This window comes from Brevibacterium sanguinis (genome assembly GCF_003315415.1).
Lineage (GTDB): Bacteria > Actinomycetota > Actinomycetes > Actinomycetales > Brevibacteriaceae > Brevibacterium > Brevibacterium celere_A.
The window spans coordinates 1-56,125 of the sequence record NZ_QNSB01000011.1 but is presented as its reverse complement, the minus strand read 5'-3'; the positions used below and the strand labels follow the sequence as shown (position 1 = coordinate 56,125).

Annotated in this window: 52 protein-coding genes and 1 riboswitch (1 of these 53 cut by a window edge); of the genes, 35 read left to right on the top strand and 17 right to left on the bottom strand. The window is 69.9% G+C overall.

The window, feature by feature from the left end; all coding sequences use genetic code 11:
* A protein-coding gene (locus DFO65_RS14175; protein ID WP_113905092.1) for a hypothetical protein crosses the window boundary here: on the top strand, window positions 1-188 show its 3' end. It extends 358 nt beyond the left edge of the window; 188 of the gene's 546 nt are visible here — the last part of the coding sequence; its start codon lies beyond the left edge, outside the window; its stop codon occupies window positions 186-188.
* An 11-nt stretch (window positions 189-199) separates the two neighbouring features.
* Here the strand turns inward: DFO65_RS14175 and DFO65_RS14170 are convergent, their stop codons facing one another.
* The 4 genes from DFO65_RS14170 to DFO65_RS14155 form a co-directional block, all read right to left on the bottom strand.
* Window positions 200-1,027, bottom strand: coding sequence for an energy-coupling factor transporter transmembrane component T family protein (locus DFO65_RS14170; RefSeq protein WP_428844229.1), 828 nt, complete (start codon window positions 1,025-1,027; stop codon window positions 200-202).
* Window positions 1,011-2,513, bottom strand: coding sequence for an ABC transporter ATP-binding protein (locus DFO65_RS14165; RefSeq protein WP_113905090.1), 1,503 nt, complete (start codon window positions 2,511-2,513; stop codon window positions 1,011-1,013). The genes DFO65_RS14170 and DFO65_RS14165 overlap by 17 nt, the downstream gene beginning before the upstream one ends.
* Window positions 2,513-3,175 (bottom strand): ECF transporter S component, encoded by a 663-nt coding sequence (locus DFO65_RS14160; protein WP_113905089.1) that lies wholly within the window; start codon window positions 3,173-3,175, stop codon window positions 2,513-2,515. Before DFO65_RS14160 ends, DFO65_RS14165 begins: the two co-directional genes overlap by 1 nt.
* Before the next feature lie 24 nt (window positions 3,176-3,199).
* A riboswitch (TPP riboswitch) is annotated at window positions 3,200-3,308 on the bottom strand.
* 35 nt (window positions 3,309-3,343) lie between these two features.
* The gene (locus DFO65_RS14155) at window positions 3,344-3,883 is read right to left on the bottom strand and encodes a DUF4916 domain-containing protein (protein WP_113905088.1); all 540 of its coding nucleotides are present in this window, start codon (window positions 3,881-3,883) and stop codon (window positions 3,344-3,346) included.
* 246 nt (window positions 3,884-4,129) lie between these two features.
* On the opposite strand from DFO65_RS14155, the gene DFO65_RS14150 reads away from it, so the two are divergent.
* Genes DFO65_RS14150 through DFO65_RS14135 form a run of 4 tightly spaced genes read left to right on the top strand, consistent with a single transcriptional unit; the run spans window position 4,130 to window position 8,503 of the window.
* Window positions 4,130-5,626, top strand: a complete 1,497-nt coding sequence (locus DFO65_RS14150; RefSeq protein WP_113905087.1) for an MmgE/PrpD family protein — start codon at window positions 4,130-4,132, stop codon at window positions 5,624-5,626.
* A complete protein-coding gene (gene prpB, locus DFO65_RS14145; protein ID WP_113905086.1) occupies window positions 5,626-6,531 on the top strand; it encodes a methylisocitrate lyase in 906 nt (301 codons plus the stop codon). Before DFO65_RS14150 ends, prpB begins: the two co-directional genes overlap by 1 nt.
* Window positions 6,528-7,649 (top strand): bifunctional 2-methylcitrate synthase/citrate synthase, encoded by a 1,122-nt coding sequence (locus tag DFO65_RS14140; protein WP_113905085.1) that lies wholly within the window; start codon window positions 6,528-6,530, stop codon window positions 7,647-7,649. Before prpB ends, DFO65_RS14140 begins: the two co-directional genes overlap by 4 nt.
* A gap of 14 nt (window positions 7,650-7,663) precedes the next feature.
* On the top strand, window positions 7,664-8,503 hold the full coding sequence (locus DFO65_RS14135) for an enoyl-CoA hydratase/isomerase family protein (protein ID WP_113905084.1): 840 nt from the start codon (window positions 7,664-7,666) through the stop codon (window positions 8,501-8,503).
* A 58-nt stretch (window positions 8,504-8,561) separates the two neighbouring features.
* On the opposite strand, the gene DFO65_RS14130 is transcribed toward DFO65_RS14135, so the two are convergent.
* Entirely contained in the window at window positions 8,562-9,995 is a 1,434-nt protein-coding gene (locus DFO65_RS14130) for a purine-cytosine permease family protein (RefSeq protein WP_113905083.1), read from the bottom strand.
* A 108-nt stretch (window positions 9,996-10,103) separates the two neighbouring features.
* Between DFO65_RS14130 and DFO65_RS14125 the strand changes: the two genes are divergently transcribed.
* The 7 genes from DFO65_RS14125 to proC all read left to right on the top strand — a co-directional run bounded on the left by DFO65_RS14125 (window position 10,104) and on the right by proC (window position 18,232).
* Window positions 10,104-10,772, top strand: coding sequence for a TetR family transcriptional regulator (locus tag DFO65_RS14125; protein WP_113905147.1), 669 nt, complete (start codon window positions 10,104-10,106; stop codon window positions 10,770-10,772).
* Window positions 10,773-10,835: 63 nt separating this feature from the next.
* Window positions 10,836-12,023, top strand: a complete 1,188-nt coding sequence (locus DFO65_RS14120; protein WP_113905082.1) for a serine hydrolase domain-containing protein — start codon at window positions 10,836-10,838, stop codon at window positions 12,021-12,023.
* A gap of 19 nt (window positions 12,024-12,042) precedes the next feature.
* The gene (locus tag DFO65_RS14115; protein ID WP_113905081.1) at window positions 12,043-13,017 is read left to right on the top strand and encodes a Ppx/GppA phosphatase family protein; all 975 of its coding nucleotides are present in this window, start codon (window positions 12,043-12,045) and stop codon (window positions 13,015-13,017) included.
* On the top strand, window positions 13,014-14,756 hold the full coding sequence (locus DFO65_RS14110; RefSeq protein ID WP_245940795.1) for a glycerol-3-phosphate dehydrogenase/oxidase: 1,743 nt from the start codon (window positions 13,014-13,016) through the stop codon (window positions 14,754-14,756). Before DFO65_RS14115 ends, DFO65_RS14110 begins: the two co-directional genes overlap by 4 nt.
* Window positions 14,747-16,285, top strand: coding sequence for a glycerol kinase GlpK (glpK, locus tag DFO65_RS14105; RefSeq protein WP_113905080.1), 1,539 nt, complete (start codon window positions 14,747-14,749; stop codon window positions 16,283-16,285). Before DFO65_RS14110 ends, glpK begins: the two co-directional genes overlap by 10 nt.
* A gap of 113 nt (window positions 16,286-16,398) precedes the next feature.
* On the top strand, window positions 16,399-17,394 hold the full coding sequence (locus DFO65_RS14100) for a sugar phosphate isomerase/epimerase family protein (protein WP_245940794.1): 996 nt from the start codon (window positions 16,399-16,401) through the stop codon (window positions 17,392-17,394).
* A gap of 1 nt (window position 17,395) precedes the next feature.
* Entirely contained in the window at window positions 17,396-18,232 is an 837-nt protein-coding gene (gene proC, locus DFO65_RS14095) for a pyrroline-5-carboxylate reductase (RefSeq protein WP_113905078.1), read from the top strand.
* Window positions 18,233-18,273: 41 nt separating this feature from the next.
* Here the strand turns inward: proC and DFO65_RS14090 are convergent, their stop codons facing one another.
* Window positions 18,274-19,143, bottom strand: a complete 870-nt coding sequence (locus DFO65_RS14090; protein ID WP_245940793.1) for a LuxR C-terminal-related transcriptional regulator — start codon at window positions 19,141-19,143, stop codon at window positions 18,274-18,276.
* A gap of 123 nt (window positions 19,144-19,266) precedes the next feature.
* Here DFO65_RS14090 and DFO65_RS14085 point away from each other — a divergent pair, with 123 nt between their 5' ends.
* From DFO65_RS14085 to DFO65_RS14075, 3 genes are all read left to right on the top strand, one after another.
* A complete protein-coding gene (locus DFO65_RS14085) occupies window positions 19,267-19,608 on the top strand; it encodes a DUF485 domain-containing protein (RefSeq protein WP_113905145.1) in 342 nt (113 codons plus the stop codon).
* Window positions 19,605-21,233 (top strand): solute symporter family protein, encoded by a 1,629-nt coding sequence (locus DFO65_RS14080; RefSeq protein ID WP_113905076.1) that lies wholly within the window; start codon window positions 19,605-19,607, stop codon window positions 21,231-21,233. The genes DFO65_RS14085 and DFO65_RS14080 overlap by 4 nt, the downstream gene beginning before the upstream one ends.
* Before the next feature lie 353 nt (window positions 21,234-21,586).
* Window positions 21,587-22,636 (top strand): hypothetical protein, encoded by a 1,050-nt coding sequence (locus DFO65_RS14075; protein ID WP_113905075.1) that lies wholly within the window; start codon window positions 21,587-21,589, stop codon window positions 22,634-22,636.
* Between the two features lie 257 nt (window positions 22,637-22,893).
* Here DFO65_RS14075 and DFO65_RS14070 read toward each other — a convergent pair whose 3' ends face one another.
* Together DFO65_RS14070 and DFO65_RS14065 are read right to left on the bottom strand one after the other, a co-directional pair.
* Window positions 22,894-23,556: a potassium channel family protein gene (locus DFO65_RS14070; RefSeq protein ID WP_113905074.1), complete on the bottom strand. Its 663-nt coding sequence runs from the start codon at window positions 23,554-23,556 to the stop codon at window positions 22,894-22,896.
* On the bottom strand, window positions 23,549-24,967 hold the full coding sequence (locus tag DFO65_RS14065; RefSeq protein WP_113905073.1) for a TrkH family potassium uptake protein: 1,419 nt from the start codon (window positions 24,965-24,967) through the stop codon (window positions 23,549-23,551). Before DFO65_RS14065 ends, DFO65_RS14070 begins: the two co-directional genes overlap by 8 nt.
* 131 nt (window positions 24,968-25,098) lie before the next feature.
* On the opposite strand from DFO65_RS14065, the gene DFO65_RS14060 reads away from it, so the two are divergent.
* The 14 genes from DFO65_RS14060 (at window position 25,099) to ccsB (ending at window position 39,227) form a co-directional block, all read left to right on the top strand.
* On the top strand, window positions 25,099-26,295 hold the full coding sequence (locus DFO65_RS14060; protein ID WP_245940792.1) for an acetoin utilization protein AcuC: 1,197 nt from the start codon (window positions 25,099-25,101) through the stop codon (window positions 26,293-26,295).
* 260 nt (window positions 26,296-26,555) lie between these two features.
* Window positions 26,556-26,654, top strand: a complete 99-nt coding sequence (locus tag DFO65_RS14055; RefSeq protein WP_005504750.1) for a 30S ribosomal protein bS22 — start codon at window positions 26,556-26,558, stop codon at window positions 26,652-26,654.
* 75 nt (window positions 26,655-26,729) lie between these two features.
* Window positions 26,730-26,975, top strand: a complete 246-nt coding sequence (locus DFO65_RS14050; RefSeq protein WP_113905072.1) for a glutaredoxin family protein — start codon at window positions 26,730-26,732, stop codon at window positions 26,973-26,975.
* Window positions 26,976-27,018: 43 nt separating this feature from the next.
* On the top strand, window positions 27,019-27,711 hold the full coding sequence (locus tag DFO65_RS14045) for a redox-sensing transcriptional repressor Rex (RefSeq protein WP_113905071.1): 693 nt from the start codon (window positions 27,019-27,021) through the stop codon (window positions 27,709-27,711).
* The gene (hemA, locus tag DFO65_RS14040) at window positions 27,708-30,182 is read left to right on the top strand and encodes a glutamyl-tRNA reductase (RefSeq protein WP_113905070.1); all 2,475 of its coding nucleotides are present in this window, start codon (window positions 27,708-27,710) and stop codon (window positions 30,180-30,182) included. Before DFO65_RS14045 ends, hemA begins: the two co-directional genes overlap by 4 nt.
* The gene (locus DFO65_RS14035) at window positions 30,182-31,786 is read left to right on the top strand and encodes a bifunctional uroporphyrinogen-III C-methyltransferase/uroporphyrinogen-III synthase (protein WP_113905143.1); all 1,605 of its coding nucleotides are present in this window, start codon (window positions 30,182-30,184) and stop codon (window positions 31,784-31,786) included. The genes hemA and DFO65_RS14035 overlap by 1 nt, the downstream gene beginning before the upstream one ends.
* A 1-nt stretch (window position 31,787) precedes the next feature.
* The gene (gene hemB / locus DFO65_RS14030) at window positions 31,788-32,780 is read left to right on the top strand and encodes a porphobilinogen synthase (RefSeq protein WP_113905069.1); all 993 of its coding nucleotides are present in this window, start codon (window positions 31,788-31,790) and stop codon (window positions 32,778-32,780) included.
* On the top strand, window positions 32,777-33,256 hold the full coding sequence (locus DFO65_RS14025; RefSeq protein ID WP_113905068.1) for a MarR family winged helix-turn-helix transcriptional regulator: 480 nt from the start codon (window positions 32,777-32,779) through the stop codon (window positions 33,254-33,256). Before hemB ends, DFO65_RS14025 begins: the two co-directional genes overlap by 4 nt.
* Complete coding sequence (gene hemL, locus DFO65_RS14020) at window positions 33,253-34,581, top strand: glutamate-1-semialdehyde 2,1-aminomutase (RefSeq protein WP_113905067.1); 1,329 nt, start codon at window positions 33,253-33,255, stop codon at window positions 34,579-34,581. Before DFO65_RS14025 ends, hemL begins: the two co-directional genes overlap by 4 nt.
* The gene (locus DFO65_RS14015; RefSeq protein ID WP_113905066.1) at window positions 34,578-35,219 is read left to right on the top strand and encodes a histidine phosphatase family protein; all 642 of its coding nucleotides are present in this window, start codon (window positions 34,578-34,580) and stop codon (window positions 35,217-35,219) included. Before hemL ends, DFO65_RS14015 begins: the two co-directional genes overlap by 4 nt.
* Entirely contained in the window at window positions 35,216-35,788 is a 573-nt protein-coding gene (locus DFO65_RS14010; RefSeq protein WP_113905065.1) for a TlpA family protein disulfide reductase, read from the top strand. Before DFO65_RS14015 ends, DFO65_RS14010 begins: the two co-directional genes overlap by 4 nt.
* Before the next feature lie 9 nt (window positions 35,789-35,797).
* On the top strand, window positions 35,798-36,553 hold the full coding sequence (locus DFO65_RS14005; RefSeq protein WP_113905142.1) for a cytochrome c biogenesis CcdA family protein: 756 nt from the start codon (window positions 35,798-35,800) through the stop codon (window positions 36,551-36,553).
* A complete protein-coding gene (gene resB / locus DFO65_RS14000) occupies window positions 36,553-38,163 on the top strand; it encodes a cytochrome c biogenesis protein ResB (protein ID WP_245940790.1) in 1,611 nt (536 codons plus the stop codon). Before DFO65_RS14005 ends, resB begins: the two co-directional genes overlap by 1 nt.
* Window positions 38,164-38,204: 41 nt before the next feature.
* On the top strand, window positions 38,205-39,227 hold the full coding sequence (gene ccsB, locus DFO65_RS13995; protein ID WP_113905064.1) for a c-type cytochrome biogenesis protein CcsB: 1,023 nt from the start codon (window positions 38,205-38,207) through the stop codon (window positions 39,225-39,227).
* Window positions 39,228-39,258: 31 nt separating this feature from the next.
* Here the strand turns inward: ccsB and DFO65_RS13990 are convergent, their stop codons facing one another.
* On the bottom strand, window positions 39,259-39,693 hold the full coding sequence (locus tag DFO65_RS13990) for a PLDc N-terminal domain-containing protein (protein WP_113905063.1): 435 nt from the start codon (window positions 39,691-39,693) through the stop codon (window positions 39,259-39,261).
* Window positions 39,694-39,778: 85 nt separating this feature from the next.
* Between DFO65_RS13990 and DFO65_RS13985 the strand changes: the two genes are divergently transcribed.
* Window positions 39,779-40,045: a DUF4229 domain-containing protein gene (locus tag DFO65_RS13985; protein ID WP_113905062.1), complete on the top strand. Its 267-nt coding sequence runs from the start codon at window positions 39,779-39,781 to the stop codon at window positions 40,043-40,045.
* 53 nt (window positions 40,046-40,098) lie between these two features.
* Here DFO65_RS13985 and DFO65_RS13980 read toward each other — a convergent pair whose 3' ends face one another.
* The 3 genes from DFO65_RS13980 to DFO65_RS13970 are packed head-to-tail and all read right to left on the bottom strand — an operon-like array spanning window position 40,099 to window position 43,232.
* The gene (locus tag DFO65_RS13980; RefSeq protein ID WP_113905061.1) at window positions 40,099-41,031 is read right to left on the bottom strand and encodes a 1,4-dihydroxy-2-naphthoate polyprenyltransferase; all 933 of its coding nucleotides are present in this window, start codon (window positions 41,029-41,031) and stop codon (window positions 40,099-40,101) included.
* A 51-nt stretch (window positions 41,032-41,082) separates the two neighbouring features.
* Window positions 41,083-42,279 (bottom strand): AMP-binding protein, encoded by a 1,197-nt coding sequence (locus DFO65_RS13975; protein WP_245940789.1) that lies wholly within the window; start codon window positions 42,277-42,279, stop codon window positions 41,083-41,085.
* 35 nt (window positions 42,280-42,314) lie between these two features.
* A complete protein-coding gene (locus DFO65_RS13970) occupies window positions 42,315-43,232 on the bottom strand; it encodes a 1,4-dihydroxy-2-naphthoyl-CoA synthase (protein ID WP_113905059.1) in 918 nt (305 codons plus the stop codon).
* 44 nt (window positions 43,233-43,276) lie between these two features.
* Here DFO65_RS13970 and DFO65_RS13965 point away from each other — a divergent pair, with 44 nt between their 5' ends.
* Window positions 43,277-44,419: an o-succinylbenzoate synthase gene (locus DFO65_RS13965; protein ID WP_113905058.1), complete on the top strand. Its 1,143-nt coding sequence runs from the start codon at window positions 43,277-43,279 to the stop codon at window positions 44,417-44,419.
* On the opposite strand, the gene DFO65_RS13960 is transcribed toward DFO65_RS13965, so the two are convergent.
* Entirely contained in the window at window positions 44,403-45,137 is a 735-nt protein-coding gene (locus tag DFO65_RS13960; protein ID WP_113905057.1) for a hypothetical protein, read from the bottom strand. The two genes, DFO65_RS13965 and DFO65_RS13960, sit on opposite strands and share 17 nt — an antisense overlap.
* Before the next feature lie 21 nt (window positions 45,138-45,158).
* Complete coding sequence (locus tag DFO65_RS13955; protein WP_113905056.1) at window positions 45,159-46,697, bottom strand: alpha/beta hydrolase; 1,539 nt, start codon at window positions 46,695-46,697, stop codon at window positions 45,159-45,161.
* Window positions 46,698-46,774: 77 nt separating this feature from the next.
* Here DFO65_RS13955 and DFO65_RS13950 point away from each other — a divergent pair, with 77 nt between their 5' ends.
* Window positions 46,775-48,565 carry a thiamine pyrophosphate-binding protein gene (locus DFO65_RS13950; protein ID WP_113905140.1) on the top strand — a complete coding sequence of 597 codons (1,791 nt, stop codon included), beginning with the start codon at window positions 46,775-46,777 and terminating at the stop codon, window positions 48,563-48,565.
* A gap of 68 nt (window positions 48,566-48,633) precedes the next feature.
* Here DFO65_RS13950 and DFO65_RS13945 read toward each other — a convergent pair whose 3' ends face one another.
* On the bottom strand, window positions 48,634-50,325 hold the full coding sequence (locus tag DFO65_RS13945) for an HNH endonuclease (protein ID WP_113905055.1): 1,692 nt from the start codon (window positions 50,323-50,325) through the stop codon (window positions 48,634-48,636).
* Window positions 50,326-50,428: 103 nt separating this feature from the next.
* A complete protein-coding gene (locus tag DFO65_RS13940) occupies window positions 50,429-51,796 on the bottom strand; it encodes an isochorismate synthase (protein ID WP_113905054.1) in 1,368 nt (455 codons plus the stop codon).
* Window positions 51,797-51,945: 149 nt separating this feature from the next.
* Between DFO65_RS13940 and DFO65_RS13935 the strand changes: the two genes are divergently transcribed.
* Genes DFO65_RS13935 through DFO65_RS13925 form a run of 3 tightly spaced genes read left to right on the top strand, consistent with a single transcriptional unit; the run spans window position 51,946 to window position 55,008 of the window.
* Entirely contained in the window at window positions 51,946-52,662 is a 717-nt protein-coding gene (locus DFO65_RS13935; protein ID WP_113905053.1) for a demethylmenaquinone methyltransferase, read from the top strand.
* Window positions 52,659-53,960, top strand: coding sequence for a geranylgeranyl reductase family protein (locus tag DFO65_RS13930; RefSeq protein ID WP_113905052.1), 1,302 nt, complete (start codon window positions 52,659-52,661; stop codon window positions 53,958-53,960). Before DFO65_RS13935 ends, DFO65_RS13930 begins: the two co-directional genes overlap by 4 nt.
* A gap of 22 nt (window positions 53,961-53,982) precedes the next feature.
* The gene (locus tag DFO65_RS13925; protein ID WP_245940801.1) at window positions 53,983-55,008 is read left to right on the top strand and encodes a polyprenyl synthetase family protein; all 1,026 of its coding nucleotides are present in this window, start codon (window positions 53,983-53,985) and stop codon (window positions 55,006-55,008) included.
* A gap of 3 nt (window positions 55,009-55,011) precedes the next feature.
* On the opposite strand, the gene rarD is transcribed toward DFO65_RS13925, so the two are convergent.
* Complete coding sequence (gene rarD, locus DFO65_RS13920) at window positions 55,012-55,929, bottom strand: EamA family transporter RarD (protein WP_113905051.1); 918 nt, start codon at window positions 55,927-55,929, stop codon at window positions 55,012-55,014.
* Window positions 55,930-56,125: the final 196 nt, after the last annotated feature.

Sequence of the window (56,125 nt, the reverse complement as noted above, 5' to 3'; positions counted from 1 at the left end):
GGATGTCGGAGACGCCCAAGCGCACCTACTGGAGGGCCGACATGGCCGGCGGCGCGCGGATCGAGGCGGCCGCCGAACCGAAGGCCGAGGGCAGGTCGCTGCTCACCGTCACGGTCGCCAGACTCCCGAGCCCGGAGGCGCTCGAGGAGTGGCGGACCTACTTCCGGGAGTTCCTCAGGCAGATCTGAGAGCCTGGAGCTCAGCCGCCGAGGATCGGGTTCCACGTCCCCAGCACCAGCGCCGAGGCGATCGCCGCGACGCCGACGAGGACCGCGGAGCCCAGCAGCACCAGGTCCCGCGGATGGAAGGCCGAGCGCCGGCGCCACGTCCGGCCCGGCCGACCGAATGCCCGTCCCTCCATCGCCATCGCCATCCGCGTGCCCCGGCGGATCGCCTGGACGAGCAGGGCGAAGATGCCGGCGACGAGGCTCGACGCGCGCTGCAGGGGCGAACCATCCGCGACTCCGCGCGCCCGCCGGGCCATCGACAGCGTCTGCCAGTCGACGACGAGCAGCCCGAGCAGCCGGCCGGCGGCGAGGACGGACACGACGAGGGTCTCGGGCAGCCTGAGATGTTGGATCAGCGCGTCCGCGAGATCCCTGGGATCGATCGTCGAGGCGAGCACCACGAGGGGGATCGCCAGGGCCAGGGCCCGGACGAAGATCGCGGCGGCCACCGACGCCGACCCCGTGGTGATGAGCAGGGGACCGAGCTCGACGAGCACGGCTCCGGTCTTCTCCGCCAGGATCGCCGTCCCCCAGGCCGCGAGCAGGGCACCGGCGGGCAGGAACCACAGCCGCTTGAGCGCCTGGACGGGATCGAGCCCGGAGGCGGGCAGGAGGACGAGGGAGAACGCGAGGACGATCCCCGCGGACACGAGGTCGATGCTCAGCAGGGCCGCGACCATGAGAACCAGCGCGACGGTGATCTTCGTCAGGGGATTGCACCTGGCGACCGCGGTCGTCCGCACCACGGGGATGAGCTGACCGGGATCGGCGACCGGCGTGCGCTCACTCAACGGTCTCACCTCGCAGCGCGTGAACCGGATCGGCTGCCCTCCTTGGTGCCCCCGCCCCGAGACCGACGCGCCGGGCGCCGATCGCATCGAGGAACTCGAGGTCATGGCTGACCGCGATGACGGCGCAACCGTGGTCGAGCACCTCGAGGAACAGGTCGACGAGCCCCGCCCAGGTCAGCGCGTCCTGACCGAAGGTCGGCTCGTCGACGACGAGCACCGCCGGTCGCGGGGCCAGCATCGCCGCCACCGACAGCCTGCGCTTCTCACCACCTGAGAGCCCCTGCGGGTGCGCCTCGGCGCGGTCGGCAAGACCGAGGGTGAGCAGGAGAGCGCTCACCCGCGCCTCGACCTCAGCGGCCGTCCATCCGGCCAATCGCGGCCCGAGGGCGAGCTCCTCGGCGACCGTCGCCCGGAGGAACTGGTGATCGGGTTCCTGGAACACCGACCCGATGCGCGGAGCGAGGAACCTCGACGACCAGCGGAACGGCCGGGAGTGCTTCGCCCCGCGCGCCAGCCTGCCCTGGACGGCCACCTCGCCGGCGAACTCGGGGATGAGACCGGCCAGGGTGAGCGCGGTCGTCGACTTCCCGGCGCCGTTGGGCCCGACGATGCCCACGGCCTCACCCGCATGGACCGTGAGATCGAGGTCCCGGGCGGCGGGGACGCACGCGCCGGGACGAGCGACGGCGAGGGAGCGGGCGCCGAGCACCGCCTCGGCGGGGGAGTGGGCACGACGGGACTGCCCCAGGGCGCGCACGGCCCCCGGCACCCGGATCCCGCATCGCTCGAGCACGTCGCTCAGTTCCGGGTCGCCGAGGATCCGCCTCGGCGGGCCCTCGACGAGCACCCCGTCGGGACCGAGGACGATCACCGTGTCGACGTGGTCGATCCACAGGTCGACGCGGTGCTCGACGACGATCATCGTCGCCCCGGTCTCCGCCTGCATCCTCAGGACGGCGTCACGGATGCCGGCGGTCGACTCCGGGTCGATGTTGGCGGTCGGCTCGTCGAGGACGAGGATCTGCGGGGCCATCGCGAGGATCCCGGCCAGGGCCAGGCGCTGCTTCTGCCCGCCGGAGAGCGCGGCGGTGGGGTGGTCGTGGTCGAGGTCGAGGCCCATCGCGGGCAGCGCCGAGGCGATGCGGGGCTCGATCTCGGCCGCCGGCATCCCGAGGTTCTCCATCCCGAAGGCGACGTCGTCGCCGACCCGGGAGAAGACGACCTGGGCATCGGGATCCTGGAACACGACGCCGACCTCGCCGCGGCCGGGGTCCGGGGGAGCGTCGCCGAGGAGGATCTCACCCCTGGCCTCACCGGATTCGGCCGGCAGGACTCCGGCGATCGCATGGAGCAGAGTCGACTTGCCCGAGCCGGAGGGACCGAGCAGGAGCACTCTCTCACCCGCGGCGATGTCGAGATCGAGGGGACCGACGGCGGGGGCGACGCGGTCGGCGTGCCGCCACGAGAACCCGCGCGCGGTGACCGGCAGCGGCATCAGCGCCGACCGGGGATCGGGGCGCGTCGACCCGAGGCGAAGGAGCTCAGCGCCCCGGTGCGGGCGATCGCCCGGTAGGCGAACCAGGCGCCGATCCCGGAGATGACGAGACCGGAGAGGAGAGCGCACCCGGCGTAGACGAGCTGGAAGCTCGGCTGCCAGGCGGCGTTGTACATGATGTTCTCGCTCACGGCCATGAATGCGGCCGCGACGAGTCCCGACAGGCTCGTCACCCCCAGGGTGAACCGGCGGTAGCGGCAAGCGGCGAAGACGAGTTCGGCGCCGAGGCCCTGGAGGAAGCCCGAGAGCAGCACCGTCGCACCGAAGTGCGAGCCGAGGACCGCCTCGACGACGGCGGCGATCACCTCGCACAGCAGAGCAGCCCCCGGTTTGCGGATGACGACGGCGGCCAGCGGCCCCGCGAGGACCCACAGGCCCGCGATCAGGCCGATGGCGGGTGGGAAGGCCTGGAAGGCGACCTCGAGGAACTTCCAGCTCAGCGCCAGGACCCAGAAGACGAGCCCGACGCCGATGCCGAGCACGGCGGTGACGACGTAGTCGACGACCCGCCACCTCGTCGTCGCCGGGACGGCGGACGCGGCTGCAGGTGTCTGTGATGGAGCGGAGTGGTGCGCTGGCGTCTGCGCGGCATTGTTCGGCATGATGCCTCCTGGATGTCAGGAGGGGTGTCAAGAGTCTCGACTTCCTTCGGCGGTGCTAGCCGCATCAGGTTCGAGGGTCTGCAGCAGTTTCTGCACTCTCAGCGCCCTTGGTGGCGCTCCCCTGTCGTAGGACCCACTGTACAACAGGGCAGGAGGGTGCGCGGACCCTCAGATCGAGAAGCCCAGGTGCGTGAGCGCGGCCTTGAGGATGTGGACCTGGCCGTGGCCGAGCTCCCCGACGATGTCGGCGCGCAGCGTCTCCTCGGGAGTCAGCCAGTCCAGGCAGAGGGCATCGGCCCGGGGCGTGCACTCACCGCGGACCTCCATGATGAAGCACATCGCGATCGCATGCTGGCGGGGGTCGTGGAGCAGCGAGGCCCCCTCGGTGGGGAAGTACTCGGCGATGTGGAACGGGGCGATCGCCGGGGGGATGACCGGCAGCGCCATCGGCCCGAGGTCGTTCTCGGCATGCCGGAGCAGCGCGGCGCGGATGCTCTCGTGGAACCGGATCCGCCCGCCGATGATCTCCCGGCCCAGGGTCCCGTCGTCGAGGGTGCGCAGCAGCAGGCCGATCCGCTCGACATTGCCGGCCTCCCCGACGCGGACCGGAATCGCATTGACATAGGGGATCGGAAGCTGCCGTCGCAGCCGCGCCAGCTCGGCGTCCTCGAACCAGTTCTCGTCGTAGTCCAGCGCAGTCCGGGTCATGGGCCAATGATTCCACAGACTGCGCCCGTTCAGAAGAGCGCCGAGGCGCGGGCGACCGGAGCCGCATGCCGCCGGGACACTCTGGTCGGGTGGGCCCCGCCTCGGGTAATGTATCTCGATGTCAAGATAAAACGGTGGGCCGACCGGTGTCGTTCCGTGACGTGGCCTACAGTTGTGTCAACCACTCTCAGGCCGTCACGGACGACGCAGACGTGGCAGCCGTCAGGACGATTGAAGGGGTCACCCATGATTGATCACGAAGTTCGCACGTACCGGAGCTCGGAGGAACTGGCGCGCGAGGACCAGCTGGCCTGGAAGATCGCCGAAGTCGCCGCGGACCCCGTGCCCGTCGACGCAGACGTCACCGAGATGGTGATCAACCGGATCATCGACAACGCCTCCGTCGCCGCCGCCTCGGTGCGCCGCTCTGCCCCCCTGCACGCCCGCGAGCAGGCGCAGGCCCACCCCTTCAGCCCCGGCTCGACCGTCTTCGGCCTGCCCCTGGGTGAGCGGTTCTCCCCGGAATGGGCCGCCTGGGCCAACGGCGTGGCCGTGCGCGAACTCGACTTCCACGACACCTTCCTCGCCGCCGAGTACTCGCACCCCGGCGACAACATCCCCCCGGTCCTCGCCGTCGCCCAGCACAAGGGGATCGCGGGCAAGGACCTCATCAACGGCATCGCCACCGGCTATGAGATCCAGGTCGACCTCGTCAAGGGAATGTGCCTGCACGAGCACAAGATCGACCACGTCGCCCACCTCGGCCCCTCGGCCGCCGCCGGCATCGGCGCCCTGCTCCACCTGCCCACGGAGGTCACCTTCCAGGCGATCCAACAGGCACTGCACGTGACGACAGCGACCCGGCAGTCGCGCAAGGGCGAGATCTCCTCGTGGAAGGCCTACGCTCCGGCGTTCGCCGGCAAGATGGCCGTCGAGGCCGTCGACCGGGCGATGCGCGGCGAAGGCGCTCCGAACCCCATCTACGAGGGCGAGGACGGCTTCATCGCCTGGATCCTCTCCGGCCCCGAGGCCCGCTACACGATCCCGCTGCCGGGCAGGGGCGAATCCAAGCGCGCCATCCTCGACACGTACACGAAGGAGCACTCGGCCGAGTACCAGGCCCAGGCGCTCATCGACCTCGCGCGCAAGCTCGGCGGGGAGATCGAGGACCTGTCGACGATCAAGCGGATCGTCATCCACACCTCCCACCACACCCACAACGTCATCGGCACCGGCGCGAACGATCCGCAGAAGATGGACCCGAACGCCAGCCGGGAAACCCTCGACCACTCGATCATGTACATCTTCGCGGTCGCCATGGAGGACCGGGGCTGGCACCACGAGCGCTCCTACGCCCCCGAGCGCGCCTCCCGCCCGGAGACCGTCGCGCTGTGGCACAAGATCGAGACCACCGAGGACAAGGAGTGGACCCGCCGCTACCACTCGACCGATCCCAACGAGAAGGCCTTCGGCGGACGCGTGGAGATCGAGTTCGAGGACGGCTCCACGCTCGTCGACGAGATCGCCGTCGCCGACGCCCACCCCTTCGGCGCCCGCCCCTTCGTCCGCGCGAACTACATCGAGAAGTTCCGCACCCTGTCCGAGGGGATCCTGTCCGAGGCGGAGGCGAACCGGTTCCTCGACCTCGCCGAGAACCTCGCGGACCTCGACGCCCGCGGTGTGGCCGAGCTCAGCTTCACCGTCGACGGACTCGAGCACACCGGATCGAAGGGCATCTTCTGATGCTGGGCGCGACGACGACCGCCGCCGAGCGGCGGGCACGGTTCCGCGAGCTGCTGGCCGGCGACGGGATCCTCCAGTTCCCCGGCGCCATCAACCCCATCAACGCGCAGATCATCGAGCAGATCGGCTTCGAGGGCGTCTACATCTCCGGCGGGGCCTTCTCCGCGGCCCAGGGTCTGCCCGACATCGGACTGACCACCCTGTCCGAGGTGGCCGACCACGGCCGCAGCATCGCGCGAGTGACGAACCTGCCGACCTTCATCGACGCCGACACCGGCTGGGGTGAGGCGATGAACGTCGCCCGCACCGTCCAGGAGTTCGAGGACGCCGGGATCTCCGGGATGCACCTCGAGGATCAGGTGAATCCGAAGCGCTGCGGCCACCTCGACGGCAAGGAGGTCGTCACCGTCGCCGAGATGACCAAGCGCATCGCGGCCGCGGTCAGGGGACGCCGGGACGAGAACTTCGTCATCTGCGCCCGCACCGACTCCCGCGCCGGCGAGGGGCTCGATTCCGCGATCGACCGCGCGAAGGCCTACGCCGACGCCGGAGCGGACATGATCTTCCCCGAGGCCATGCGGGACCTGGGCGAGTTCGAGAGATTCGCCGCCGCCGTCGACGTGCCGATCCTGGCGAACATGACCGAGTTCGGCAAGAGCGAGCTCTTCACCACCGAGCAGCTCGCGAACGTCGGAGTCAGGCTCGTCATCTACCCGGTGACCACCCTGCGCCTGGCCATGGGCGCCATCAAGTCCGGACTGCAGACGATCCGGGACTCCGGCACCCAGGCGGACCTGCTCGACGGGATGCAGACCCGCGCCGACCTCTACGACACCATCGACTACGCGTCCTACAACGAGTTCGATGCAGCCGTTTTCAACTTCTCACAGGAGGGTCACCAGTGACCGAAGAAATCAAGAAGGGCCTCGCGGGCGTCGTCGTCGACACCACGGCCATCTCCAAAGTCGTCCAGGAGACCAACTCCCTGACCTACCGCGGGTACCCCGTCCAGGAACTCGCCGCCCGCCGCGGCTTCGAGGACGTCGCGTACCTGATCTGGAACGGCGAGCTGCCCACCGCGGCTCAGCTCGAGGAGTTCAAGGCGCGGGAACGCTCCCAGCGGGCCATCGACGAGCGCCTCGTCAAGCTCATCCTCGACCTGCCGACCGACTGCCACCCGATGCACGTCGTGCAGACGGCGGTCGCCTACCTCGGCGCCGTCGACCCCGAGGCCGACACCGAGGGCGAGGAGGCGAACCGGGCGAAGGCCGAGCGCCTCTACGCGCAGCTGCCGACGATCGTCGCGATCGACCACCGCCGGCGCCACGGCCTCGATCCCATCGCGCCGAGTGAGGACCTCGACTACGCGGAGAACTTCTTCCAGATGGTCTTCGGCGAGGTTCCCGCGGAGGAGGTCGTGCGCTGCTTCGACATCTCGATGATCCTCTACGCCGAGCACTCGTTCAACGCCTCGACGTTCACCACCCGGGTCATCACCTCGACGACCTCCGACCTCTACTCGGCCGTGGCCGGCGGGGTCGGCGCGCTCAAGGGACCCCTCCACGGCGGGGCCAACGAAGCGGTGATGGCGATGCTCGAGGAGATCGGCACCGCCGAGCGGGCCTCGGAATGGCTCGATGCCGCTCTGGCCGAGAAGAAGAAGATCATGGGCTTCGGACACCGCGTGTACAAGAACGGCGACTCCCGCGTCCCGACGATGCGCAAGGCGTTCGAGGACATGGTCGCGGTCAAGGGGGCGACGGACCTGCTCGACCTCTACAACACGTTCGAGGAGGACTTCGTCTCCCGCAAGGGCATCTACCCCAACCTCGACTACCCCTCGGGGCCGGCCTACCACCTGATGGGCTTCGACACCGAGCAGTTCACGCCGATCTTCGTCATGGCCCGCATCACCGGGTGGACCGCCCACATCATGGAGCAACAGGCGTCCAACGCGCTGATCCGCCCGCTGAGCGCCTACGACGGTGAGGACCAGCGCGAGGTCCCCGCCGAGCGGGGCTGAGAGGTTCAAGGACCATGACCGCTGACGGTTCCCACCGTCGGATCGACCACGAGGGTTTCGAGCTCACCGTCACCGGTGGGGTCGGAACCCTCGTCATCGATCGGCCCGAGAAGCGCAACGCCCTGTCCCGGGCGATGTGGAGGGCGCTGCCCGAGATCATCGCCGAGGTCGACGCCGACGACGCGATCGGGGCCCTGATCATCACCGGCGCGCACGGGCACTTCTCCGCCGGGTCGGACATCGCCGACCTCGACGTGCCGCTCGCCGAATTCTGGGAGCTCAACTCCACCGCCGAGGCGGCCGTGGCGAACGCCCGGACCACGACGATCGCCGCGATCGAGGGCAGCTGCGTGGGCGGCGGCACCGAGATCGCCGTCGCCTGCGACCTCCGTGTCGCCGCTCCCGGCTCGGTCTTCGGGGTCACCGCCGCGAAGCTCGGCCTCGTCTACCCGCCCGGGCCGACGCGGCGGCTGGCCGCCGTCATCGGGGAGTCGTGGGCGAGATACCTGCTGGTCACCGCCTCGATCGTGCCGTTCGAGCAGATGGACCGACTCGGATTCTTCCACGCGGTCTCCGAGACCCCGCTGGAGGCGGCGCGGGAGCTGGGGGAGCGGATCACAGGGCTCTCCCGACTCAGCCAGCTCGGGACCCGGGCCGTGCTCGCGGGCGAGCTGAGGGAGACCGGCCTCGTCGAGGCGGTGGACGCGAACCGTTCCGCGGCCGGGCAGGCTCCAGCCTTCACCCCGCCGGAGTGGCTCGACGCCGCCTACCGCGAGGAGATCGCGCGCGGCCAGGAGGCGTTCTTCGCCAAGCGCCGCCCCGAGTTCCGATTCGCCGCGACCGACTGGCCGTGACGACGGCCCCGGTCCTGCAGAGGGAACCGGGGCCGTGGCGATGTGCTGACGACGGTGCTCAGACCGCTGCGAGACTCGCCTGCCGGTGGACCTGCCGATGGGCGAAGAGGACGTAGAGTCCGCTGCTCACCAGCAGGCACACGGGAACGGAGAGGTCGAGGTATCCCATCGCCACCGCGAACGGCCCGCTGAATACGTCGGTGGTCATGAACAGCGATCCTGCGCAGGCGCCGAGGACCACCGAGGACAGTCCGGACAGCGACCATCCGCCGTGGTACCAGAAGGGCCCTTCCGGAGATTCCTGGAAGAGGGCGACGCCGTCGTAGCGGTTGCGACGCAAGAGGATGTCAGTGACGTAGATCGCGATCGTCGGGGCGGAGATGAGGATGAGCAGCTGGAGCATGATGTTGACGGCGTCGAGGAGGCTCGTCGACATCACGAGGTAGATCGTGAACAGGGTGCCGAGGACGCCGATGACCACGGCGGAGGGGATGCGGCGGATCGGGATGCCGATCGACTGGAAGGCCATGCTCGCCGTGTAGGTCGTCATCCCGTTGAGCGCGATCGTGTTGAGGATGACGCCGATGACGAAAATCGGACCGAGCCAGACGGGAAGCATGTCGAGCAGAGCGTACTCGATGCCGAGGTCGATCGACTCAGCGGGGACCGCCGTGGCCAGCAGCGCACCGACCATGGTGAAGAAGAAGCAGGGGATGGCACCGCCGAACGCGGTGGCGGCGGCGATCCGCACGGGCGAGGTGTCGCGGGGCAGATAGCGGGCCAGATCGGCGCTGTTGGAGTAGGACAGTGGAGTGGACGCCATGATCGCGAACCCGATCGTCAGCGACGACCACAGGGCGATCCCCTGCAACGGTTCCGGCTGAGTGAACGACCAGTCGATCTGGGGAAGGACGAAGCCGGTGACGGCGAGGAAGATCACGAGGAGGAGCAGGGTCACCGCGGTGTAGGCGCGCAGGATCAGACCGTGCCCGAACACCGCGACGAGCACCGTGATGAGCGACACGACTACGGTGACGAGGACGAGGGCGAGCGTCTTGTCCCCCCAGCCCCAGCGGGTGAGCAGCTCGGCGCCCATGAACGAAGAGGCGACCCAGTTGAGCGCGAGGAACACGCCCGAGATGAACCAGCCGTAGAAGGCGATGACGACCTTGTTGCCCCGGATGCCGTAGATCGCGCGTTGGACGACGGAGCCCGAAGTGCCGGCCGCGGGTCCGCTCGCCGCGACGATGCCGGGGAAGATCCAGAGCAGGTTCGAGGCGAGGATGACCAGCGCCGACTGCCAGATCTCGAGGCCGAGCAGCGTCAGCGTGGCGCCGATCGTGAAATTGAGGACGCTGACGTTCGGAGCTGCCCAGACCGCGAAGAGATCACGGGCGTGCCCATGCCGCTCGGCATCGGTGACGAGCTCGATTCCCCTTCGCTCGGCGTGAGTCGGTGAATCGAGGAGCTCAGGGTCGGTTGAGGTGGTCATGGGATGTCCTCTCCAGGGGCCGTTTGCGTCATTGCCAGGCGCGCGGATTGCAATTGGTCGACCGACCAATGTCATGTTGGTCACCAATACAATAGGGTGGAGGGCATGATGTCAAATCCTGAGTTCACGCGCGCGAGGAAGTCACCGGCGGCGAGGCGCGCCGAGATCGTCGACGCCGCCGCGGCCATCGCCGTCGAGTCCGGTCTGGAGACGGTCACCCTCCGGTCCGTCGCGTCCTCCGTCGGGGTCCGGCCCGGGTTGATCAGCCACTACTTCCGAGCCGCCGAGGACCTTGTGGCCACGGCATTTCGCGTCGCGGTCCAGGGACTGCGCCGGTTCGAGCCGACCGCGTCGACATGTGCGGTGGACCAGCTGCGCGCGATCATCGCCGACCAGTGCGCCGACACCCGGCTTTCCGCCCTGTGGCTCAGCGCCCGTCACCTCAGTCGGCGCAGCGCCGCGATCGCCATGGCACTCGAGGAGATGGAGGAGGCCGATCGGCAGGAGCTCATCGACCTCATCGAGCGGGGCAAGGCGACCGGGGAGCTCTCCGACGTCGACCCCGTCGGGGCCTCCGTGCGGATCCTCATGGCACTCGACGCGCGCGGAGCCTACGCCAACAACGCCCTCCCCTTCGACCATGACGCCTACGCCCACTTCGTCTCCGATGTCGCCGAATGGGCGCTCGACCTGCCTCCCGGAACCCTGCGGTCGCCCGAACCGACCCGGTCCGCAGCATCGCTGAGCGATTTCCAACTTTGGTCTCAGGGCCAATAGAGTGGCCCCGAGCTGTCGGATCGGAGCCGGCGGCACGATCCAATCCGCGCGAAGGAGCATCGGATGAGCACCTCTGCTGTCACGGTCGAGAACTGGCTCGACCCCGCCCACCTGCCCTGGTCGTTCACCCACATGGGCGAGCTCTTCCCCACCGACCGGCTGGGCCGTGGCACCGGACCCGTCGCAGGGTTCGACCGGGAGATCCTCGACCTCGGATCGCTGACGGTCGACATCGGGGGCGGTGACTCGACAGTCTCCGAGATCTTGGCCGCGGCGAACACCGACGCGTGGGCCGTCGTCCACCGGGGGACTGTCGTCGCCGAGGAGTATGGCCCGCACATGAGCGCGGACACCCCGCATCTGCTCATGTCGGTGAGCAAATCCGTCCTGTCCCTCGTCCTCGCGACCCTCATCGAGGATGGGACCATCGGCCTCGAGGACACGATCGGCGAGCTCATCCCCGCACTGGCCTCGAGCGGATACGGCGATGCGCGCGTCACCGACGTCTTCGACATGCGCACCGGGATCCGGTTCTCCGAGGAGTACCTCGACCCGGAATCGGAGGTGCGCAGACTCGACGAGGCCGTCGGCTGGGCGCCGCTGCAGCCCGGACACCCGTCCACCCTCGCCGAGTTCCTGCCCACCCTCGACAAGGAGACGGAGCATGGCGGCCCCTTCGTCTACCGCAGCGCCGATACCGATGTCCTCGGGTGGCTCATCGAGTCGGCGACCGGGCGCAGGTATGCCGAAGTCGCGACCGAGAGGCTGTGGTCGGTCCTCGGCGCCGAGCACGACGCCTTCCTGACCGTCGACCCGGCCGGACTCGGCATGTTCGACGGCGGCACCAGTTCGACCCTGCTCGATCTCGCCCGTTTCGGCCATGTGCTCCTGCGGCAGGGGAGGTCGCTGTCAGGATCGCGGATCGTCTCGCCCGAATGGGTCGAGGACCTGTTCACCGGAGGACCCGACTCCGAGGCGGCCTTCGCCGCAGGCCCCTACGGTTCGGAGTTCCCCGGAGGCAAGTATCGACGCCAGTTCTGGTCGGCGAACGCCGACCGAGACCTCATCTGCGGAGTCGGCATCCACGGTCAGCTGCTCTACATCGACCGGGCGCGCGACGTCGTGGCGGTCCGTTTCGCCTCCCAGGCACTGCCGGTCGACCACGACTCGGACACGCTTGTCCACGCAGCTTTCGCCACGATCGCCGAGTCCGTCAGCGGGCTCCGCCGCGAATCCTCGCCGCAGGAGTGATCGCGGCTACACTGAGCCCATGCGCCTAGCTGTCCTCGATATCGGATCCAACAGCGTCCACCTCCTCGTCGTCGACGCCCATGTCGGAGCCCCTCCGCTGCCCGCGACGTCACACAAGGAGATCCTCCGGCTGGCCGAGTACCTCGACGAGGACGGGTCGATCGACGAATACGGTCAGGAGCGTCTCCACAGCTTCATCGCCGAGGCCGTCGAGATCGCCGAGGACCAGGGGTCGGAGCAGATCCTCGCATTCGCCACCTCGGCGATCAGGGACGCCCCCAACGGACTTGAGCTCATCGAGGCGATCAACCGGCAGCTCGGGGTCACGCTCAACGTCATGTCGGGCAGGGACGAGGCGCGGGTGACGTTCCTCGCCGCCCGCCGCTGGTTCGGCTGGTCGGCGGGCAAGATCCTCCTGCTCGACATCGGCGGCGGCTCCCTCGAGATCGCCGCCGGGCAGGACGAGTACCCGCAGGCCGCCGTGTCCGTGCCGCTCGGCGCCGGACGCACCTACGCCGACTTCCTCCCCGACCCGCTGCCGAGCGCCGATGACATCCAGCTCCTGCGCAAGCACGCCCGCTCCCAGATCGGACGGATCGCCGGGGACATCAACCGGGTCGGCCGGCCCGACCAGGTCGTCGGCTCCTCGAAGACGTTCCGCTCCCTGGCCCGCATCGCGGGGGCCGCGCCCAGCGGCGACGGGATCTACGCCCCCCGCAAGCTCTTCCGCCGCGACCTCGCCGGGATCATCGACACGCTGGCCTCTCGCACCCCGGAGGAGCGGGCGCTGCTGCCCGGGGTCTCCGAGGCGCGGGCCGGGCAGGTGCTCGCCGGGGCCATCGTCGCCGAGGCGGCCTTCACGATCTTCGACATCGCCGTCATGAACATCTCGCCCTGGGCGCTGCGCGAGGGCATCATCATGCGCAAGCTCGACCTGCTCGATTCGGCGGAGACCACCTCGGCGATGCGCATCGAGCGGGTCATGAGCCCGTGAGGAACGGCGAGCTCTCCCCGGACTCCCGCACCGCGGCGCTGGCGGCCCTGGCCTCGACCACGGCGGCGGATCCGCTCGACGTGTTCGTCGTCGGCGGCGGGGTGACGGGGGCGGGCGCGGCCTTCGACGCCGCGACCCGGGGACTGCGCGTCGGCGTCGTCGACACCGCGGACTGGGCCTCGGGCACCTCCTCGCGCTCCTCGAAGCTCATGCACGGAGGACTGCGCTACCTCGAGATGCTCGACTTCAGGCTCGTCGCCGAGGCGCTGCGGGAGCGCGACCTGCTCCTCACCCACACCGCGCCCCACCTCGTCGAACCCGTCGCGTTCGTGTTCCCCTTCGAGAACCGGTTCATCGACCGCGCCTTCATCGGCTCCGGGGTCCTCCTCTACGACACGATGGCGACACGCCCCGGCCGCAAGCGCGCCCTTCCCCTCCACCGCCACCTCGGCCGGAGGGCCCTGGCCGCCCATGTCCCCGGTCTCGCCGAGGACGCCGCGGTCGGCGCGCTCGAGTACTACGACGCGAAGGTCGACGACGCCCGGTTCGTCATGACCCTCGTCCGCTCGGCCGCGACCTTCGGGGCCCATGCCGCCAACCACGTCCGCGTCATCGACTACCTCCACACGGGACAGCGGGTGAGCGGAGTCCGTGCCCGCGACATGCTCACCGGTGAGGAGTTCGACGTCCACGCCCGGCGCACGATCCTCGCCGGGGGAGTCTGGACCGAGGAGCAGCAGGACCTCGCCAGCGCCGAGGCGGGACTGACGGTGCTCGCCTCGAAGGGCGTCCACATCACCGTCGCCGAGGACCGGATCAGCGCGGCGCCGGGCACCGGGATCATCTCGAAGACGGAGAAGTCCGTCCTCTTCATCATCCCCTGGGACGGCTACTGGGTGATCGGCACGACCGACACCCCCTGGGAGCAGGACGTCGACGTGCCCGTGGCCACCGCGGACGACATCGACTACCTCCTCGACCACGCGAACGCCGTCCTCCGGGAGAAGCTCGGCCCCGAGGACGTCATCGGCGTCTACGCGGGGCTGCGGCCGCTGCTGCAGCCGGTGCTCAGGGAGGGCGTCGCCTCGACGAAGGTCTCCCGCGAGCACACGGTCATGGAGGTCGAGCCGGGACTCGCCGCGATCGCCGGCGGGAAGTTCACCACCTACCGGGTGATGGCCGAGGACGTCGTCGACTTCGTCCTCGGTGACGAGGCCGGAGAGCGCCGCACGCTCACGGAGTCGGTGCCCCTCCTCGGCGCGCAGGGGGTCGCCTCCCTGCGCCGGCGGCAGGAGGAGATCGCTGCCCGCTACGGCTTCGACGAGGCCAGGGTCGCCCGGCTGATCCGCCGCTACGGGACCCTCCTCGACTCGGTCCTCGACCTCATCGACGAGGACCCCGAGCTCGGACTCCCGCTGCCCGGGGCCGAGAGGTACCTGGGAGCCGAGGCCCGCTACGCGGCCGCCGCCGAGGGCGCCGTCCGCCTCGGCGACGTCCTCGAGCGGAGGATGCGGCTGGGCTACGAGGTCAGGGACCGGGGGACCGCCGCCGCCGAGGCGGTCGCCCGGATCGTCGCCCCCGTCCTCGGCTGGGACGAGGACGGTGTGGCCCGCGAGGTCGCCGCGTTCGAGGCGCACATGCGCGCCCAGCTGGCCGCCGAGGCGACACGGGACGACGGGACGGCCGCGGCGATCGTCGCCGGGGCGGCACGAGACCAGGGGAGGGAAGAATGGCAGTGATCCAGGAGAAGTACATCCTCGCCATCGACCAGGGGACGACCTCGTCGCGGGCGATCGTCTTCGACCATGATGGGCGGATCGTCTCACTCGGGCAGCTCGAGCACCGGCAGATCTTCCCCCGCGCCGGCTGGGTCGAGCACGACCCGGTCGAGATCATCGACAACACGAACGAGGCGATCGGTCAGGCGCTGACCCGGGCGAAGATCAACCGGCACCAGCTCGAGGGCGTGGGGATCACCAATCAGCGCGAGACGACCGTGGTGTGGAACCGCCGCACCGGTGAACCCGTGTACAACGCGATCGTCTGGCAGGACACCCGCACCCAGCGGATCTGCGAGGAGCTGGCCGGCGACGTGGGTCCCGAGAGGTACAAGGACCGGGTCGGCCTGCCGCTGGCGACCTACTTCGCCGGCCCCAAGGCCAAGTGGATCCTCGACAACGTCGACGGGGCCAGGACCGCCGCCGAGGCCGGCGACCTGCTGTTCGGGACCATGGACTCGTGGCTGATCTGGAACCTCACGGGAGGCACCGACGGCGGGCTGCACGTCACCGACGTCACCAACGCCTCGCGGACGATGCTCATGAACATCGACACCCTCGACTGGAACCCGGACATCGCCGCCGACATGGGCATCCCGATGACGATGCTGCCCGAGATCCGCTCGTGCTCGGAGGTCTACGGCTACGGGGCGAAGAACGGTCTGCTCATCGACACCCCCATCTGCGGGATCCTCGGCGACCAGCAGGCGGCGACCTTCGGACAGGCCTGCTTCGAGACGGGGCAGGCGAAGAACACCTACGGCACGGGCAACTTCATGCTCATCAACACCGGGACGACGCCGGTGGCCAGCGAGAACGGGCTGCTCACGACGGTGGCGTACAAGCTCGGGGACGCCGCGGCGGTCTACGCCCTCGAGGGGTCCGTCGCGGTCACCGGCTCCCTCGTCCAGTGGCTGCGCGACAACCTCGGGCTCATCTCCGAATCCGCCGAGGTCGAGGAGCTCGCCGCCCGGGTCGAGGACAATGGGGGCTGCTACATCGTGCCGGCGTTCTCGGGACTCTTCGCCCCGCATTGGGAATCCGACGCCCGCGGCGTCGTCGTCGGCCTGACCCGCTACGTCGACAAGTGCCACATCGCCCGGGCGGCGCTCGAATCGGTGGCCTTCCAGTCCAAGGAGGTCCTCGAGGCGATGAACCGCGACGCCGCGGTCGCACTCACGGAGCTCAAGGTCGACGGGGGAATGGTCGGCAACGAGGCGCTCATGCAGTTCCAGGCCGACCTCCTCGGCGTGCCCGTCATCCGCCCGCAGGTCGTCGAGACCACGGCCCTGGGCGCGGCATACGCCGCCGGGATCGCGGTGCGGTACTGGGACGGCGAGGACGACGTCAGGGCGAACTGGCAGGAGGGACGGCGGTGGCTGCCGCAGATGGAGCCCGAGCGGGTGGCTCGGATGTGCCGGCTGTGGGCGAAGGCCGTCGAGAAGTCCAAGCGCTGGGTCGACGAGGACGTCGAGGAGCTCCAGGGCTGACGGGCGCGCGCGCCGGGGCGGGCGACCGTCGGCGGGCGATCGTCGCCGGAGCCGGGCGACCGTCGGCGGGCGATCGTCGCCGGAGCCTGCGACTGGGGATTAAAATGGGCGACGTGAACGCGAAACGGTCGAAGTCGAAGCGCAAGGTGCTGACCGCCAAGAACTCAGCACGGTCGAATTCCCGCCGCCACCGCGAGTATTTCGCCAGCCGCTCGGTCTACGAGCACGACGTCCACCACGTCTCCGACCATCCGATCAGGATCGGCCTGTCCTCATCCTCGGTCTCCCCGATGACCGTCGAGGAGACCTTCACCCAGGCGGCGGCGCTGGGCTACGACGGGGTCGAGATCATGGTCACGCACAACGCCGAGACCCGCGACGTCGACCTCATCACCGGACTGGCAGCCGACACCGGACTCGACGTCATGTCCCTCCATGCGCCGACACTGCTCTTCCTGCCCCGGGTCCTCCACAAGGACCATTGGGAGAAGCTGCGGATCACCGCGAACCTCGCCAAGGACGTCGGGGCCACGACCGTCGTGCTCCATCCGCCGTTCCGCTGGCAGGGCGAGTACGCGAAGGGCTTCGTCGACGGGGTGCGCCAGGTGTCGGAGGAGACCGGGGTCGTCCTCGCCGTGGAGAACATGTACCCCTGGCGGGCGGGACTGCGCGAGATCCTCGTCTACTACCCCGACTGGAACCCGCTCGACGAGGACTACGACGCGATGACCTTCGACTTCTCCCACGCCTCGACGGCGGGGATGAATGCCGTCGACACGGTCAGGGAGATCTTCGACCGGCTCCGTCACGTCCACCTCACCGATGGCTCGGGATCGCTCAAGGACGAGCACCTGGTCCCCGGCACCGGGAACATGCCGGTCGCCGAGACCCTGCAGTACCTCGCCAAGCACAACTGGGCCGGTGATATCGTCGTCGAGGTCAATACCCGGTTCGTCGCCAAGAAGGCGACCCGGGAGCAGATGCTCGCGGACTCCCTGGCCTTCGCCAAGCGCCACCTGGGCCTCAACGGCCCACCCTCGGAGCACGGAAGCCACGTGAGCACGCGCAAGTCGAGCCCGGCATCCAGGCCGGATCCGAAAGGACACTGATTTGACCATCATCGCCTCCATCGGCACGGGAAACATGGGCAGGGCCCTCCTCAAGGGGATCCTCGACAGCGACGCCGGACTCGACGTCCGCGCGACGACGCACTCGACCGCCTCGGCGGAGGGCCTGCGCACGGAGCTCCCGAGCGCCGCGGTCACCTCGGTCGAGGAGGACCCGGAGGCGAATCGGAAGGCCGTCGCCGGAGCAGACTTCGTCTTCCTCGGCGTCAAGCCGTGGATGATGGCCGAGACCCTGCGCGGGCTCGCCGGGGCGCTGGAGCCCGAGACCGTGCTCGTGTCGATGGCCGCCGGAGTCGCCACCGTCGACCTGCAGACGCTGGCACCGGGCAGCCCGATCGTGCGGATCATGCCCAACACCCCGAGCGCGATCGGCCACGGAGTCATCGCGCTGGCTCCCGACGACGCCGTCTCCGCGGCCGGCGCCGAGACCCTCGAGCGCCTGCTCTCCGGCGCCGGGCTCGTCGTCCCGATGCCCGAATCCGACCTGCCCGCCATGACCGGGATCTCCGGATCCGGGGTCGCCTACTTCTTCCTCCTCGCCGAGGCGATGATCGCCGCCGGGGTGAAGCTGGGGCTGAGCGAGGAGACCGCCAGGGCCATGGTCGTCGCGACCGCCGACGGAGCCGGACGGCTGATGACCCACGACCCCGACCCGGCGGCCCTGAGGCAGTCCGTGAGCAGCAAGGGCGGGACCACCCTGGCGGCCCTCGACACCTTCATCGACTCGGGCCTCTTCACCATCGCCGAGGCGGCCGTCAGGGCCGCGGCCGACCGCTCCCTGGAGATGGAGGCGGAGAACGCCGCGACCGTCGCCGACTGAGCGTCGGCCGCGTCGGTTCTGCCTGCCCGGCCGCGTCGGTCTCAGGGCAGGGCGCCGGCGGCCCGCGCGTGTGACACGGCCTCGTGCCGGGTGCGCGCGCTGAGCTTGACCATCGCCGTGTTGAGATAGGACTTCACGGTCGACTCCCGCAGCCCGAGGGCCTCGGCGATGCGCCCATTGGGCCAGCCGAGTGCGACGTGGGAGAGGATGTCGACCTCACGCGGGGAGAGCCGCACCGATCGCCGGGCGGCCGGTTCCGCTCCGGTCCCCGCCGAGAGGATGTCGGCCAGCCGGCTCTCGACGGCGGCCAGCCGGTCCCGGGTCTGATCGTCGACGATGCCCGAGCGGATCGCCCGCAGCTCCGCGAACGTGTGACGCAGCGCCTCCCGGCTCGACGCGTCGAGGTCGGGGCTCACCGCCGAGGCGGGGCTCGCCTCGGCGATCGTGCTCGGAGGACCGAGCCGCCCGAGGTCCTCGGACAGCTGCCGGACCCGGCGCACGAGGTTGCCGGTGTGCGGGGCCGCGGCCTCGAAGCCGTTGCGGTGACCGCAGTAGACCATGCCGGTGACCTCGCCCCCGTAGAGGGTGGGCACCGCGAGGAGCACCTCGATGCCCTCACCGAGGATCTCCTCGTCGTAGTGATGGGTGATGAAGGGATCGACGCCGTAGTTCCTCGTCAACTGTGGTGTGCCCTCGGTCATCGCGCGACCGCCCAGGCCCTTGCCGCTGCCGACGAGGAGGCGGCCGAGGCGGTCCTCGCTGCCGCCGGCGACGGCGTCGACGGACACCGCGCCCTCGACGACCATGCCGCCGAAGACGACGTCCCCGGTGCCCGCGCGGTGGAGGGACTCGATCGCCTCGGCGAAGAGTCGATGGGATGCGGCCCTGCGCGCCTGATCCTCTTTGGTCATGACAGGCATGTGGACCAGATTACCAACTTTCGGAGGTACTGGGCGAGGCTACTTGACGGTTAGCTAGACTGCACGTGATGTGAATCACCCATGCTCAGCGCATCCGCGAATGGAGAAGCAATGATGTCCGACAACGCCCGCGCTCCCATCGACTTCCTCGCCGAGGAGGAGAAGCCCGAGTTCAAAGCGCTCAAACGCAAGCGGTTCTCGATCGTCGTCCCGCTGTCGATCGCGTTCCTCGCCTGGTACTTCCTGTACGTCATCCTCAGCACCTACGCCCATGACTTCATGTCGACGAAGGTCGTGGGACTCATCAACGTCGGTCTGATCCTCGGACTGCTGCAGTTCGTCACGACCTTCGCCATCACGATGTTCTACGTGTCGTTCGCCAACAACAGGCTCGATCCGCCCGCCGCCGAGATCCGCGAGCGCCTCGAGAACGAGACCAAGGGGGTCCAGTCATGACGACGACCGCAACGGGCTTCCTCGCCCAGGCGACGACCGAGGTCGAGAACAACCCGATCCTCAACATCTCGATCTTCGCGGCCTTCGTCGCGGTGACGATGTTCATCGTCCTGCGCGCGAGCCGGAACAACAAGACCGCCTCGGACTACTACGCCGGCGGCCGGTCGTTCACCGGCCCGCAGAACGGCTTCGCGATCGCCGGAGACTACCTCTCGGCCGCGTCGTTCCTCGGCATCTGCGGGGCGATCGCCGTCAACGGCTACGACGGATTCCTCTACTCGATCGGCTTCCTCGTCGCCTGGCTGGTCGCACTCCTGCTCGTCGCCGAGCTGATGCGCAACACCGGCAAGTTCACGATGGCCGATGTGCTCTCGTTCCGGCTCAGGCAGCGTCCTGTGCGCATGGCCGCGGCGATCTCGACCCTGGCGGTGTGCTTCTTCTACCTGCTCGCGCAGATGGCGGGTGCCGGTGGACTCGTCTCGCTGCTCATGGGCATCGACGGCAAGCTCGGGCAGTCCGTCGTCATCGCCGTCGTCGGCGCGCTGATGATCATCTACGTCCTCGTCGGCGGGATGAAGGGGACCACGTGGGTGCAGATCGTCAAGGCGATCCTGCTCATCCTCGGCGCCGCGGCGATGACGGTGTGGGTGCTCGCCCTCAACGGGTTCAACCTCTCGACGCTGCTCGGGGCGGCCGTCGAGAACGCGGCCGCGGGGGTGGGCGAAGGCGTTCTCAACCCGGGGCTGCAGTACGGCGAGAATCCGCTCGACTTCATCTCCCTGGCGCTGGCTCTGGTGCTCGGCACCGCCGGCCTGCCGCATGTGCTCATGCGCTTCTACACCGTGCCGACCGCGAAGGAGGCCCGGCGCTCCGTGGTCTGGGCGATCTGGCTCATCGGCGCGTTCTACCTCTTCACCCTCGTGCTCGGCTACGGGGCCGCGGCGCTCGTCGGCGCCGAGGCGATCAAGAACGCACCCGGGGGAGTGAACTCCGCGGCTCCGCTGCTGGCGCTCCACCTCGGCGGGCCGATCCTCATGGGCTTCATCTCCGCGGTCGCCTTCGCGACGATCCTTGCCGTCGTGGCGGGCCTGGCGATCACCGCGGCGGCGTCGTTCGCCCACGACATCTACGCGAACTACATCAAGAAGGGCAAGGTCGAGGACCCCAACGCCGAGGTGAAGATCGCCCGCCGGACCGTCATCGTCATCGGCGCCGTCGCCATCATCGGCGGCATCGGGGTGCAGGGTCAGAACATCGCGTTCCTCGTCGCACTCGCCTTCGCCGTCGCGGCGAGCGCGAACCTGCCGACGATCATCTACTCGCTGTTCTGGAAGAGGTTCACCACCCGCGGGGCCGTGTGGTCGATCTACGGCGGTCTGGGCATGGCGGTCCTGCTCATCGCGTTCTCGCCCGTCGTCTCCGGCAATCCCGACGCGATGATCCCCGGTGCCGACTTCGCGCTCTTCCCGCTGAAGAACCCCGGCATCATCTCGATCCCGCTCGGGTTCCTCCTCGGATGGCTCGGCTCGATCACCGACCGCACCGTCGAGAGCCCGGAGCTCGCCGCCGAGATGGACGTCCGCGCCCACACCGGCTTCGGCGCCGAGAAGGCCGTGGAGCACTAGGGGTGCCGAGCCGCGACGCCGCGGCGAGGGAGTGGCGGCGGCATCGTTCGGCCGTTCATGCGGCTGCCGCTACCTGAAAGTGCGTGCGTACGCCACAACTGGCGTGCGCACGCACTTCTGCGTCGCGGTTGTGGACGACGGGCCGTTCGTTCGCGGTCCGGCCGGTTCCCGCAGTGGCCCGGAACCGGTCAGCGACCGGGCCCGCACGGCGCTCCCGCGGATCCCACTCGTGGGTCGTCTGCTGTGCAAAGGAACTCCACTCGGGTGCAGTTCGACTGTGGATGCTCGGTCCGCCTCCACAGCCGCCCTCGGCGGGGTTGTGCGACGTATCGTGCTGCTCCGAGGGTGGGCAGATGTACAACATCGTTCGCACCGCGGAACTCAGTGCCTGCGGCATCGACAGCCGGGTGATCCGCTCGGCGTTGAGCTGCTGCCTCCTCCGGCTCTCCTACGGGGTGTTCACCATCGTCTCACGCTGCCAGGACTTCCGGCATTCGAGGATCGCAGCGCTGATCACCGACGACGAGTGGATCACACGCAGTATCGAGCACCGTGCCCGGGAGGGCGGAGGCGTCGACTTCGACTACCTCGGCACCGTCGAGAAGCTGCGCATCGCCTCGTACCCTCACTATCGGGATGGCGACGTCATCTGCGGGACCTCCGCCGCTGTCATCCACGAGCTCCCGATGCGCCGGCTCCCTCGTGGTCCGATCACCATCGCCCATCCATCGGCACGTCGGAAGAGCGAGGTGATCTCACGAACGACACGGGAGATTCCGCAGGAGGACATCGTGCACGTGGGAAAGATGGTTCTCACCTCGCCGGTGCGCACCTCGTTCGACCTCATCGCCATCCTCGGCGAGGCGGAGGCGTTCGCCGCACTGGAGCACACTCTGCGGCGGGCGGTGTTCGGTGCCGATCCCGAGATCGGTCGTTGCGGATACCCGCCCGATACCTCGGAGTGGGCCGCCGAGAAGCGTGAACGTCTGTTCCGTCCGTGCCTTGAGCGGCTGCCCACGAGGCGCCGACGCGCACTGCGGCTGCTCGAACACGCCGGTCCCTTGTCCGAGAGCTACGCGGAGAGCCGATGCTCCTATGACCTGCTGATGCTCGGTCTGCGCGAATTCGAACAGCAGGTCGAAATATACGACGGGCGACAGCGGTTGGCGAGGGTGGACTTCCTGCATCGCGGGTCGAAGACGATCCTGATGGTCGACGGTGCAGGCAAATACGTGCTCAACGGATTTCCGCTGATGAGGCGGGAGTCCGACCAGCACAACCGGCTGCTCGCGCTCGGATACAGGATTGTCCGGTTCAGTTTCGACGACGTCATCGATCTCGAAGCCTTCGCCACGAAGCTCTTCATGCAGGCGCCTCATCTGCGGCAGTGGCAGCGACCGTGACCGGTCGCGGCGATGCGGCGCCCCTGTCCAATGGGGCGCGCCCCGCCTGCTCAGGCCCCGCCCGCTCCGGCCCCGCGACGAGGAAGTGGTGAGGCGCGGCAGAAGTGGCGCACGCCTGCATTTCTGGGTCGCGGGCTCGCGTTCCGCTCCGGCCCCGCGACGAGGAAGTGGTGAGGCTCGGCAGAAGTGGCGCACGTCTGCACTTCTGGGTCGCGGGTTCGTGTTCCGCTCCGGCCCCGCCCGCGCCCGCGGCACCCCTACGGGCGGCCGGCGAAGCGGCCGAGCAGCTCGACGTGGCCGGCGACGATGAGCAGGTCCTGTTTGCCGACGCGGGTCGTCGGCTCGGCGTAGGTGAAGTCGCGGCCGGGGCTCTTGATGCCGACGATCGTCACGCCGTACTTGTCGCGGACCTTCGATTCGCCGAGGGTGAAGCCCTGGATCTCGCGCGGGGGCCGCATCTTCACGACCGCGAAGTGCCCCTCGTCGAACTCGATGTACTCCATCATCCGCGAGCTGACGAGGTGCGCGACACGCGTCCCCGCGTCCGACTCCGGGTAGAGGACGTGGTGGGCGCCGATGCGGTGGAGGATCTTGCCGTGGGAGGGGGAGATCGCCTTCGCCCACACCTGGGACACCCCGAGGTCGACGAGGTTCGCGGTGGTGAGCACGCTGTCCTCGATCGAGGTACCGATCCCGACCACGGCGGTGGAGAAGTCCCCGGCCCCGACCTGCCGCAGCGCCTCGATGTTCGTCGCATCGGCCTCGACGACGTGGGTGAGCTTGCCGCTCCACTCCTTGACGAGTTCGCCGCTGTGCTCGATCGCCATCACCTCGCGGCCCAGCCGGGTCAGGGTCGCCGCGGTCGCGGATCCGAACCGGCCGAGTCCGATGACGAGGATGGAGGAGTTTTCGCTAGCCAACGACGGGCCTCTCTTCGGGGTAGCGGTACAGGCGCAGGGAGTCCTGCATCGACAGGGCTGCCGCCAGTGTAATGGTTCCGAGCCGCCCGATGAGCATGATCACGGACAGGCAGTAGAGTCCCGATTCGGGCGCCGAGGCGGACACCCCGGAGCTCAGCCCGACCGTGCCGAACGCGGAGATCACCTCGAACAGCACCATGTCGAGCGACTCCTCGCTGATCTGGAGCATGATCAGGGTGCCGACGAAGACGATCGTGGCCCCGGTGAGGAGGATCGAGATCGAGAGCTTGATCGTCGACTCGGTCAGCCGCCGACCGAACACGTGCACGTCCTGCAGGCCCCGGGCCTCGGTGTAGGCGGCGAGGACGAGCACTGCCACGGTCGTGACCTTGATCCCGCCTGCCGTCGACGACGAGCCCCCGCCGATGAACATCATGAGGTCCATGAGCAGGTGGGAGGACTGGTTCATGTCCGCGATGTCCATCGTCGCGAACCCGCCTGAGCGGGGCATCACCGCCATGAACAGCACCTCGACGAAGGTGTGGCCGGCGTTCTTGTCACCGAGGGTGGCGGGGTTCGAGGATTCGAAGAGGGCGAGCAGCGCCAGGCCGACGACGAGCACCACGGTCGTCGTCGACAGGGTCAGCTTGGTGTGGAGGTCCCAGCGGCTCGGCCGGTTCCAGTACGTCGCGATCATGAGCACGACGGGGAAGCCGAGGGCTCCGACGAACACGCCGAGCATGAGCAGGCAGAGGATCCAGGGATCGTCGGCGAAGTACGCGGCGCCTCCCGGGTGGATCGTGAAGCCCGCGTTGTTGAACGCCGAGATCGCGTAGAAGACGGAGTACCACAGGGCGTCCCCGACGGCTTCGCCCCGGAAGAGGAACCGGGGGAAGAGCAGGACCGCGATGATCGCCTCGGCGGTGAGGATCGTGATGACGACCGTCTTGAGCAGGGTTCCGACCTGCCCGAGGTTGAGCGCCGAGGTGGCCTGCTGGGCGATGAGGCGCTGCCTGACGCCGAGGCGGCGGGAGACGGCCATGCCCAGCACCGAGGCGAGGGTGAGGATCCCGAGACCGCCGACCTGGATGCCCGCGGTGATCACGGAGATCCCGAAGTCCGACCAGTACTCCTCCGTGACGACCGGGGTCAGTCCCGTCACGCACACCGCGGAGACCGCGACGAAGACGGCGTTGGCGATGTGCTTCGAGGTGGTGACGGATTCGGGGTCGCGCATGCTCGCCGGCAGGATCAGCAGGATCGCGAAGAGCGCGACCACGGCCACGAACGACCCGATCGCCAGGCGGGCGGGGGAGGCCACGGCCAGGTCGTCGACGAAGTCACGCACCCAGCGGCCGGGGCGCAGGATCCGGTCCCAGGCCTGTTCGGATTTCTTGGACACATGGACCATGGTAGATCGGCGGTCGGCAGATGGCCGTGAGCCGCATCCCGATCCGGGCGCAGAGCGCATCCGCGGCCGGGTCCCGGGCCGAGAACGTGACCCGGCACACCGGACGTCGTTCGACGTATAGCATGGGGCGCATGGCGGAGAGCGAAGTGTATGTCGTCTGGGACGACGCGGTGACCGGCTACGACTTCGGTCCCGCCCACCCCATGCATCCCCTGCGACTCGAACTCAGCGCCCGACTCGCCATGGACTTCGGGCTATTCGACCTCGACCGGGTCCACGTCCACCCCGTCGGCGAGATCGACGAGGAGGCGCTCGCCCGCGTCCACGAGCCCGACTACATCGCTGCCGTGCGGCAGGCCGGCACGGCCGAGGGGCTGAGCCGTGAGGACGCCGAGAGGTACGGGATCGGCACCGAGGACGTGCCGGGCTTCGCGAACATGCACACCGCCTCGGCGATGCTCTTCCAGGGGTCCGTCGACGCCGCCCGCGCCATCATCGGCGGCGACTACGCGCATGCGGTGAACTTCAGCGGCGGGATGCACCATGCGATGCCCGGCAGTGCCAGCGGATTCTGCGTCTACAACGACATCGCCGGGGCGATCGACGAGTTCCTCGAGGCAGGCTGCGAGCGCATCGCCTACATCGACCTCGACGCCCACCACGGCGACGGGCCGGAGAAGATCTACTGGGACGATCCCCGGGTGCTGACGATCTCGATGCACGAATCGGGCAAGTACCTGTTCCCCGGTTCGGGGTTCCCCGCCGACATCGGCGGACTGCGGGCAGCCGCCTCGGCGGCGAACATCGCCCTGCCGCCGCGGATCGTCGACGCCGACTGGCTGCGGGCCTTCGACGCCACGATTCCCGCGCTCGTCCGGGAGTTCGCCCCCCAGGTCATCGTCTCCCAGCACGGCTGCGACGGTCATCGGATGGACCCGCTCACGCACATGCGCCTGAGCGTCGACGGCATGCGCATCGCGACGAGCTGGGTGAGGGACCTGGCCGCCGAGCACTGCGGGGGCAGATGGCTGGCCGTCGGGGGAGGCGGGTACGCGATCCTCGACGTCGTGCCCCGGGTGTGGACGAACCTCATCGCCATCGCCGCGGACGCCGACATTGACCCGGCCTCCCGAATCCCGGGCCGGTGGGCCCACTACGCGCAGACGACGACGGGGCGTGAGGCGCCGCTGTCGATGACCGACGGCTTCGACGGGTACTTCGCGGCCTGGTCGGGCGGCTTCGACCCGGAGTCCGAGCTCGACCGCGCGGTGATGGCGACGCGCAAGAACCTGTTCCCCTTCTACGGACTCGACCCCTACTTCGACTGACGGGCCCGGCCCGCGCATCGGCTCGACCCCTGCTGCGACGGGCGGACCCGGCCCGCGCATCGGCTCGACCCCTACTTCGACTGACGGGCCCGGCCCGCGCATCGGCTCGACCCCTGCTGCGACGGGCGGACCCGGCCCGCGCACAGTGGATTCGGACACAGTTTTGGGAAAGCAAGGGACCAGGCGATAGAATTGCACGGTTAGTTCAATGGGTGGGCATGCGATGTTCACCTCCACCGACAATTGCAAGGGGTACCCGCGTGGGCTCAGTTATCAAGAAGCGACGCAAGCGGATGTCGAAGAAGAAGCATCGCAAGCTGCTTCGCAAGACTCGTCACCAGCGTCGCAACAAGAAGTAAGACCGGCAACGGTCCTACCTCCCCGCTCGAATCTCATTTCGGCGGGGTTTGTTGTCACCTGAGGAGGAGTGCGCAGTGGTCGAGCTGACGTTCCTGACCCGCGCCGACTGCCATCTGTGCGAGGTCGCGAGGGCCCGGATCGCCGAGGCGGTCGCCGGGCGCCGGGTCACCGTGACCGAGATCGACATCGACTCCGACGAGGAGCTCGAGGCCCGGTACGGCTGGGACATCCCGGTGGTGCTGCTCGACGGTCGGCAGCACAGCTTCCACCGGGTCGAGCCCGGCAGGCTGGCGAGCGCCCTGGACGCGCTCGGCGCATGAGGCGCCGGGCACCCGAGACCGAATGAAGGAGTGACACATATCAGTGGGCGAGATTCTGTCCGCCAACGGTATTGACGGTGTCGTCCGCAAGGACGTGCCGGACAGCGTCATCTCGCGACTCCCGATCTATCTGGAATCCGTCGAGACCTTCACCACGGCGGGCCGGTCCATCGTCTCCTCGGAGGCGCTGGCGGCCCGCAGCGGTGTGTCTCCGTCGATCCTGCGCAAGGACCTCTCCCACCTCGGCGGCCCCGGTCGCCGAGGTGTCGGCTACTCCTGCGCGGACCTCGCCCTGACCCTGAGGTCCTTCCTCGGCCTCGACCGGTCGCGGACCGTGGCGATCATCGGCGCGGGGCGGCTGGGATCGGCTCTGGCCGACTACGCCGGGTTCCGTCGCCGCGGGCTCGAGCTCGTCGCGATCTTCGACGTCGACGAGGCCAAGATCGGCACGACGATCGGATCACTGCCGGTCTCGGACCTCGGCGAGCTCGAAGCCTGGCCGCAGGGCATCGACCTCGTCGTCATGGCCACCCCCGTCTCCGCCGCCCAGTCGGCCACCGCCCGCGCGGTGGACGCCGGGGTGCGGGGAATCCTGAACTTCGCACCCACCGTGCTCGACGTCCCGGACTCCGTCCGTGTGCATCAGGTCGATCTGGCCAGTGAGCTGCAAGCACTCGCGTACTATTCAGCGCTCGATTCGGTTGAGCTCGATCCAGTTGAGGAGCACAGGAATTGACTCTCTTGGTTCTGGGGATTTCCCACCATTCGGCCCCGATCGACATGCTGGATGCGCTCGCATTCGGCGCCGATGAGGTCTCCGACCTGCGCAGCAGCGCATTGGCCGGCAGCAACGTCGAGGGCCTCGCCGTGCTCTCGACGTGCAACCGACTCGAGCTCATCGCCGACGTCACGACCTTCCACGGCGGCCTGGCCGATCTCGGCAACGCCCTCGTCGAGGCCATCGACCGGCAGTGGCAGGACATCGCCGGCCACTTCTACGCCCACTACGACGTCCAGGCGCTCGAGCACCTGCTCAAGGTCGCCTGCGGCCTCGACTCCATGGCGCTCGGGGAGGCCCAGATCCTCGGCCAGCTCCGCTCGACCTTCACCGACTCGATGGCCGCCGAGGCGCTGACCTCCGAGCTCTCCCACGCCCTCCAGCAGTCCCTGCGGGTGGGCAAGAGGGCCCACTCGGAGACCGGTCTCGACGACGTCGCCCGGTCCCTGTTCAGCGCCGCCCTCGAGGCCGCCGAATCCCACGTCGGGTCCCTGCGGGCCGCGAACGCCCTCGTCATCGGCGCGGGCGCGATGTCCGGTCTCGTCGTCTCCGGCCTCCACCGGGAGGGCGTCAACCACATCACCGTGCTCAACCGCACGCTCGAGAAGGCGGAGCGCCTCGTCGCCGAGGTGGGCGGCCGGGCCCGGGAGCTGACCCCGCGGTCGCTCGCCGAGGAGATCGCCGCCGCCGACGTCATCGTCTCCTGCACCGGCGCCCGCGGCGTCGTCGTCACCCGCGACGACATCGTCGCGGGCCTCTCCCAGGACCCCAAGGGGTGCGCGGACAAGGCCTTCGTCGACCTCGCCCTCCCGCACGACATCGACCCCACCGTCCGCGAGTTCGAGCACGTCGTCCTCCTCGGCCTCGGGGAGATCCGCACCCTGCTCACCACCACCCACCAGGCGCGGGACGCCGCCGTCGTCGACGCGGTCTCGGCCGTGCGCGCGATCATCGAGGAGGAGCTGAGCCGGCTGCGGACCGGCGCGAAGGAACGCGCCGTCGCCCCGATGGTCACCGCGCTGCGCACCCACGCCAAGGACGTGCTGGCCTCGGAGACCGGGCGGCTGGAGAAGAAGATCGGCGAGCAGGTCGACGACCGCGTGTTCGCCGAGATCCGCAAGTCCCTGCACCGGGTCGCGGAGAAGCTCATCCACACCCCGACCGTCAAAGTCAAGGAACTGGCGGTGTCCGAGACCGACGTCGACTATGCTCAGGCACTGATGCAGCTCTTCGACCTGCCGACGAACAAGGCCGCCCACTCGATCGCCAAACCGGAGACGAAGGTCGCCAGGGCGTCGAGCCCGGAGCACATCGAGGCCGACGGACTCCACCCCGTCGCCGATCACACCCTCGACGTCGTCGAGCCCGAGCACTGGTCGGGCCGCACGGTCCGCCTCGGCACCCGACGCTCCCAGCTGGCCCGGTCCCAGTCCACCGCGATCGCCCATCAGCTCGCCGCCCTGACCGGGTGGCGCGTCGAGATCGTCGAGGTCGTCACCGAGGGCGACGTCAACATGTCGCCCCTGGCCGGCTTCGGCGGCACCGGCGTCTTCGTCTCCGCCGTGCGCCAGGCCCTCCACCAGGGCACGATCGACATCGCCGTGCACTCCCTCAAGGACCTGCCCACGACCCCCGAGGCGGGCATCCAGCTCGCCGCCGTCCCACCCCGGGTCGATCCCGCCGACGTGCTCATCGGCCGCGACGGTCTGGGCCTGTTCGACCTGCCCGCCGGCAGCGTCGTGGGAACCGGTTCGCCCAGGCGCGCCGTCCAGCTGCGCGCCGCCCGCCCCGACATCGAGGTCCGCGGGGTCCGCGGCAACGTCGACACCCGCATCGCCCATGTGCGTGAGGGCCGCCTCGACGCGGTCGTGCTCGCCGCCGCGGGCGTGCGCCGGATCGGCCGGCTGGCCGAGGCGACCGACTCCCTCGACTTCGCCACGATGCTGCCCGCCCCCGGGCAGGGGGCGCTGGCCGTCGAGACCCGGTCCGCGGCCAGCCCCTACGCCCAGAGCGAGACGGTGCTCGACTCCGACGTCGAGATCCGGGCCGCCCTGCACCGGCTCCACGACGAGGCCACCGACCTCGCCGTGACCTGCGAGAGGGCGATCCTCTCCCGCGCCGAGGCCGGCTGCTCGGCCCCGATCGGCGCGCTCGCGACGATCGAGGGCAGCGACCTCGTCGTCGACGCGATGATGGCCGACGAGGACGGGAACCTCGCACGGACCCGGCAGTCCATCGCCCTCCCGGTCGTGCCCGGGGTCGACCTGAGCACGAGCGCGGACCATCGGCTGCCGATCGCCGGGAAGGAGCTCGCCCGGGTCGCCGATGAGCTCGGCACCCGCGCCGCCGAGGACCTGCTCACCCGGCTCGGCATCGACCCGGCCGCGACCGCGGGGCACCTGACCCCCGTGAAGGCGCAGGGCCAATGATGTCCGCGCCTGCCGGACAGGTCCAGCCGCGGCGGCTGCTGCCCGCCTCGCCCCGTGTCGTGTTCATCGGCAGCGGACCGGGGGAGGCCGGGCTGATGACGATGCGCGGAGCCGATCTGCTGTCGGCCGCCGAGATCGTCGTCTGCGACTCCGACGTCCACGACGAGATCGTCACCGCCTACGTCAATCAGGCCGCCGAGGTGGTCGAGGCGACGAGCCTCGGCGCCTCCGCCTCGACGCGGGGACGCCGGCTCGTCGAGCTCGCCCGCCCCGACCGCACCGTCGTGCGGCTGAGCTCCGACGACGGTCTGATGTTCACGACGACCACCGCCGAGGCGGCCGTGTGCCGCAAGGCCGACGTCGACGTCGAGATCGTCCCCGGGGTGGGGCTGTCGGCGGCGACCGCCGCGTACACGGGCACCGCGCTGACGACGAACCGGGTGCGCTCCGTGCGCTTCATCGAGGCCGGACCGCAGTCCCACGTCGACGTCTCGCGCCACCGCAACACCACGCATGTGCTCACGGGCGCCGGCGGACAGATCGCCCAGGCGATCCGGGCGCTCCTCGACGACGGCTGGGACGAGGACACGAAGGTGCTGCTCGCGTGGGGGATCTCCACGACCGAGCAGACGACGATCGACACGAGCCTGGGGCAGGCGCTGTCCCCGGCGCTCACCGACGCCACGGGAAATCGGATGGTGATGATCATGGGACAGGGCGTCGAGACCAGGCAGGACCTGTCCTGGTTCGAGACGAAGCCGCTCTTCGGCTGGCAGGTCCTCATCCCACGGACCAAGGAGCAGGGCACCTCGACCGCCGAGGCGCTGGGGGAGCTGGGAGCGGTCGGGACCGTGGTCCCGACGATCGCCGTCCAGCCCCCGCGCACCCCGACCCAGATGGAGAAGGCCGTGCGCGGGCTCGTCGACGGCGACTACGAATGGGTCGGCTTCACCTCGGTGAACGCGGTCCGCGCGGTGCGGATGTGGTTCGAGGACTTCGGCCTCGACTCGAGGTCCCTGTCGGGCGTGAAGATCGCGGCCGTCGGCGGGGCCACCGCCGCCTCCCTCTCCGACTGGGGCATCACCCCGGACCTCGTCCCCACCGGTGAGCATTCGGCGCGCGGGCTCGCCGCCGAATGGCCCGAGTACGTCGCCGACATCGACCCGATGAACCGGGTCCTGCTGCCCCGCGCCGACATCGCCACCGAGGTGCTCGTCGCGGGACTGCTCGAGAAGGGCTGGGACGTCGACGACGTCACCGCCTACCGGACCGTGCGCGCCTCCCCGCCGCCGGCCCCGATCCGCGAGGCGATCAAGGCCGGCGACTTCGACGCGTTCCTCTTCACCTCGTCGTCGACGGTGCGCAACCTCGTCGGGATCGCGGGCAAGCCCGCCCCCACCTCGGTGATCTGCTGCATCGGACCGGCGACGGCGAACACCGCGGCCGAACACGGGCTGCGGGTCGACGTGCTGGCCGAGGAGGCCAACCTCACCTCCCTCATCGACGGTCTCGTCGAATTCGCCCAGCAGTCCCGCGCGGACGACCTCGCCGCCGGGATCACCCCCGTGCGCCCGAGTCAGAAGCGGCGCAGAAAGAAGGCCTGACATGACTTCCCTCCCCGGCACCATCCGTCCCCGCCGGCTGCGCACCACCCCTGCGCTGCGCCGGCTCGTGTCCGAGGTCCGGCTGCACCCGGCCGACCTCATCCTGCCGATGTTCGTCAAGGAGACACTCGCCGAACCCGCGCCCCTGACCGGGATGCCCGGCGTCGTCCAGCACACCCTCGACTCGCTGCTCACCGCCGCCGAGGAGGCCGTGGCCGCCGGAGTCGGCGGGATCATGCTCTTCGGCATCCCCGCGCACAAGGACGAGATCGGCTCCCAGGCCGACGCTCCCGAGGGGATCCTCAACCGCGCGATCGCCCTCCTGGCCGAGCACCTCGGCGAGAGGACGGTCGTCATGGCCGACCTCTGCCTCGACGAATTCACCTCCCACGGCCACTGCGGGGTGCTCGACGCGCACGGGGGCGTCGACAACGACGCCACCCTCACCCGCTACGCCTCGATGGCCGTGGCCCAGGCCCGCGCCGGCGCCCACGTCGTGGGCCTGTCGGGGATGATGGACTCCCAGGTCGGCGCCTGCCGCGAGGCCCTCGACGCCGCCGGCTTCCCCGACGTCGTCATCATGGGCTACACCGCGAAGTACGCCTCGGCGTTCTACGGGCCCTTCCGCGAGGCCGTCGACTCCGAGCTCACCGGCGACCGGCTGACCTACCAGCAGGATCCGGCGAACGGCCGCGAGGCGCTGCGCGAGCTCGCCCTCGACCTCGCCGAGGGCGCCGACGTCGTCATGGTCAAGCCCGGACTGCCCTACCTCGACGTCCTCGCCGAGGTGGCCGCCGCGTCTCCCGTGCCCGTGTGGACCTACCAGGTCTCCGGCGAGTACGCGATGATCGAGTTCGCCGCGGCCGCCGGGGCGATCGACCGGGAGCGCGCGATCGCCGAGTCCCTCATCGCGTTCAAGCGCGCCGGCGCCGACGCGATCCTCACCTACTGGGCGACCGAGGTCGCCCAGCGCCTGACCGAGGGCCGTCCATGACCGAATGGCTCAGCCGCGACGAGCAGCTGTCCTGGCGCAGCTTCCTCACCGGCAGCCAGCTGCTGTCGGTGGCCCTCGACCGGGAGCTGCGGGAGCGGCACGGGATCGGGCTGCCCGAGTACGAGATCCTCGTGCGCCTGTCCGAGCACGTCGACCGCACGCTGCGCATGGCGGTGCTCGCCGCCGACACGACGATGTCACGCTCCCGGCTCACCCACTGCGTCGCCCGGATGGAGGCGCGGGGACTGCTCGAGCGGGTCCCCATCGCCGAGGACGGCCGCGGGGTCAACTGCGTGATGACCGAGGCGGGCTGGGACCTGCTCACCTCCGCCGCCCCCGACCATGTCGCGGGAGTGCGCACCCACCTCGTCGATTTGCTCGACGCCGACGAGATGACGACACTGGGTCGCATATTCGACAAGGTCACGACCCATCTGCGATCCACGACCCAGCAGCGAACCGAGGAGAGACCATGACCCACACCGCGAGATCGGCGGAGCTCTTCGCCCGCGCCGAGCACGTCATCCCCGGGGGAGTGAACTCGCCCGTGCGCGCGTTCAAGGCCGTCGGCGGCACCCCCCGGTTCATCGCCTCGGCCGAGGGCGCGTGGCTGCGCGACGTCGACGGCAACGAGTACATCGACCTCATCGGCTCCTGGGGGCCGATGATCCTCGGCCACTCCCGTCCCGAGGTGCTCGCCGCCGTCCAGGACGCCGCCGCGCGCGGGTTCTCCTTCGGCACCCCCTCGACGGGAGAGGTCGAGCTCGCCGAGGAGATCGTGTCCCGCATCGACCCCGTCGACCAGGTGCGCCTCGTGTCCTCGGGCACCGAGGCGACGATGAGCGCGATCCGGCTGGCCCGCGGCTTCACCGGGCGCGCGAAGATCGTCAAGTTCGCCGGCTGCTACCACGGCCACGTCGACTCCCTGCTCGCGCAGGCCGGCTCCGGACTGGCCACCTTCTCCCTGCCCGACACCCCCGGCGTGACCGGGGCCCAGGCGCAGGACACGATCGTCGTCGACTACAACGACGCCGCCGCGCTCGAGGCCGTGTTCGCCGAGCACGGCGAGGAGATCGCCTGCGTCATCACCGAGGCGAGTCCCGGCAACATGGGCGTCGTGCCTCCCCGCGACGGCTTCACCTCGACGATCCGCCGCCTGACCAAGGCGCACGGTGCCCTGATGATCAGCGACGAGGTGATGACCGGCTTCCGCGTCTCCGCCGCCGGCTGGTACGGGCACGAGGCCCGGACGCTGGGCTACCCCGAAGGGCCCGCCGACCTGTTCACCTTCGGCAAGGTGATGGGCGGAGGCTTCCCGGCCGCGGCGTTCGGCGGGCGCGCCGAGGTGATGGCGCACCTGGCGCCGGCCGGTCCGGTGTACCAGGCCGGCACCCTGTCGGGGAACCCGGTGGCCACGGCCGCCGGACTGACGACGCTGCGGCTGACGACCGAGCTCGACGTGTACTCCCACATCGAACGGGCCGCCGACATCCTCCGTCCCGCCGTGGCCCGAGCCCTGGAGGCGGAGGGCGTCGCCCACGTCATCCAGTCCGCGAACTCGATGTTCTCCGTCTTCTTCACCGATCGGGAGGTCCGGAACTACGAGGATGCGCGCGGACAGAACGTCGCCCAGTACTCGGCGTTCTTCAACTCGATGCTCGACCAGGGCATCCACATGCCCCCGAGCGCCTTCGAGGCCTGGTTCCTCTCGCTGGCGCACACCGATGAGATCCTCGAGCGGATCATCGCGGCACTGCCGGCAGCGGCGGCCGCCGCAGCGAGCGCCGGAGATCCGTCATGACGACGATCCATCTGGTCAGGCACGGAGAGGTCGACAATCCCGACAAGGTCCTCTACGGCCGGCTGCCGAACTTCGGGCTCACCGACCGCGGCCACGAGATGGCCCGGCGGGTCGGCGAGCACTTCACAGGCGGACCGAGCGTGCCCGTCGAACTCGTGTGCTCCCCGCTCGAGCGCGCGCAGCAGACGATCGACCCCCTGCGGCAGCTGCTCGACCTGCCGGTATTCACCGACGACCGGGTCATCGAGGCGGCGAACTCCTTCCAGGGTCAGCAGGTCAACAGCCGCAGGCTGGCCGCCCCGCGCAACCTGCTGCGCCTCTACAACCCGTTCACCCCGTCATGGGGTGAGCCGTACAAGCAGATCGTCCTGCGCATGTCCGCGGCGATGGCGAGCCTGCGGGCCAAGCTCGAGGCGCACGGGTCGGACGCCCACGGCGTCATCGTCACCCACCAGCTGCCGATCTGGATGGTCCGCCTGGCCGCCGAAGGGCGCTCCCTCTTCCACGATCCGCGCCGGCGGGAGTGCGACCTCGCCTCTGTCACGACTTTCACATTCGAGGCCTCCACACTGGTGTCCGTGAGCTACGAGAGCATCTGCCCGGACCTGCAGCCAGACCAAGCGGTGGCAGGGGCATGAATCGGCGCACCCTGCTCACGGGGCTGCTCGCCGGGACCACGCTGCTCGTGGCCGGCTGCAGCGAGAACGACGAACTGGCCGACCAGGCGGGATCGGACCAGGGCTACGTCTCCGGTTCGGGAGTCGTGTCCCAGGTGCCGCCCGCGGAGCGCGGTGAGCCGCTCGACCTCGAGTTCGAGACCCTCGACGGCCAGACGGTGTCCCTGGCCGAGCTGCGCCCCAGACCCGTCGTCATCAACCTCTGGTACGCGGCCTGCCCACCCTGCCGGAAGGAGGCGCCGGCGCTGCGGTCACTCGCCGAGGAGTTCGGCGACTCCGTGCAGTTCATCGGCGTCAACGTCCGGGACCAGGAGGCCGCGGCGAACGCGTTCATCTCCAACTACCGGATCCCCTACCCCAACATGCTCGACTCCAACGGCGACATGGTCGCGCTGCTCTCGGGCGTCCTGCCCCCGCAGGCGACCCCCTCGACCGTCGTCCTCGACGCCGAGGGCCGCGCCGCGGCCCGGGTCGTCGGCGAGGTCGACGAGTCGACGCTGCGCGGGCTCATCGAGGATGTGCAGGCCTGAGTGAACGGGATCGGGGCTGAATTCGCGACCGCCGTCTACTCCGGCCCGCTGCTGCTGGCGGCGGGCGCGGCGGCGCTGGCGGGACTCGTGTCCTTCCTCTCTCCCTGCGTGCTGCCCCTGGTCCCGGGCTACGTCGGCTATGTCACCGGCCTGAGCGGTTCCTCCCTCAAGGACAAGGAGACGTGGCGGGTCGTCGTCGGCATCGGACTGTTCGTCCTCGGCTTCACGATCGTCTTCGTCGCCCTGGGCACCGCGTTCTCGGCGCTCGGCGGACTGTTCGCGCAATGGCAGGACACTGTCATCCGGGTCCTCGGCGTCGTCGTCATCATCGCCGGCTTCGTCTTCATGGGCGGCATCGGCCTGCTCCAGTCCGAGCGCCGCATCCACTCGCGGCCGCGCGCCGGACTGTGGGGCGCTCCCGTCCTCGGGGCGACGTTCGCCCTCGGCTGGGCGCCGTGCGTCGGACCGACCCTGTCGGCAGTGCTCAGCCTCTCGGTGAGCTTCGGGACCGAGGGCACCGTGTGGCGCGGAGCGCTGCTCGCCTTCGTCTACTGCCTGGGGCTGGGCATCCCCTTCATCCTCCTCGCCGTGGCCCTGCACAAGGGAGCGGGCCGGCTGGCGTGGGTGCGGGCCCACCAGACCGCGATCGTGCGGGTCGGAGGAGCCCTGCTCATCCTCCTGGGCCTGATCATGGCCTCGGGACTGTGGACACTGTGGCTGGGCACCCTTCAGGGTGCGATCAACGGATTCGATGTGGTGATCTAGTGGAGAAATCGACGGCGACCCAGCCTCAGCTGGGGTTCCTCGGCATGTGCCGATGGGCGTGGCGGCAGCTGACGACGATGCGCGTCGCGCTCATCCTCCTCCTCATCCTCGCGCTCGCCGCGATCCCCGGCTCGCTCCTGCCGCAGCGGATCCAGGACCCGGGCCGGGTCACCCGCTTCCTCGAGGACAACGGCGCCTGGGGGGAGTTCCTCGATGCGATCCAGATGTTCGACGTCTACTCCTCGATCTGGTTCTCCTCGATCTACCTCCTCCTCATGGTCTCCCTCGTCGGCTGTGTGGTGCCGCGCTCGGCCCAGCACTGGAAGGCGATGCGCTCGGCTCCGCCCAAGGCGCCGAGGCGGCTGGGTCGGATGCCGGGATACGTCGAGTTCGCCTCGGCGGGAGAGCCGCAGGAGATCCTCGACACCGCACAGGAGCGCCTGCGCAAGCTCGGCTACCGCACCTCGCGCCACGACGACCACGTCGCGGCCGAACGCGGCTACCTGCGGGAGACCGGCAACCTCGTCTTCCACATCTCCCTGCTCGTGGCGACCCTGGCGATGGCGATCGGCTCACTGTTCGGCTACCAGGGCCAGCGGATCCTCATCGAGGGCGACACCTTCACCAACTCGCTCGTCGCCTATGACTCGTTCGAGCCCGGCTCGTACTACGACCCCGACAACCTGCCCGACTTCCGCCTCACCCTCGACCGCTTCACCTCCTCCTTCGACGACACGTCCCCCGGCAGCCAGTTCGGCCAGCCGCGCACCTTCGAAGCCGCGGTGACGACCACCGTCGACGGCCGCAGCCAGGCCCACACCCTCAAGGTCAACGAACCCGTGCGGGTGGGCGGCACCGGCATCTACCTGACCGGAAACGGCTACGCCCCCGAGATCACCGTCAGGGACGCGACGGGCAAGGTCGTCCACTCCGGGCCGCAGGTGTTCGTGCCGGGCGGGGATGCCGGGTACACTTCGGAGGGCGTCATCAAGGTCCCCGACGCCGCCGGCACGCAGATGGGCTTCGTCGGGGTGTTCCTGCCCACGGCGACGCAGAACGCCGAGGGCGAGCTGATCTCGAGCTTCGCCGAGCTGCGCAACCCCTACCTCGTCATGAGCGGCTACACGGGCGACCTCGGCCTCGACTCGGGGGTCCCGCAGTCCGTGTACTCCCTCGAGGCCGAGAACATGACCCAGATGACCGACGAGTCCGGGGAGCCCCTGCTCCTCGAGATGGGCGTGGGCCAGACGCAGGAGCTGCCCGGCGGGGGATCGGTGACGTTCGACGGGGTCAAGCGCTACATCGCCGTCGACATCTCGCAGGACCCGACCCAGGGGCTCATGCTCGTCAGTGCGATCTTCGTGCTCCTGGGGCTCGGGCTCTCGCTCTTCATCCCGCGGCGCCGGATGTGGGTGCGGGTCGCGGGCGACCGGGTCGAGGTCGCGGCCCTGGCCCGCGGCGAGGACCCGATGGTCGAGCGCGCGGCGAGGGATCTCGCCGCGGACCTCGGTGCCGGCTCGGCCGACGCCGGGGCGGCCGACAACGGCTCGGCGGGCAGGGATTCGGTGACCTCTACTACCGGGAGTAGAATTGCGCCCGGGCGCGACTGAGCCGACCGAGAGCGATCGAACGCCGATGATGCGGAGGATGAATGGACGTCAACACTGACCTCGCGATGTGGTCGAATCAGCTGATCGTCTCGGCGATGATCGTCTACGCGATCGCGATGATCGCCTACGCCTTCGACCTCTTCGGCGGTCAGGAGCTCAAGGCGAGCGAGACCGCGGGGGGCGAGGCGAAGCCGCTGAGCGTGCGGCGCACGAACCGGAGGACGGCGACCGCGGTCCTCGACGCCCCTGTCGCCGCGGCGGACGCAGCGGCCGGGTCCGGCACGGGGTCGGGCCGGAGAGACGGCGAGCGGCGGGTCCGCCGCGCGGCGCGGATCGGCACCTCGCTGCTCGTCCTCGCCTCGCTCCTCCACGTCGCGGCCGTGCTCACCCGGGCCCTGTCGGTCATGCGCGTGCCGTGGGGCAACATGATGGAGTACATCCTCACCGCCACCGCGATCACCGTCGTCGTCTACCTCGTCGTGCTCACCCGCAAGGACGTGCGCTACCTGGGCACCTTCGTCGCCGGGGGAGTGCTGCTGTGCCTGGGCCTGTCGATCACGGTGTTCTACACTCCTGCCGCGCAGCTCATCCCGGCCCTGCAGTCGTACTGGATCGCCATCCACGTGCCCATCGCGATCCTCTCGACCGCGCTGCTCTACATCTCCGCGATCCTCGCGGTGTTCCAGATCCTCAAGGCCCGCTTTGAGGACAGGGCGCCGAAGTGGCTGCGCTTCACCCGCCGTCTGCCCGCCAGCGACGACATCGAACGGGTCTCCTACACGATCGCCGCGGTCGGGTTCATCACCTGGACGTTCACGCTCATCGCCGGGGCCATCTGGGCGGAGGTCGCGTGGAGCCGCTACTGGGGCTGGGACTCGAAGGAGATCTGGACGTTCGTCGTCTGGGTCGTCTACGCCGCGTACCTGCACGCCCGGGCCACCAGGGGATGGGGCCCGACGAAGGTCGCGGTGCTCAACCTCATCGGCATCGCCTCGGTGATCTTCAACTTCACCGTCGTCAACGTCTACTTCAACGGACTGCACTCCTACTCCGGACTGGAGTAGGAGTGCAGCGGGCGTGGATCAGGAGCAGGGCTCAGCCGGCCTGGCCGCCGCGGCCCTCGCCCTTGGGGCCGCCGGAACCGTGCTCGCCGGGCTTGTCCTCGTCATCGTCGTCCACCGGCTTCTCGGCGTCGTCCGAGTCCGCGGTGTCCTTCTCGTCCTCGGCATCGGGGGTGCGGGGGCGGTGCTTGCCCAGCTGCACCTCGCGCGCGACCTGTCGCAGGTAGTCGGGATCGTCGTCGGGGGCGAGCGGACCCGACCGCGGCGCGGCCGACGGCTTGGCCTCGGTGCCGCGGCCGAAGGCGTACCAGAGCCCGAATCCCAGGATCGGGATGAGGAGGATGATGAGCGCCCAGACGGGCTTCGGCAGGACTCGAATCAGCCCACGGTCTCGCAGCAGACAGTCGAAGAGACCGTAGAGGGTGATCGCCGCTGCCAAGACGATCCCGGCAATGAGTAGTCGAGCCATGCCCCCAGGATAAGCGACGAACCTGGACAGGAACTCAGGGATCCGGTGGGAAAACGCCTTGTGCCCAGCGACTAGAATGTCGTCAATGCGCAGCTTCTGGATCTACACCCTCGCCCGGCTCGGCATCGTCGTCGCCGTCGGCCTCGTCCTCTACCCGTTCCTCGGCCTGACCCTCGTCATGGCGGTGGCCGCCGTCATCATCGGCGCGCTGCTCAGCTACCTGTTCCTCGGCGGCATGCGCGCCCAGGTCGCCGCCGACATCGAGCACCGCCTGAGCGAGCGGAAGAAGGCGAAGATGGCCACGGCCAGCGACGAGGCCGCCGAGGACCGGATCGTCGACGACGAGCGCTGAGGCCGACGAGCGCCGAGGGATCGGGCGCTGAGGGCTCGGGCGCGGGCTGAGGCTCAGAGCGCGAGGCCGAGCCCCAGCAGCGCCGAGAAGCACAGCGCGGTCAGCCCCGTCGACTTGATCGGCGGGATCAGCCCGGGTCCGGTCGTCCCGCGCAGCACTGTCCCCAGGGGGCCGAGGGCGAGGACGAGGGCGAGGATCGCCAGCGCCGCAGCCGGATGTCCGTCGATGATCGCGAGCGCCAGCAGGGCGAAGGGGGCGAGCACGAGGCTCGCGTAGGCGGTGCGGGCGGCATCGTCGCCGAGGCGCACGGCCAGGGTGATCTTGCCCGCCTCGACGTCGGTGGGGATGTCCCGAAGGTTGTTGACCATGAGCACCGCCGAGGCGAGCGACCCGATCGCCACCGCACCGGCCCACCCGCTCAGGCTGAGGTTGCCCACCTGCATCCACATCGTGCCGAGCGTGGCGACGAGGCCGAAGAAGACGAAGACGAAGACCTCTCCGAGGCCCATGTACCCGTAGGGGCGCTTCCCTCCCGTGTAGAACCATGCCGCGGCGACCGCGGCCGCGCCGACGGCGAGGAACCACCAGGCCTGTGAGGCGATGACGAGCGCCAGTCCCGCCACCGCGGCGATGCCGAAGAAGATGAACGCGGCCCGTCTGACCTGCGCAGGAGCGGCCAGACCCGAGGCGGTCAGGCGGAGGGGGCCGACCCGTTCGTCGTCGGTGCCGCGGATGCCGTCGGAGTAGTCGTTGGCGAAGTTCGATCCGATCTGCAGGCTCAGTGAGACGAGGAGCGCGAGCAGGGCCTTGAGGAGGATGAGCCGCAGCGAGTGCTCATGACCGTTCTTCGTGAAGTCGCCGATGATGAACGCCGAGAGACCGCCCACGGATCCGATGGCCGCTCCGGTGCCGATGAGAACCGGCGCGACGGCCAGCGGCAGGGTGCGAAGACGGGCTCCGGAGAGCCATTGCGCGGCAGTGGCCATGGATGCAGGGCCTTCCCTTGACGATCGGAACCGTCTCATCGTACAGAGTGATCACCGAGGAGGGTATTCGGGGAGCCCGGCGGCGAGTTCCCGGGCGAGCTCGGCCGCGGCCCGCCGATCGGGCTTGCCGATCGACCTCATCGGGATCTCGGGCACGGCGAACACGAGATGCGGCAGGAGGGTGTCCCTGGGCGCGGTGACCCGGGAGTTGAGCCGTTCGGCGAGCTCGCGCGGGCCACCGTTCCCCTCGACCCCGTCGGCCCGCCTGATGAGGGCGACGAGGCGCTGGCCCCACTCGTCGTCGGGCACCGAGGTGACGAGCACCTCGGCGACGCCGGCGTCCGACCACGCGGCCAGCAGACCGGTCTCCAGGGCGTGCGGGGAGACGTTGGTGCCGCCGGAGACGATGATGTCGTCGGCGCGGCCGAGCACGCTGAGCACTCCGTCGTCGAGGCGACCGAGATCGCTCGTGTGCATCGTCCGCACCCCGTCCTCGACGCGCAGCGCCGCCGACGGCACCGGCCGGATCCCGCCGTCGGGGGCGAACTCGACGTAGGAGTCGGCGACGACGTCGCCGCGCACGTCGATCGTCCCCGCCTCGGCGAGGGAGATCTCGACGCCGGCGAAGGGGACGCCGTCGTAGACGCACCCGCCGGCGGTCTCGCTCATCCCATAGGTGCGCACGATCCGCAGCCCAGCCGTGTCCGCGCGCTCGAGGAGGACGGGCGGCACCGCCGCACCGCCGAGGAGGATCGCATCGATCCCGGCGGCCGCACGCGTCGCGGCCGGATCCTCGAGGATCCGGTGGAGCTGGGTGGGCACGAGCGAGGTGCACGTCGACCGACCCGAGCGTCGGGAGCGGGCGAGGAGCTCATCGGCCTCGGCGGCGAAGGAGGCGGCGGTGAACCGGCCGGAGGCGCTGCGCACCGGCTCCCCGCCGCCGAGGTGGGAGCGGAGCTCGACCTGGAAGCCCGCGATGTGGTTGACCGGAAGGGTGAGGTGCCAGTCCGCCGGACCGCCGAGGAACCGCTGCGTCGCCTCCGCCGAGGCGGTCAGGGCCCGAGCGGACAGGGCCACCGCCTTGGGCGTGCCGGTCGAGCCGGAGGTGTGGAGGATGAGCGCGGGCGGTCGGTCACCGGCGAATGCACGGGCGTCCACCTCGGTGATCGAGCCCTCCCGGGTGCGGGGGAGGACGAGGATCGACCGGCCCCTCAGGGCCCGGTCGATGGCGGCGGGGAGTGAGTCCACGCGGCGACCCTGTGTCTCACCGACGGGTCCCATGATCAGTAGTGCCAGGGGAAGGGGGACCAGTCGGGGGCGCGCTTCTCGAGGAAGGCGTCTCGGCCCTCGACCGCCTCGTCGGTCATGTAGCCCAGGCGGGTGGCCTCCCCGGCGAAGACCTGCTGGCCCATGAGGCCGTCGTCGACGAGGTTGAACGCGAACTTGAGCATGCGCTGGGCGTTGGGGGACTTGCCGAGGATCTCCCGGGCCATCGTCAGGGCCGCGGTCTCGAGCTGCTCGTGGTCGACGACCTCGTTGACGGCGCCCATGTCCGCCATCTCCTGCGCCGAGTAGGTGCGGCCGAGGAAGAAGATCTCGCGAGCCCGCTTCTGGCCGACGAGCTTCGCGAGATACGCCGATCCGTAGCCGGCGTCGTAGGAGCCGACGTCGGCGTCGGTCTGCTTGAACTTCGCGTGCTGCCTCGAGGCGATGGTGAGGTCGCAGACGACGTGGAGGCTGTGCCCGCCGCCGGCGGCCCAGCCCGGGACGACGGCGATGACGATCTTGGGCATCGTGCGGATGAGGCGCTGGACCTCGAGGATGTGGAGGCGGCCGGCGCGGGCGGGGTCGACGGATTCGGCGGTCTCCCCGGTCGCGTACTGGTAGCCGGACCGGCCGCGGATGCGCTGGTCCCCGCCGGAGCAGAACGCCCACCCGTCGTCGCGGGGGCTGGGACCGTTGCCGGTGAGCAGGACGGCGCCGACGTCGGAGGTCTGCCGGGCGTGGTCGAGGGCCCGGTAGAGCTCGTCGACGGTGTGAGGGCGGAAGGCGTTGCGGACCTCGGGGCGGTCGAAGGCGATGCGCACGCAGCCGAGGTCGGAGCCGTCGGGGTTGATCGCCCGGTGGTAGGTGATGTCGGTGAAGTCGAAGCCGGAGACCTCACGCCAGAGGGTCGGGTCGAAGATGTCTGAAACCGTCATTGCCCCAGCCTATCGCCTGGTGGTCCGGGCTATAGGGTGGTGCCATGGCCGAATCCCCGCCCGCGCGCATCGTCGATCTGCTGCCCGAGTTCCATGTCGTGCGGCTGCCGATGGTCACCCGCTTCCGCGGCATCACCGAGCGCGAGGTGCTCCTGTTCGAGGGTCCCGCCGGGTGGGCGGAGTTCTCGCCGTTCGTCGAGTACGACGTCCCCGAGGCGGCCCGGTGGCTGCGCGCGGCCCTCGAGTTCGCCGGCTGTCCCGTCCGCGCCGGTGCCGACGTGGCCGACATGGCGCAGACCGGCGCCGACCGGTCCGGCGCCGACCGGTCCGGCGCCGACCGGTCCGGCGCCGACCGGACCATCGCCGAGACGCCGGACCCGCTGCCGTCCCATGTCGAGGTCAACGCCACCCTGCCGGCCTGCCGCGTCGAGGACGTCGAGCCGATCCTCGCGCGCTTCGGGCCGGTCGGCACGGTCAAGGCCAAGATCGCCGAACGCGGTCTCGAGTCGCTGCCGGAGGATCTCGAGCGCCTCGGCGAGTTCCGGCGGCTGTTCCCCTCGACGGTGCTGCGCCTCGACGCGAACGCCGGCTACAGCCTGCCCGAGGCGGTTCGGGCCTGTACGGCGCTGGCCCGGTTCGACCTCCAGTACGTCGAGCAGCCGGTGGCGGCGGTCGAGGACATGGCGCGGCTGCGCTCGGCCCTGGCCGAGCGCGACCTGCCCGTCGTGCTGGCCGCCGATGAGTCGATCCGGAAGGCCGAGGACCCCCTGCGCGTGGCCCGCCTCGGCGCCGCCGAGGTCATCATCGTCAAGGTCCAGCCGCTCGGCGGGATCGCCGCCGCGCGCGCGGTCGTCGCGGAGTGCGGGCTGCCCGCCGTCGTGTCCTCGGCGCTCGAGTCCTCGGTCGGACTGCCCGCCGGCGCGCAGCTGGCGGCGACGCTGCCGGTGACCGCGCGCAGCCGCGAGCTCCTCGGCCCGTCCCCGGCATGCGGTCTGGGGACCGCGCGACTCTTCGCCGAGGACGTCGTCAGCCCCGGACTGACCCCGGTCCGGGGGAGGATCCCCACCACGCGCATCGCCCCGGACCCCGACCGCCTCAAGGCGTTGGCCGTGGCTCCGGGGCGACGCGAGTGGTGGTCGACGCGGCTGCAGGAGTGCTGGGACCTCCTGCTCAGCCGGCGGACTTGATCGCTTCGACGAAGGCCTGAGCCGCGGTCACGGCCGCCTTCTCGTCCCCGTCGGGGGCCATGTTGACGGCCGAGACGAGGTTGTTGCCGGTGCGGCTGGTCACGGTCTCGGTCGTGAACGACGGCGCACCGCCGGCCTCCATCGATGCGCGCACGCCCACCGCCTCGTCGGCGCCCTCGACGGTCGCCTCGAAGGTCTCGGACTTCATCGTCATCTCCATGCCGCTGGCCTTGACGGTGACCTCGCCGCACTTGTCGGTGATCGTGCTCGAGGTGGAGAGCTGCTTCGTGGCGGCGTCGACGTCGGCCAAGCTGACCAGGCCCACGCTCAGCGTGTTGTCGTTGGAGATGCCGGCCACCGTCGTGCCGTTGGCCTGCTGGGAGATGTTGAGTGCGGCCAGGGACAGGTCCTTGCACTCGGCGGGGGAGAACTCCGCGTCCTCCAGCGTCTTGACCGCCGCGTTGGCGCCGCCGCCGGCACCGACGTCCACGGACGAGAACTTCTTGCCGTCGACCTCGGTGGATTCGAGGATCGTCGTCAGCTGGTCCTTGTCGAGCTGGGTCGCCGCCGGCGCCTCGGCCGCGGTGCCCGACTCGGATGTGCCACCGCTTGCGGACTCGGTGGCGGCACCGCCGCCGGTCTCCGCGGAGTCGGTTCCGGAGCAGCCGGCCAGGCTCAGCCCCACGACGAGGGCGAGGACGGGGAGTGTGCGTTTCATGATTGACCTCTCGGGTGTTCGTCAGCGACGGTCCATCGAGCCGGAGCCCCCGCTGTTCTTCGATTCGGCTTCAGCGCCGAGTTCACTATATTCGGAGTCGCGCCGCGAACCGTCACCGACGTGTGCCGATTTCGGCACACCGGCCGCCGAGGTGTCCGTGGAGGCCGCCTCCTCGTCCTCGGCGGCGGCGATCGTCACCGAGGTCACCTCGGCCTGCCCGATGGTCGGGAAGTGGCGGGTGCGCTTTCCGGGGATGATCGGATCGTGCATCGCCGGGGCCAGTCGCCCCGTGAACGTCAGCCGACCCGACTTGTCGGCCCGCTGCGAGTGCTCGTCGGTGCCCGAGGGGCCGGTCACGGTGACGGTGTGGAGCAGACCGGGCCGGAACAGCGCGGGGGTGCGGACCCGGAAGCTGCCCGTCCCGGTGAGGGAGAAGCCGGCCGCGCTGACCCGGTCGAACCTCACGATCTGGGCCCGACGCCGTGAGATCTCGACCCGCCAGCCGTGGATCTCGAACAGCGGGTGGCCGGTGAGGTAGGTGAACTCCCCACCGTCGGGGACTCTGCGCGCACCTCGGCGTCGGGTCGTTCCACCGTAGTCACGGCGACGCTGCAGGGCGCCCAGCCAGGCCGCGAGCTCGCGCTGCCACGCCGCCCAGTCGTGCAGGCCGCTGGTCCGCGGGAACCAGGAATGGCGGATGCCGAGTTCGCTGAGCCGCGCGGAGAAGCGCTCGCCCTGCCGGCTGACCATGATCTCGAGGAGGTCGCGGTCCTTCGGCTCCATCCGTCCCGAGCCCGCGCTCAGCCACACGTCGACATCGGCGAGGTTCTCCGCGAGTCCGTAGGGGGAGTTGGCGATCCACTCGCTGCGCTCGGCGGTGGGGTCGCCGAACAGGGTCCGGGCGCCTTCGCGCAGCGCGATGATGTCGAAGGCCGGGATCGCCGACAGCGGGTCCAAGGGAGAGGAGAAGGCGGCCGCCGACCCGAACCGGTCGGGGTGCCAGGCGGCGTACTTCATCGCACCGTAGCCGCCCATCGACAGCCCGGCGAGCAGCCGGTCCTCGCGTTCGGGGCTCACCGAGTAGGTCTTCTGGAGGAAGTCGGGGATCTCGACGGTGTGGAAGGCCGGCCAGTCGTGGACCCGGCTGCCGACCGCGACCCGGGAGTAGGTGCCGGCACCGGCGTCGGGCATGACGATGAGGTACGGGGCGGTGCGAGTGAGCTCCTCGGCCGCGCCGAAGTCGGTCCAGGACCGGAAGTCGTCGCCTCCGCCGTGGTAGAGGTGGATGACGGGGCTGACCTCCTGCGGCACCCCCGGCAGGAGGACGCGGACGCCGACGGTGCGACCCAGGGACGGCGAGTAGAGGAAGAACTCGCGCAGCCTCGTCGAGAGCTTCCGCTTGTCCCGGATGTGCCATGTCCTCGCGTCCCTGCCCCGGGGCTCGGGGCCGAGGAAGTCGCTGTTCTGGTCGCGGGCGGGGTACCTGCCTGCCCGCGATCGTGCGAGGGTGAGCGCTCGCAGGGCCCGCGCGCCTGCGGTGAGGAGAATCTGTCGGCGCATGTGGTGAGCGTAGTCATCCGAGGTGAACCGCAGAGGGGTAAGTGGTTGAATAGCCGGTGATGTCGAATTCGAGCGCGATGGCGCAGCAGATTGCCCGAGGACTTGTCGCAGCCGGTGTGCGGGAGGTCGTCCTCGCCCCGGGATCGCGGTCGGCGCCCCTGGTCTATGCGCTGGCCCCCCTCGCCGAGGCGGGACTGATCCGCACCCATGTCCGCATCGATGAGCGCGACGCCGGGTTCCTCGCGCTCGGCCTGGCCAGGGGGCGCCGGGTCAGGGACGTGCGGCGCGGTGAACGCGAGAATCTCCGTGACGGCGAGGGGCACGAGGAGGCTCCGGTGGCCGTCGTCACCACCTCGGGCTCCGCGGTCGCGAACCTCCATCCGGCCGTGCTCGAGGCCTCCTACGGTCACCTGCCGCTCCTCGCGATCACGGCGGACCGGCCGTCGCGACTGCGGGGGACCGGAGCCAATCAGACGCTTGACGATCAGTCGCAGGTGCTCAGCGATGTCCGGGCGGCCTTCGACATCACGGTCGAAGGCGGTTCCGAAGTCGGCTGCGGGTCCGAGGTCGGGCGCGGCACCGCGGTCGATCGCGTCGTCCACGACAGGGTCCGCGGCATCGACGAGCTGCTCGCCGAGGCGATCGCCCGCTCGCGCGGAGAGCTGTCGGGTCCCGGCCGGGTGCGGGGGCGACCCGGGCCGGTCCAGCTGAATGTGCAGTTCGATGTCCCGCTCGTCCCGACAGAGGACGAGTTGGACGAGTGGCTGGCCGGCATCGAGGAGATGAGCGTCGACGACCGGTCGGACTCGACCGAGGATCGGTCGGATCGGGAGCCCGCGCGGGAGGCGATCGCTCTGCCGCTGGACGGGGGAACCGTCATCGTCGGCGGGGATGCCGGCGGGCGCACGGCCGAGCCGCTCATCGACGTCGCTCGGGAGCAGCGAATCCCGGTGCTCGCCGAGCCCTCGAGCCCGCTCACCTCGGCGGAGACCGCCATCACCTGCCATGAGCGCGTGCTCGCCGAACGGCCCGAGCTGCGCGCGGCGATTCGCACCGTGATCGTCCACGGCAAGCCGACACTGACCCGACCGGTCGCCGCCCTGCTCACCGACGAGACCCTCGAAGTGCTTCGACTGCCCGAAGACCTCGACCGGATCGAGCTCGTCGTCGACGCCTCTGGCGCCGTCGGCGAACCGGACGCGGCCGACGAACCGGACAAAGCCGACGAATCGGACGCTGCCGTCGAACGCGACTGGCTCGAGGCCTGGGCTGCCGCGGGAGAGGAGCTGGCCCCGAACTCGCCAACGTCTCCCGCCGCCGAGATCGTCCGGCACCTCGCGGCCTCGGAGATCACGCTCTTCGCGGCCAGTTCGAACTCCATCCGCTACCTCAGCGAGGCCCCGACGCTGGTCGCGGATGTCCACGCCTCTCGTGGGCTCGCGGGGATCGATGGTCTCGTGTCGACAGCCGTCGGAGTGTCGCTCGCGCTCGAGGACACCGTCGTGCTCGTCATCGGGGACATCGCGCTGCTCCACGACATCGGCGGTCTCCTCACCCCGACCGCCGAGGAGGCGGGAGACGTCGTCATCGTCGTTCTCAACGACGATGGCGGAGCGATCTTCTCGGGCCTCGAGCATTCCCAGCAGCACGTCGCCGGGTACCTGGAGAGGTACTTCACCGTGCCGCACGGCAGGGACTTCTCGGCCCTCGCCACCGCCTACGGCTGGGAGCACTCCCTCGTCGCGAATCACGCGGAGTTCGTCTCCGCGTTCGACGCCGAACTCGACGGCGCGCACGGTCCCGCGGCCGGCCGCCGAAGGATCATCGAGGTCGCGCTGCACCCGGTGGCCGAGCCGGGCGGGCGCTGACCAGCCCCAGGCTCCTCACAGCCGACAGACCGGCGCAGTGGGCCCACCGACTCAGCGGGCCCGCCGGCTCAGCCGGCGCCGGCGAGGACCGCGCTGCGGAACGCCGTCTCGATCCCGCCGTATTCCTCGACCTTCGCGAGCCCCTCGTCGGCCTTCGGCAGCACCTCGGTCGGGCTGTCGACCAGGTCCGACTGCTCTGCCCGCACCCGTCGCCGAGCCCGACTCCGGTCGTCGCCGCGGCCCACATGAGGTGGATCCGGTTCGGAGCTGCGGTTCTCGGGGACGCTGGATACCGCCGAGACTCTCGACACGCGCGGTGAGTCTCTGGACCCGGGCGGCGGCTCGGCGCGGGGAGACATGAATCCGATGAGCCTCTGCCGCCAATCGAGCCGGCCCGGCGGGCTGCCGGAAGACCGACGCGGCACAACCATCTTCGTCACCAGGGGACGCTTGACCGCGGTATAGCGGCGACCGGCAGGAGTGTGGACGACGAGTCCGTCCTCGGTGACCTCGTGGCGCCAGCCGGGATGCTCCTTGGCAAAATTGCAGCTGGCGCACAGCCCGGACGAGTTCTCCCAGGAGGTCGATCCTCCTGCCGCCGCCGGGTCGATGTGGTCGGCGTGCTTGATCGGAGCATCGCACCACGGGGTGCGGCAGACGTCATCCCGGAACACGATCATGCGCCGCAGCAGTCCGGAGAAGACCCTCCGCTTCGACTCCATCCCCACCAGCTGCCCCTCTCGGGGAGTCGTGAAGAGACGGCGGTAGAACACCTTCGCCCGATTGCCGGCGATGAAGTTCCGTGCCTCCTTCGCCGGCCACGGCCCGTACCCGGGAAGCCACGCCGGCACGTCCCCGTCGTCGATGAGCGACGAGGTCTCGATGACGACGTTGACTTCGAGGGGGACGTCCTCGGCGCGCTCCTGGCCGGTGACCCGCTCGACGAGGAGATCGGCCATGATCTGCGCATGCCTGCGTCCTTCGGCCACTCCCCGCGCAAGTGCCGAATCGGCACCGGATCTCAGCGCCTCGGCGACGGCGACGGCCCGGACCATGGGAATGGTCGCGCAGATCCGTCCCATCCCGTGGGGGAGGGCGGTCACCGTCACCCGGCGCTCGGCAGCGGCTCTGGCCGCCCTTTCCGCTGCGTCCTCGGAGGACAGCTCGGCGGCCAGCGCCCGGGCCTCGTGCCGCAGGCTCCTGACTCCGGCGTCGGGGAGGCTGTTGCGCATCCGGACGTCGAGCTTCCGGCGTTCGGCGGGGGCGAGGTCCGCCACCTCGTCGACGATGACCTTCGCCTTGGCCTCACTGATGACCCCGGCCCGCAGAGCGTCGAAGGTCAGGGGGAGACCGACGAGGGTGCGCGCGGTGGAGAGGAACGTCCGGCCGCTGCCGGGACTGGTCCTCCTCGCCAGGCCGATCTCGTCGCCGGCGCGGATGCCGCGCTTGGCGGCGGGCACGCCGTTCATCGCGTCGCGGTCGATGCGCAGCCGCTCGAAGGCAACGGCCTCCCGGCTCTGCGCCGCCGCGAGGGCGGCCTTGAGCTCTTCGAAGGCGGTGATGCGAGCAAGGGCATCCTTCTCCGTGCGCGCCGGTGGCAGGTCCCGAAGTAGGCCCTTGAGCGCAGCGGCGTCGGCCAATGCTCCCGAGTCGGCCGGCGCCGCCGAGTCAGCGGAATAGCCCGCGCTCGGAGAGCCCGCGGAACCTGCCGCGCTCGGGACGGCCGGCTCCGGTGCCGGCCACGTCGGATCTGCGTCCATGCGACCAGCATCCACTCAGCCACTGACGCGCGATCTTCCGGCTTGACACCGTGTCAAGGTCGGCGGCGACCTCGATGTCCGAGCGCGCCTCCGGGCTCGGGACTCAACCCCGCAGGCCCAGCGCCCGGCGCATCGGCGCGAACTTCGCCTCGGTCTCGGCCACCTCGGTGAGCGGGTCGGAATCGGGCATGATCCCGGCCCCTGCGAAGAGCCGGATCCGGTTGCGGTCCTCGAGCTGACCGCACCGCAGGGCGATCCCGAACTGACCGTTGCCCCGTCCGTCCATCCACCCCACGGGCCCGGAGTACCGGCCCCGGTCGAGCGGCTCGAGGCTGTCGATGTGCTCGACCGCGCTCGCCTGCGGGTACCCGCCGACGGCCGCGGTCGGGTGGACCGCCGCCGCGACGTCGAGGGCGTTGAGATCCGTGTCCGCACCGAGGTGGGCGGTGGCGTCGGAGGCCGAGTGGATGACATTGGCCAGGGGCAGCAGGTGCGGGCGGGCGTCGACGCTGACGTCCTCGGCGACGCGGCTGAGGCTGCGCTGCAGGGAGGCGATCGCGAACGCGTGCTCGGTGCTGTCCTTGTGGGCGCTGAGCAGCTTCCGCGCCGCGGGCAGCTCCTGGGTCGGATCCTCCTCCACCCGGTACGTGCCGGCGAGCACGCGCGAGACCACGCGGGAGTTCTCCACCCCGATGAGCAGCTCCGGGGTCGATCCGATGAGCCCGGCGACGTCGAAGGTCCAGCAGCTGGGGTAGCTGCGGTTGAGCGCCCCGAGCACGGAGCGGACGTCGATGTCCTCGTCGGTGGTGACCACCTCGTCGCGGGCGAGGACGATCTTGCGCAGCGTCGGATCGTCGGAGAAGGCGTCGACCTCGGCGGAGTCCCCGACCGGGGTGAGCATGCCCGAGACCGTCTCGACGAGCCGCGCCCACGCATCGGCATCGAGCCGTCCGGGGGCCGCCGTCGCCGAGGTGACCGGGCGCAGCGGCTCCGGGCGCAGCACCGGCGGGACCGGGGTGGTGCCCGCCTCGGCGATCGTCGTCATCCACACCCGCCCGCCACGGCGGCCGAGGACGAACTCGGGGACGTGGAGGAGGGAGTCGACCGCGGACTCCCCGGAGAACGCGACCGTCGCGAAGCACATAAGGCCGGAGCCGAGGAGGCCGACCTCGTCCTCGACGTCGGCGGCGGCCGTGATCGCCTTCCACGCGGCTGAGAGCTCCGCGAACCGGTCCTGCCCGCGCGCCCGGATCCGCAGGGTCCGGCCGAAGCCGATGAGACCCGAGGTGTCACGGACCCAGCAGGAGAACGCCGAGGTGGGCAGGAGAGTGAGCGTCTGCTCCACGGTCGTGGGCAGGCCGGATTCGAAGGGGAATCCGGGGCCCGGATCGACGTCGTCGACGAAGCGCGAGCGCACCTGCAGGTGCGGGGTGGTGGCCGCGATGTCCGCGGAACGATATGTGGCAGTCATTTCACGCCCACTCTAGACGAGGTGCCGACCCCGCGGAGGGGCGCGGAGAACCCGGCCCGGGCGACTGTGGCGAGTTCCACAGCGGTCGGGGCCGGGATCCGGCGCCCGCGGATTCGCTCCACACGAGCAGGTGTTGAGACAATGGGGCCATGAATCGTGCTCAGCTGGACAAGCAGCCCGCTGATGTCGCCTCAATGTTTGACGACGTCGCCTCCCGCTATGACCTCACCAACGATGTGATGACCTTCGGCCTCGCCCGAGCGTGGCGGCGCACCGTGGCCCGCGCCGTGGCCGCTCGTCCCGGGGAGCGCGTCCTCGATCTCGCGGCCGGGACCGGCACGTCCTCGGCGACCTTCACCCGCCACGGCGCCGAGGTGGTCGCCGGCGACATCTCCGAGGGCATGCTGTCCGAGGGCCGCAGGCGGCACCCCGAGATCGACTTCATCTACGCCGACGCGATGGACCTCCCGTTCACCGACGACCGCTTCGACGTCGTGACGATCTCCTTCGGCATCCGCAACATCCACGACGTCGACGTGGCGCTCGCGGAGATGCTGCGCGTGCTCAAGCCCGGCGGCCGTCTCGTCGTCTGCGAGTTCTCCACTCCGACGTTCCCGCCCTTCAGCGTCGCGTACAAGGAGTACCTCATGCGCGCCATCCCCGCGATGACGAAGGTCGTGTCCTCGAACCCGGAGGCCTACCGCTACCTCGCCGAGTCGATCCGCGCCTGGCCCGACCAGGACGAGTTCGCCCACCAGATCCTTGACGCCGGGTTCGACCAGGTCAAGTACCGCAACCTCTCCGGCGGCATCGTCGCGATCCACCATGCCCTCAAACCGGCGGGATCGACCGCCGGCCGGGCATGAACGACTTCACCGCCGACGTCATCGTCGTCGGCGCCGGGCCCGCGGGCTCGGCCATCGGCGCCTACCTGGCCGGAGCCGGCCACGATGTCATCATCCTCGAGAAGTCGGGGTTCCCACGGGACAAGATCTGCGGCGACGCCCTGACCCCGCGCGCGGTCAGGGAGATCGGGCACCTCGGCCTCGAGACCCCCGAATCGGAGGGCTGGCATCGCAACCGCGGGCTGCGCCTCATCGGCGGCGGGCACCGGCTCGAGATCGACTGGCCCGACATCGACGGCACCCCGAACTACGGGTTGACCAGGCCTCGCATGGGCATGGACGAGGCCTTCGCCCGCCATGCCCGACGCTCGGGAGCCCGTCTGTTCGAGCAGGTCAAGGCGATGTCCCCGGACCTCGGCGACGACGGCTGGATCCGCGGGGTGCATGCCTCGGGCACGGACCACCGGGGCCGGCGCGTCGGACCCGATGCGTACTTCCGGGCCCCGATCGTCGTCGCCGCGGACGGCGTGTCCTCCCGCCTCGGCGTGGCGATGGGCCTGGCCAAGCGCGACGACCGTCCCATGGGGGTGGCGGTGCGCAGCTATCACACCTCGCCGCGGCACGACGACGACTACATCGAGAGTTGGGTCGAGATGCGCTCGACGAACCCGGCCGGTCAGACCGAGGTCCTGCCCGGGTACGGCTGGCTCTTCCCGATGGGCGACGGCACGATCAACATCGGCACCGGCCTCCTCGACTCCTCGCCGCAGTTCGGGTCCGTCGACCTGCGGGCCGTGATGAGGCAGTGGATCGCGGACATGGGCCATGAGTGGGGGATCGACGAGTCGACGGCGCTGGGGCCGATCAAGTCGGCGGCCCTGCCGATGGCCTTCAACCGGACCCCGCACTTCCACCGGGGGCTGCTGCTCCTCGGCGACGCCGGTGGGATGGTCAACCCGTTCAACGGCGAAGGCATCGACTACGCCCTCGAATCCGCCCGCCTGGCCGCCGAGGTGATCTCCACCTATGCCCGCTACCCGAAGCGGATCATGCGGGAGAGACTCACCGAGTACCCGGCGCTCATCGGCGATTCGCTCGGCAGCTACTTCACCCTGGGTCGCGTCTTCTCCGCCATTATCGGCCACCCGGCCCTCATGCACTTCGGAATCAAGTACGGTATGGGTGTTGACGTTGTGATGGAATTCGTCGTCAAGCTGCTGGCGAACCTCTACCGCGACTCCTCGGCGTCCGAGGCCGATCTCATCGATCGGGTGATCTCCACCCTCACCCGGATCGTGCCGGCCACCAGCAATGCCTGAGCACCACCCGACCATGACGAACATGAATGACGAGGACATGAGCCACCTAGCCTCTCCGGCGGCCTTCACCGGCGCCGATGCCCAGCTCGCGGCGGACATCTCGACTCAGCTGGAGTCCGTGGAGCGCCGGCTCTATGAGGTCACCGAGCAGACCCGCAGGCTGCCGGACACCGCCTCCAAGCATCTGCTCGCCGCCGGGGGGAAGCGCGCCCGCCCCCACCTCCTCCTGCTCACCGCGCGCCTCGGCGACGCCGACCGCAGCGAGATCGTCGAGGCGGCCGTCGCGGTCGAGCTCATCCACCTCGCCTCCCTCTACCACGACGACGTCATGGACGACGCGCCCGTGCGCCGAGGCGCTCCCGCGGCCCATGAGGTGTGGGGCAACTCCGTGGCGATCCTCACCGGCGACCTCCTGTTCTCGAAGGCCTCGCTCGTCACCGCCGGCCTCGGACCCGAGGCGGTGCGCATCGAGTCGGAGACCTTCGAGAGGCTCGTTCTCGGACAGCTCAACGAGTTCGCCGGCCCCCCGGAGGGCGCGGACCCGATCGACCACTACCTCCATGTGCTCGCGGACAAGACCGGCTCCCTCATCGCCACCTCGGCGCGGTTCGGGGTGATGTTCTCGGGTGCGGACCAGGCACTCGCCGAGCCCGTGCGGCTCTTCGGCGAACGCGTCGGCATCGCCTTCCAGCTCGCCGACGACATCATCGACCTCACCTCCACCTCGCAGTCCTCGGGCAAGACCCCCGGCACGGACCTGCGCGAGCGGGTCCCGACCCTGCCCGTGCTCTACGCCCGGGCCGCCGCCGCGGCCGGTGACGCCTCCGCCACCGAGGTGGTCGGTCTCCTCGATGCCGACCTCGACTCGGACGAGGCCCTCGAAGCCGCGCGCGCGGCCCTGGCCGCACATCCGGTGACGGATCGGGCCCGCGCCGAGGCGGTGCGCTGGGCCGAGGACGCGAAGGCCGCACTTGAACCCCTGCCCGAGGGCATCGTCAGGGATTCGCTGTGCGCCTTCGCCGACTCCGTGGTCTCGCGCACGAGCTGAGGCTCAGAGCCTGCGGCGGCGATTGGCGCCCATGAGGTCGATGCTGAAGAGGATGACGGCGATCCAGATGACGAGGAAGCCGATCCACTGAGACACCGACATCGCCTCGCCGAGCACCGCGACTCCGATGATGAACTGCATCGTCGGGGCGATGTACTGGAGCATCCCCACCCATGACAGGGGGATCCGGCGGGCCGCCGCCCCGAACAGGATGAGCGGGATCGCGGTGACCGGGCCGGTGAGAAGGATGATGAGGACGTGACCGGTGCCGAATCCGGTGAACGTGTCGAGTCCGGAGACGGCCAGCCAGATGAGCAGGGCGAGGCTCGGCGGGGTGAGCACCGCGGTCTCGACGGTCATCGACTCCAGAGCGCCGACCTTGCCTCCGACCCGATTCTTGACCAGCCCGTAGATGCCGAACGAGATCGCGACCCCGAACGCGATGAAGGGCACGCGTCCGATGCCCATGCCGACGATGATGACGGCCAAGGCCCCGAACGACACTGCCGCCCACTGGAGCGGACGCAGCCTCTCGCCGAGGAAGAGGACGCCGAGGGCGATCGAGATGAGGGGATTGAGGTAATACCCGAGCGACACCTCGACGAGGTGCTGGGTCTCGACTCCGTAGATGAAGGTCGTCCAGTTGATCGCGATGAGGACCGCGGCCAGCGCCAGCAGCCAGAAGGTGCGGCCGGAGGCGATGACCTCCCAGGTGCGGACGAAGCCGCCGGTGAACGTCAGGAGGATCGCGCAGAAGACGAGCGACCAGATGACACGGTGGGCGACGAGTTCGAACGCGCCGGTGGGGGCGGCGACGACGAAGAGGAGGGGGAGGAAGCCCCACATCAGATAGGCCGAGATTCCGTAGCCCAGGCCCGAGCGCCGACGCGCGCTCTCATCGGGGGAGATATTCAGGCTCACAGTTGAAGCTTAAGTGCGAGGTTGGTCACGAATGGGTAAGGATGACCTACATAGGCGATAGAATCGGAAGCCACTGACTAGAAAGGTGTGAGAATGACTCGTCCCTTCCGCGTCGCGATCGTCGGTGCGGGTCCTGCCGGTATCTACGCGGCGGATCTGCTGACGAAGGCCGAGCGTGACTTCGAGCTGAGCATCG

What these genes read in the sequence shown, in the direction of transcription:
- DFO65_RS14165 (WP_113905090.1), bottom strand. Translation starts at nt 2,513, where the DNA reads ATGCCGCTGCCGGTCACCGCGCGCGGGTTCTCGTGGCGGCACGCCGAC.
- DFO65_RS14160 (WP_113905089.1), bottom strand. Translation starts at nt 3,175, where the DNA reads ATGCCGAACAATGCCGCGCAGACGCCAGCGCACCACTCCGCTCCATCA.
- DFO65_RS14155 (WP_113905088.1), bottom strand. Translation starts at nt 3,883, where the DNA reads ATGACCCGGACTGCGCTGGACTACGACGAGAACTGGTTCGAGGACGCC.
- DFO65_RS14150 (WP_113905087.1), top strand. Translation starts at nt 4,130, where the DNA reads ATGATTGATCACGAAGTTCGCACGTACCGGAGCTCGGAGGAACTGGCG.
- prpB (WP_113905086.1), top strand. Translation starts at nt 5,626, where the DNA reads ATGCTGGGCGCGACGACGACCGCCGCCGAGCGGCGGGCACGGTTCCGC.
- DFO65_RS14135 (WP_113905084.1), top strand. Translation starts at nt 7,664, where the DNA reads ATGACCGCTGACGGTTCCCACCGTCGGATCGACCACGAGGGTTTCGAG.
- DFO65_RS14130 (WP_113905083.1), bottom strand. Translation starts at nt 9,995, where the DNA reads ATGACCACCTCAACCGACCCTGAGCTCCTCGATTCACCGACTCACGCC.
- DFO65_RS14125 (WP_113905147.1), top strand. Translation starts at nt 10,104, where the DNA reads ATGTCAAATCCTGAGTTCACGCGCGCGAGGAAGTCACCGGCGGCGAGG.
- DFO65_RS14120 (WP_113905082.1), top strand. Translation starts at nt 10,836, where the DNA reads ATGAGCACCTCTGCTGTCACGGTCGAGAACTGGCTCGACCCCGCCCAC.
- DFO65_RS14115 (WP_113905081.1), top strand. Translation starts at nt 12,043, where the DNA reads ATGCGCCTAGCTGTCCTCGATATCGGATCCAACAGCGTCCACCTCCTC.
- glpK (WP_113905080.1), top strand. Translation starts at nt 14,747, where the DNA reads ATGGCAGTGATCCAGGAGAAGTACATCCTCGCCATCGACCAGGGGACG.
- DFO65_RS14090 (WP_245940793.1), bottom strand. Translation starts at nt 19,143, where the DNA reads ATGACCAAAGAGGATCAGGCGCGCAGGGCCGCATCCCATCGACTCTTC.
- DFO65_RS14085 (WP_113905145.1), top strand. Translation starts at nt 19,267, where the DNA reads ATGTCCGACAACGCCCGCGCTCCCATCGACTTCCTCGCCGAGGAGGAG.
- DFO65_RS14080 (WP_113905076.1), top strand. Translation starts at nt 19,605, where the DNA reads ATGACGACGACCGCAACGGGCTTCCTCGCCCAGGCGACGACCGAGGTC.
- DFO65_RS14075 (WP_113905075.1), top strand. Translation starts at nt 21,587, where the DNA reads ATGTACAACATCGTTCGCACCGCGGAACTCAGTGCCTGCGGCATCGAC.
- DFO65_RS14065 (WP_113905073.1), bottom strand. Translation starts at nt 24,967, where the DNA reads ATGGTCCATGTGTCCAAGAAATCCGAACAGGCCTGGGACCGGATCCTG.
- DFO65_RS14060 (WP_245940792.1), top strand. Translation starts at nt 25,099, where the DNA reads ATGGCGGAGAGCGAAGTGTATGTCGTCTGGGACGACGCGGTGACCGGC.
- DFO65_RS14035 (WP_113905143.1), top strand. Translation starts at nt 30,182, where the DNA reads ATGTCCGCGCCTGCCGGACAGGTCCAGCCGCGGCGGCTGCTGCCCGCC.
- hemB (WP_113905069.1), top strand. Translation starts at nt 31,788, where the DNA reads ATGACTTCCCTCCCCGGCACCATCCGTCCCCGCCGGCTGCGCACCACC.
- DFO65_RS14025 (WP_113905068.1), top strand. Translation starts at nt 32,777, where the DNA reads ATGACCGAATGGCTCAGCCGCGACGAGCAGCTGTCCTGGCGCAGCTTC.
- hemL (WP_113905067.1), top strand. Translation starts at nt 33,253, where the DNA reads ATGACCCACACCGCGAGATCGGCGGAGCTCTTCGCCCGCGCCGAGCAC.
- DFO65_RS14015 (WP_113905066.1), top strand. Translation starts at nt 34,578, where the DNA reads ATGACGACGATCCATCTGGTCAGGCACGGAGAGGTCGACAATCCCGAC.
- DFO65_RS14010 (WP_113905065.1), top strand. Translation starts at nt 35,216, where the DNA reads ATGAATCGGCGCACCCTGCTCACGGGGCTGCTCGCCGGGACCACGCTG.
- ccsB (WP_113905064.1), top strand. Translation starts at nt 38,205, where the DNA reads ATGGACGTCAACACTGACCTCGCGATGTGGTCGAATCAGCTGATCGTC.
- DFO65_RS13990 (WP_113905063.1), bottom strand. Translation starts at nt 39,693, where the DNA reads ATGGCTCGACTACTCATTGCCGGGATCGTCTTGGCAGCGGCGATCACC.
- DFO65_RS13985 (WP_113905062.1), top strand. Translation starts at nt 39,779, where the DNA reads ATGCGCAGCTTCTGGATCTACACCCTCGCCCGGCTCGGCATCGTCGTC.
- DFO65_RS13980 (WP_113905061.1), bottom strand. Translation starts at nt 41,031, where the DNA reads ATGGCCACTGCCGCGCAATGGCTCTCCGGAGCCCGTCTTCGCACCCTG.
- DFO65_RS13970 (WP_113905059.1), bottom strand. Translation starts at nt 43,232, where the DNA reads ATGACGGTTTCAGACATCTTCGACCCGACCCTCTGGCGTGAGGTCTCC.
- DFO65_RS13965 (WP_113905058.1), top strand. Translation starts at nt 43,277, where the DNA reads ATGGCCGAATCCCCGCCCGCGCGCATCGTCGATCTGCTGCCCGAGTTC.
- DFO65_RS13960 (WP_113905057.1), bottom strand. Translation starts at nt 45,137, where the DNA reads ATGAAACGCACACTCCCCGTCCTCGCCCTCGTCGTGGGGCTGAGCCTG.
- DFO65_RS13955 (WP_113905056.1), bottom strand. Translation starts at nt 46,697, where the DNA reads ATGCGCCGACAGATTCTCCTCACCGCAGGCGCGCGGGCCCTGCGAGCG.
- DFO65_RS13950 (WP_113905140.1), top strand. Translation starts at nt 46,775, where the DNA reads ATGGCGCAGCAGATTGCCCGAGGACTTGTCGCAGCCGGTGTGCGGGAG.
- DFO65_RS13945 (WP_113905055.1), bottom strand. Translation starts at nt 50,325, where the DNA reads ATGGACGCAGATCCGACGTGGCCGGCACCGGAGCCGGCCGTCCCGAGC.
- DFO65_RS13940 (WP_113905054.1), bottom strand. Translation starts at nt 51,796, where the DNA reads ATGACTGCCACATATCGTTCCGCGGACATCGCGGCCACCACCCCGCAC.
- DFO65_RS13935 (WP_113905053.1), top strand. Translation starts at nt 51,946, where the DNA reads ATGAATCGTGCTCAGCTGGACAAGCAGCCCGCTGATGTCGCCTCAATG.
- DFO65_RS13930 (WP_113905052.1), top strand. Translation starts at nt 52,659, where the DNA reads ATGAACGACTTCACCGCCGACGTCATCGTCGTCGGCGCCGGGCCCGCG.
- DFO65_RS13925 (WP_245940801.1), top strand. Translation starts at nt 53,983, where the DNA reads ATGAATGACGAGGACATGAGCCACCTAGCCTCTCCGGCGGCCTTCACC.